Raw genomic sequence first — 50,376 nt, 5'->3', positions numbered from 1 at the left:
CTCAGATGGACGAACCTCATCAGTAGAATCTTCAACTGGAACAAACGGTGCAGGCATAGGTTGCACAAAAGAATGGTCCTCCGGAACAGTTGGTACAGAAGGACGTACAGGTTCAACAGGGGCAGAAGGAGTGGGGACAGAATCTGGAGATGAAGTGTCCTCCGGAATAGAGGGCTCAGATGGACGAACCTCATCAGTAGAATCTTCAACTGGAACAAACGGTGCAGGCATAGGTTGCACAAAAGAATGGTCCTCCGGAACAGTTGGTACAGAAGGACGTACAGGTTCAACAGGCGCAGAAGGAGGAGAAACAGAATCTGGAGATGAAGTGTCCTCCGGAACAGAGAGCTCAGATGGACGAACCTCATCAGTAGAATCTTCAACTGGAACAAACGGTGCAGGCATAGGTTGCACAAAAGAATGGTCCTCTGGAATAGAGGGCTCAGATGGCAGAACCTCATCAGTAGAAGGAGACTCTGGAACAGTTGGTACAAAAGGAACTCTAGGTTCAACAGGCGCAGAAGGAGTGGGAACAGAATCCGTAGATGAAATGTCCTCTAAAACAGAGGGCTTAGATGGCAAAACCTCATCAGTAGAAGTTTCAACTGGAACAAGCGATGCAGGCATAGGTTGCACGGAAGAAGCGTCCTCTGGAACAGAGGGGACAGAGGGAAGTGCAGGCGAAACAGGGGCAGAAGGAGTGAGAGTAGAATCCGTAGGAATAAATGTTTCAGACGGCTCAGATGTTTCAGGCAAAGAAGGTGTAGATGGTATAAGTGAAGGCTCAACAGAAGGAGGTTGTTCAGGCGCAATAGTTTCTGATGGCCGTTCAGAAGGTATAGTTTCTGCTTCAGATTTAGGTGGTAAAACTGTGGACGTAGGCTTAATAGACGGAACTGAAATAGATTCAGAAGGATCTAATTCAGGATTAATGTAAACACTTTCGAGACGAAAATCCCAAAAATCTCCTTCCCCTTCAACCAATCTATTTTCGGGACTTGCTTCTCCAGAAGAAGAACCAGGACCATAAGCACGAAGTTTATATTGATAAGGAAATCCATTTATCGCAACATAATCATTCAAAAGCTTAAAAGTATCTTCCTTTGCTTTTCCAAAAACCTGAATAATCGAAACACTTTGATGACTTCCGTCAATCACGTTTGTATCTGAAGCTTTTTGAAATTTTTCCATTCCAATGAGCGTGGTTCCCAAAACATCACCATAGATTAAAACGCGATCAGTTTTTTGAGGATCAAATGAACCATCATTATTCATAAATGTGCTCATCTTAATCCGAGAATTACCTTCCGCACTGTATACTTTATTGTATACGTCATCCACACCCGCTGTTTTACCAATATCATCTAATGCATAAACATCTTCTTTATTGTATATTTTCTTTCCAATATGCAATGTTTGATAATCTTGAGAGACATATTTCTCAAAAACAAGCGTACTATCAAGGAGACTCAAAGTAGAAAGCGATGAAACCGTAACATCCTTTTCTTCTAAACCTTGATATTTACTTTTAGTAAGATACCATGTTGAACCATTTTTTAACTGTAAATCTACGCGAGACCTATCTTCAATGCGCACTCCCCCTATAAGGGTTGAAGAATATGCTTGAACAAGAAGAGAAGAATCTTTTTCAGTTTTTATTAATAAGTCACCAGAGATTTTTGTATCGTCCAATAGTTCAAGGGTAGCTTTAGCCCCAAAACCATCAGTCCCAGTGCTATAAATGGCGATACCTTCTGGAACTGTAAAGTTTGTCTTTGATAACTGAACAAATGCCTTTCCTATAATGATATTTCTGCCTTGTAACAACATTTCATTAGTTGAATCAGCTATTCTAAACCCTTCCTCTGGTTCTAATCCATAAAAATACAGACCATGTACTCCTTTACCCAGCACAGAAACATTGGATTTGTTAATCTTAATATTTGTCTTCTTAAATTCATCCGATGAACTAAATGCTTTCCACAACAACTTTTCTTTATCATTCACATCAACCGAAGAATTTTTCACCAAAAAACCATGCATATCACTCAGTTCAATAGAACTATTACTCAATTGAACATTACTTCCTTGAGAGACATCGAAAGCTTCTGGTATTTTATCAAAACCTTCCTCATCGACGATAGTAGTTTTTTGTTTTCCTTTACCCTTAATGATAGTACTATCGAAATTATACCCTCCCCCATAAAATGATGAAAATCTACCTTTCCCATTAAATGTAACAGTACTGCCTGACATCCTAATCTTTGCACCAAGTCTACTCACAAACCCGATATCTTGCAGGTTGTCTGGCTCAATCTCAATCTTTACACGCACTAAAGCAATATCCGCTTCTTCACCCAATGCATACATAGCGTGAGAAGTTTCCGTAATTGATCCATCTGTCATGCTAATGACCGCATTTTCAGCATGAAGAGCACGTACATTCTTAAAATTTGAATTTTTTAGATTAAGACGCGCACCATATTTTGCATATGCACCATATGTCAATATTTGACCTGAATCATCGCCATAAACATTTATCTGAGATGCATCAACAACTGTACCTGCTTTTTCTACATATATAGCCTTAATAGGAGCAGAATCAGGAGCATGTTCTTGAGAACTTTTTAAATTATAAGTTTTATTTTCAAGTGTATGTTTTTTACCATCACTGCACGTATAAAAGCTCCCTGTTTCATCACAGGGAGCTGCAAAAGCATGAAAGCCAGCATTAATATTTACAACCCAAAAAAAAGAAAAAGCAACTGTTGTAAAAGTCAACCTATAATTTTTAAATATATTAACCATAACTCTTTTGCAAATCCTTCTCCCCCGCTTTATTTAAAAGTGAATGAGATCTGAAATAATGTTAAGTTAAACATATGAATAGTTTTAAGTATAACAAATAAATACTTGCTTTGCAATTCATAAAATACTATATATTTATGTAAATGTTATTCTATATTTCAGAATATACATAAAAGCGTAGTGTAAACCGCATGAAAAATCATCTCTGAAAAACCAGTTTTACTAAGACGATGCTGATAGGTTAAATCTCCGTGCAATAAAAAATTTGAAGATAACTGAGCATTACCCCCCATTCCAGCTTCTAGAGAAGAACCAAAACCCCCTAATTGGAATTCATCTCCAAACTGTACACGTTGTTTTCCTCCAAAACTCATGGCAAGATGAAACTTGCCATTGAAAGAAACAACAAGAGCCTCTTCAGAAGCAGCAAGCGTCTTTCTTAAAGACCCGCCAACACGCATCACCCACAAATCAAGTTTTTCTATTTCAATATCAAAACCATCAATATCAAACGCCTGATCAAACCGCACATTTTGATAAACAACCTAAACCTGCGGTATCAAAAATAACCCCTTTATGTCCTGTCATAAATGACTTACCCGCAATCAATAAAGCACTCAAAGGTGTTCCCTTCAATGTTGTTGTCTTGCCTCTTGCTTGCGTGAGAACATTCCCTTTAAATAAACCATAGGAAAAAAGACCCTCGATATAAAAGCCTGTATCATACTGCATGCTGCCATATGTGTAATAGACCATTTATCAAATGTACTTTTTTGTTTTCTTCAACATCTTGAGGTTGTAGAGAATTTTTTCCATCATTCCCCATTATTCCAAAGCTTAAAGTGTGATGTGTATCCTCAATCGCATTGAGCAAAACACTTGCCTCTATAGCGTTATAATTCAAATTTCTACCATAACCATATTCAAGCGCAGACAGATCAGAAACATAACGATAACTTCCACCGTAACCTCGCGCAAAAAGAGCAGGATTTTTTACCTTTTTCTCCCAAAGTCCCAGCAGCAATACGCAATGTTTCCAGCTGTTTATTGTGATTGTTCATATCCATCAAACCAACCTGAAACAAGCATGAGGCATCGATAGATATGCTGAAACTTGTGGGACAACAGCTTTAACGCCCTCTTCAGGGTAAAGAACAGAAGCATCATGATCAGCTAAAACATTATTATGATGAGTATGAGTACTTAAAGAATGAGACACATCATTTTCCAACCGCATATGATGCAGATGAGAAAGTTTCTGAACATATTCAGCTTCAAGTCGGAAATCCCAAAAATCTCCATTATACTCAATATTTTTCTCTTTAACGGATCCATCCCCACCTTTACCTGTCTATGAGAAAAATTGGGACCATAAGCACGAACACTATATCGATAAGGCGCTCCTCTTAGAGCAACATAATCTGTTGTTAATTTAAAGGAATCATCCGCAGCCTTTCCATAAACCTGAACAATTGAAACACTGAGGCTGTCTTTTTTATCGTCTTTTTGCTTACCTTTGCTCTGGTTCTTTATTTTTTTTGAAGCCACTGTAACATCGACAATATGCACCTCACTTTTTCCATAAACATCACCATAGATAAGAAGTTTATCAGCTTTTATTCCCTTGCTTTTACCATTTGCAGTAAGATATGCATTAACATATAAGCGTGCGTCCTCTCCTACAACGTAAGCATGATCTAAACCATAATCATCATCCAATCTCCTAACACGAAGTGTCTGATAAAAATCATTTCTTGGTTTCTGAAAGAAAATAAAACTATCAATAAGCCTTACAAAGAAAACAGATGAACCTACACAATATGGAGCTTTTTTATGATTATTTTCAAGCGCATTTTTATTTGCTCTTACAGTCCATAGAGATTGATTGAACAACTCAACACTATCATAAAAACCTTTCTCAACATGTGCCCTTCCTGCAAGAAAAGACGCATAGGCATCAAGAACGATAAATGAATTATTTTTGACATCTAATAACCGATCAGCAAAAAATACGCGAACCCCTCTAATATCGTAATATAAGGATACCTCCTAGCATCGTTACTATAAATAGCCGTACCATTGGGAACATAAAGAGCAGTTTTTTTAAATCGAACTTCGCCTAAACTTGTAAGAAGCACTCCCTCTTGATATTCGTGTTGCGAAGTACTTCCTCTAAAATGCAAACTATGAACCCTTTGTCCCTGAAGAATGATCTCTGAGTTTTCAAAAGAAACCAAAGACATAGAACTATCTCGAAACTCAAATGACCTTTCCTTAAAAACCGGTTTTGCACTTTCAATCGCTATGTCATGAACATCAGAAACCTGAATCTTACCTTCATCAAAGAAAAAAACCGCTCTGCTTCACACCAAACACAGATTGAGATAACTTGGCATTTCTACCACTTTTCTTTTCGCTATTTCCTATAATAGAACTCTTTTTAAAAGAAGTTTTATTGTCTTTTGACACAACCACTGCTGATGTAATCTTCTCAGATCTATTTAATTCTAAAATTCCACCAATTCCTGAAACGCCTTTTCCCCTTTACTTTTTTCCGGCTTAATAACTATGTTATGAGATTGTATTGTAAAAATAACACCTGTAGTCCTTCCTATCCAATCCACTCATATATAACTTATTACGACTTCCAAAAGTACAAGCAGCACCAACTGTATCACACGAATACGATTTAAAAAGAGAATTACATGAGGGTTTATAACCTTCTGCACTCACATCTATATTGTGCGCGAAGAAAAAATAGAGGTCGTAAGAAAACACACACATGGCGTTTTAATACTTTAATCATAATTTAGTCTAAACTTTCTTTATTTTATCTTCATAAAAAATCGAAAAGACACCTCTGGTTCATCTACTTATTATTCTTATTATGTGCCGTCATAATAATTTGTTTTGTATTATACATAAAGTCAAAAATCAGAAAATAACACTATAAAACCATGCTTTATACTTATATTTTCCACAAAGGATATATTAAAGGAAAATACAATTAAAAGTGATAGCTTAATCCACCAGAAAAATGCGTTCCAGAAAATCCGGCATTCGTAAATTTATGCTGATAAATCAGGTCGCTATGAAAAATAATTTTTGGAGATAATTGCGAAAAAACACCAAATCCAGCTTCTAAAGAAGACCCAAAGGAACCAAGCTGGAAGGCATCTTTAAAATATACAAATTGTTTATCATCAAAACTACGAATGAAATGAAGCTTACCATAGAATGAAAGAACATGTGCATCTTTAGTAAATGTAAGTGTCTTCGTTAAATACCCACCAATACGCATCCCCCAATGATCTGGGCTTCGCATATCAATATTAAAATTATCAATATCACGAGTCTTATGAAACTGGAGATTTTGATAAACAAACTGAACTTGTGGTTCAAAAATAAAATATCGGCTGCCGATCATAAACGTTTTACCAGCAGTTAAGGAAACACTTAGGGGCTTACCTCTCAATGTAGCTGTTTTACCTCGCTCAAGTGTGAGAACATTTCCATTAAACAAACCATAAGAAAAGAGACCATCCATATAAAGACCCGTATCATGCTGCATGCTTCCATATGCCGTGATTGTCCATTTATCAAATATACTTTCTTGACTTTGTTTAACCTTTCGAGGCTGCAAAGAAAGCTTGCCATAATTCCCCATAATCCCAAAAGATGTCGTACTGTATGCACTTTCGATTTTCTTGAGTAAAATATTTGCCTCTAGTGCATTATAATCAAGCTCACCGCCATAATCACCATATTTAAGTACAGATAAATTTGAAGTATAACGATGATGTCCACCGTAACCGCGTAAAAACAAAGCGGGATTTCCATCATTTTTCAATAACCGACCAGAAACAGTTCGCAGCGATTGCAACTGCTTGTTTTGATTACTGATATCCATCAATCCAGCATAAAATAAGGTATTTGGCACAAGAATATAAGTCAGAACCTGGGGAACAACGACTCTCACATTTGGCTCAAAATGAGAAGAAGGCTCAAAAACAGATGCCGGAACAGAAAAACTAGACGCAGGTGGTGCAACAACAGAAGGAGCGGGTGAAACATGCGGCGGAACAAGTGAACCAGATGCAGGTGGTGCAACTGGATTAGATTCAGCAATAGCGGGAATAACAGGTGCAAGAGAGGAAGGAGGATGGGGGATCTCAAGCACCAAAACATCAGATACATTAGGTGTAGTCGTAAGATGGAAATCCCGATCAGGAGAATCTACAGGAGAAGAAAGACTTGGCTCCTGAGGTTTTTGCTGAGAGTTAGAATCAATAGAACCATCCTCTCCTCCAATAATATTAGGATGAATTTTAGGAAAAGAAGGAATATCATCAGAAGAAGGAGGGACAACCAAATCAAGAACGGGAAAAACTTTAGTGGGATCAAGAGAGGAAGAATCAACAAATTGACTTTCGAGGCGGAAATCCCAAAATGTTCCAGAGTTTTTAAGCACTCTTTGATTTGAATCTGCTGCCCCTAAAGTAGAGCCTGGACCATAACTCTTAAGATGATACTGATAGGGGGAGGCTTCAAGTGTGACATATCCCCCCTTTAACTGAAAAGAATCTTCAGCAGCTTGTCCATAAACCTGAATAATGGAAATCCCCTGATTATTACCACCATCTCCCGTCAATGCCCCTGAGCTTCCAGGAACACTATACACATGGACTGTCGTCTTTCCTTCAAGATCACCATTGATTAAAAGCCGGTCAGTTTTTTGCTCTTGCAGAGCTCCCCCTTTATCCAAATATGCATTAAGATAAAGAAGCGCATCGCCTTGTGCACGGTAAACAATCCCCGATCCTTTTCCGATAAGAAGTGTCTGATAACCATCAGTCGTTTTGGATTTTAGTTCTTCAAAAATAAGAGAACTATCCATAAGATTGACCGATGAAATGAAGGAATAGTCCCCTAAATTAGAACCAGACGCATCAGAATTTTGCAATTTGTCATATTTTGGTCGCGATAAAATCCATTTTGAACCATTTTTTAACTCTATCTTAGCCGTAGAACTTCCATCAACATGTGCGCCTCCTACAAGGGTAGAAGCATCAGCCTCAATCTTTACATTGGAATGCTCAACAGCTTTCAGGAGTGAATCTCCAGAAACTGTTGAATGTTGTGAGAGTTTAATAAAACTTTCGAATTGGCGGCTGTAAATAGCCGTACTTTCTGGAGCCATAACGGTTGTCTTTGTCAAATAGACAGTCCCTTTTCCAGGCATAATTGTTTTTTTATCATTTAAGACAGCTTCCCAAAAAAAGCGCATGCCATTAAATGCATTCCCTCTCACAAAAATATTGGAATATTTGATATGAGCAGCATTATTATCATTTCCCTCCAAGGCAATACCATGCGCTCTAATGACATTAACATTTCCCTTCTGGAAATTAAGAGAGCCTTTCCCCTGCAGCATACTAAAAGCAGAAGCTTCGCGATGATTACCTGTATTTGTCCCCTGTTTTCCCCTCCCCGTAATAGAAGCACCATCTAAATTAATTTCTCCATCTCCTCCTGTTTGGACACCAATACCACTGGTAAAATCAATTTTTCCTTCTTTCATATAAATTTTTGCACCATTATGACTCAAAAGACCTATCGCATCAGAAGATGTCTTAATCTCTGTCTTGGTCAAAGAAACAAACGACCCTTTACCCGCAACACTGATCCCCATTCTGGTTGCTTTAATCACCCCATCCTGCATCTCAAAAGCCCCCTCCTCATTAACATCGCCCCCTATCGACACGTTATTTAACATGGAATCAAATAGAACAACGCCTCCCCCATTTGAGGACTTTACAGCTGTTGTCCAAGCGTTTGTTTCTGAATGGACATTTGCATTCGAAACACCGTTAATGATTATAGCCTCTCCCTCAATGACTGTATCTTTCCCTGATGCCTCTATGGCAGCATCAGAACTTTCACCCGTAAGTTGATAAGTTTTCTTGGAAATTTCATGCGTTTTACCATCATTACAGCGATAAAATGAAGCACCTTCGTTACATGAATATTGCTTCTTCTCAGAAGAAGTCTCACCTGCATCAGTATTGTATACAAAGAAAAAAATAACCGTTGTAAAATGACATAAAGAGAGATGATTTTTAAACATAATTTTCTACAAACTTTCTTCCCCTTCCCTAAAAACAAAAAAAACGCGTTCTGTTTAATAACTTTGGTTACGCGTAATAATTTAAAATACGTTTTGTATTTTATATATCGACCACATGTTTTATGTAAAGCCAGAATCTCAAAATATCACAATTTAAAATTGTATTATTTATAAATACGCGTAAAAATATAAATAGAAATAAAAATTCTACCCCAAAGCGATGGTTTCAAGAGAATTTAATAAAAATACACTCAAAGAAGAAAAACAGCATAAAAAGCGAAAACTGCAAACCAGAAAGCCTTATCTTGTTTCTAAAAAGAAACAAACTCGCTCATGCAAAAAAAAACATTTTTTTAAAAAGCTTATTTAAAAAGTTGCAAACAAATAATAAAAAGCCACAAGCATAGCTTGTGGCTTTTTAAACAACTTACCCCAAGATGATCACCTAAAAACGATAGCGCAATCCACCAGAAAAACTTATTCCAGAAAAACCACCTTTGCTCAACTTATGCTGATAAACCAAATCACCATGAAGCGCAAATTTTTGAGACAAGCGAGCATTAAGACCTAATCCAGCCTCTAGAGAAGAACCAAAAGCCCCTAATTGGAAAGAATCTTTAAAGCGCACAGCTCTTTCTTTGCCAAAATCATGGACAAAATGAATCTTTCCATAGAAAGAAACATCACGATCTTTTTCAGGTGCAGTAAGAGTCTTCTTCAAACGACCACCCACACGCACCATCAATTGATCAAGTTTATCCATCTCAATATTAAAATTATCAATATCGCGGGCCTCATTAAATTGAAGATGTTGATAAACAACCTGAACCTGTGGATCAAAAACAACACCTTCATATCCTGTGGCAATTTTCTGACCACCCATTAAGGAAACACTTAAAGGGTTACCCTTCAATGTTGCAGTCTTACCCCGAGCAGTTGTCAGAACATCTCCCTTAAACAGACCATAGGATAAAAGACCATCAACATAGAATCCTGCATCATGCTGCATACTGCCATAGACTGTAGCAGTCCATTTATCAAATGTACTTTTTTGGCTTTGTGCAACATCTCGAAGCTGTAGAGAAAGCTTTCCATAAGACCCCATAACCCCAAAGGATATAGCACTGTCAACATTTTCAATTTTTTGTAGCAAAACACCTGTCTCTAGCGCATAGTACCCTAGATCTCCCCCATAACCATATTTAAGCGCAGATAAATCTGAGACATAACGATAACTTCCACCATAGCCACGCAAAAATGAAGCAGAATTTTCACGAATTTCCAACATTCCACTAGGATGAGTCCGTACTATCTCCAACTGCTTGTTTTGATTGCTGATATCCATTAAACCAGCATGGAATAAACTATTTGGCAAAAGCAGATAAGTTGGTACCTGAGGAACAACAGATCTCACACCTCGTCCAGATGGGAAAACATTTTCAATCTTAGAAAGACTATCCGCAAAAGACGCCGGAACAACATCACCAGAAGACGCACGTGCAGGAAGTGTACGCTCAGAAACCATAGAAATATGCCTATAATCAGTAAATGACTGAACATTCCGGCTTTCTAGGCGAAAATCCCAAAAATCTCCCTTACCTTCAACAAGCCTTTGAACAGAATCCGCTTTTCCTAAATGGGATCCTGGACCATAAGCATAGAGCTTATACTGATAAGGCAAGCCCTCCAATGCAACATAATCACCATCTAACTGAAAAGATTCCTCCTCTGCTTTTCCAGAAACCTGAATAATAGAAATACCCTGGTTATTTCCACCACTCCCCGTTTTCCCTCCTGGACTTCCTGAAACGCTTTGCATATGTATTATTGTTTTTCCTTCAATATCACCATAAATTAAAAGCCTATCAGTTTTCTGATTTCTAATCGCTCCCCCCTTATTTAAATATGTATTAAAGTAAATATGCGCATCACCCCGCGCTTGATAAACAACACCTTCTCCTTTTCCAATACGAAGTGTTTGATAATCACTCATTGTATTGTCTGTGTTTTTTTCAAAAACAATAGAACTATCAATAAGCTGCATCAATGAAACCAATGAATCACCTATAGAACCAAAGTTGCGTAATTTTTCATTTCCTGATTTTGACAGCGATAAAGTCCATTTAGAACCACCTGTTAACCGAAATTCAGCAGAAGAGCTTTCATCAATATGCACTCCCCCGACAAGCACAGAATCATTAGCTGAAATCTTTACTAAAGCGCCCCCTTCAGCCTTCAACAATAAATCTCCAGAAATTTCAGATTTTTCTAAAAGTCTAATACGACCACCGGATTTGTTGCTATAAATAGCTGTACTATATGGAACTTTAAAAGAAGTCTTTCTCAAATACACCTCCCCTCGCATAGGTAAATTCGTCTTTGGCAAACTTCCAAATAAATCTTTCTCCCCGAAAAAAGTATAGGAATCCTTTTTTACAGAAGCGCTTTCTGTGTGCTTGTTTCCAGCTTTTTCGCCTTCCACAAAGCGTATGCCATAAGACACATCACTATTTACGGAAACGTTAGAATGTACAATATCAACCCAACCTTCTTTTCCCAGCAATGATATACCGTGGGCATTAGCAACCTTAACGTTACTTGCCCCGTAATAAATAGAACCACCTTCTTGGGTCATCTGAAAAGCTGAGCCTTGTTCATGATTGTCTAAATCTATCTCCTGAATACCATTATCGATAATATAAACGCCCCATAATCCAACTTTTCCCCATTCTCCTGTATGAACCCCAATACCACGAGACAAATGAATTCCTCCACTTCCTATCTCAACATTTCCATAATTATCCGCCTTTATACCATACTTCCAAAAGTTTTTTTTCAAATCAGTATTTTTATCCGAAATATCAGTAATAAATATATTTTGCCCATCCACCAATGTATCTTTTCCAGATACTTCTATGGCCACTTCTTTAGCTTTATTTTCCTCAGTTTTCTGATAAGTTTTATCATGAATGACATATCTCTTACCATCAGCGCACCGAAAAGGTATAACATTTTCAGAACAAACGACATTTTCAAAATAAATTGCATGCACATCAACATTGTGTGCAAAAAAAAGAAATGCTGTTGTAAAAGTACATAAGGAGAAACGTTTTTTAAATAGATTTACCATAATTACACCACAATTACGCCCCACTATAGAGCAATACATAACGTATAAAAAACTTAATTAGAAAGATTTAATACATTTTGATTTAAAAACAAGAGGATTATTAATATTTTTTGTGTTTTATGTAAATATGAAATTAAAAAATTACTCGAAAATACAATCTAAATCTGTTGCTTTTACAAATAATTTGCAAAATATAACTGAAAAACGACAGAAAAATCACCTTTAAAGTTGTTATTCAAAAACACCCTTAATCAGTTAACATGCATTAAAAACACCTACTTAACTGCTGTCTAATCACCCCCCAGAGCTGACATAATCAACATCCTCACGATAGATTTTATATTGAAACAATTGTACTTTGTAAGCAGACAAAACATATGCCAAAATTGAGAAACAAGAGTTTACATATGCATTTTTAGGCAATATTCATGGCAAGATAGCCTAATAAAGGGTAAGAACATGTAAAAATCAGTTCCGATTTTACTATCTCCTTTTAATTCAACTTTACAACAGTCGAAAGCATTCAGAGCCGTACTTTTAAAAAGTGAAGATGACACATGACTTCATCCTGTTATTTATCGAATTCCTTTGAAGAAAACATATTTTCCAAAACAATATATCATTGTGTTTCTCATTCACCAATTTTCTCAGATATATCTCATTATTTCCATCCCCATTTCACAACGACAGCAGATATAATATAAAGTTCATCAGATACAGCCCTCATTGCGCCTGAGTAGCATTTTTGTCTTTGCCAATTTCTAATATTGTAAATCCTCTCCTCTTAACATAATTCCCAAAATTATATTGACCCTTTCTTAAATGATTATCCACTTGCCAATCTTACATATAATAGACAAAGGAATGCTTTTTATGGATTCATCATAAGAGCATTGAAAATATTTCAGCGCCCTAAATTAAAAAATATCTTTATAAATCAAAATATTATAAATAATATAATAATCACTCTGAAATACGCATTTTGAAACAATAACGTACAAACTCTTCAGACTTTTCAAAAAAATGAAAGAAGTCCAACCTAAAAGCATATTAAAGATATGCAAAGTCACACTCTCGTAAAAATGCTATAACACAAGATGAATAGAGAATGAGAAAAGCCACAAGTACAACTTGTGGCTTTTTGAAAGATTAATCAAAAACAGGAACAACACTAGAAATGATAACGCAATCCACCTGAAAAACTCGTTCCAGAAAAACCAGCTTTCGTTAGTTTGTGCTGATAAACCAAATCGCCGTAAAGCGCAAATTTTTGAGACAATTGGGCATTAAAACCTAACCCAGTTTCTAATGAAGAACCAAAAGCACCTAGCTGAAAAGCATCTTTAAAATGCACAAATTGTTTTCCTTCAAAACCATGAGCAAGATGAAGCTTGCCATAGAAAGAAATAACTTGAGCCTCATCAGTAGCGACCAGCCTCTTTGTTAAACGCCCCCCAATACGCCCTATCCATTGATGAAGCTTTCCTAAATCAATATCAAAGCCGTCCACATCACGCACCTTATTAAATTGAAGATATTGATAAACAACCTGAACTTGAGGATCAAAAACAAAACCGTCCTCTCCTACCATAAATGTTTTACCAGCAGTCAATGAAGCACTTAAAGGATTTCCCTTTAATGTTGCCGTCTTGCCCCGTGCGGTTGTTAGAACATCACCCTTAAAAAACCCATAAGACACAAGACCATCAACGTAAAAACCCGCATCATGCTGCATACCACCATATGCTGTAACTGACCATTTATCAAATGTACTTTTTTGACTCTGCTCAACATTCAAAGGTTGCAAAGAAAATCTCTCGTAAGCCCCGATAATTCCAAAAGAAGTGGAACCATACGTATTTTCGATTGCTTTCAGCAAAACACCAGCCTCTAGTGCATTATAATCAAACTCGCCGCCATAACCATATTCAAGCGCAGAAAGATTTGAAGTATAACGATGATTGCCGCCATAACCGCTCACAAAAAAGAAAGGATTTTCACGACTTTCTAATAAGCCCCCAGAAGCAATTCGCAAAGCTTCTAATCGCTTATTTTGATTGTTAACATTCATCAAACCAATATGACGTAAGGCATTAGGCAAAAGGAGATAAGTCGGAACCTGCGGAACAACAGCCTTAACGCCCGGCTTAGGATGAGGCTCCGGAGCTGGTTCTGGAGAAGGGACTGGACCTGGAATTGGGTCAGGATCTGGTTTAGGTTTAACATCAGAATCTATAGATCTACTTTCAAGGCGAAAATCCCAAAATTCTCCGTTCCCTTCAACTAATCTCTGATCCATGTTTGCTTTTCCCAAATGAGACCCTGGACCATAACTATAAAGCTTATACTGATAAGGTAATTTATCTAATGCTACATAACCACCTTCCAACTGAAAAGAATCTTGCTTTGCTTCTCCAGAAACCTGAATGATTGAAATACCTTCAGCATTCCCCCCCTTTCCCGTATATCCTCCTGGACTTCCTGCAACTCCATGCACTTGGAGCTTTGTTTTTCCCGAAACATCACCATGAATTAAAACACGATCAGTCTTTTGATTAACAAGAGCACCACCACTATTCAGATATGTATTAAGAGAAATAGAGGCATCGCCCTGTGCTTTATAAACTTCCCCCTTTCCCTTTCCCACACGAAGGGTTTGATAATCATCAACAGAAGAAGATTCGTGTCTTTTAAAATTAATAGAGCTCTCATCCATAAGACTCACGAGTGAAATAGAAGAATCATGTGCAGCCTCGTGTTGATCTTTTTGCAACGGTTGTTGTAAAATCCATTGAGAATGACCTCCTAAATAAAGCTCAGCATTAGAATTTTTATCAACGTGTGTGCGACCCTCAAGAGTAGAAGCATCCGCCAAAACTGTTATAGAAGCACCTTCCTCAGCTTTTAATAAAAAATTCCCTGAACGAAGAGTGCTGTGTACCAACCCCACCGCACCAGAAATCATGTTTTTACCATAAAGAGCCGCATCGTCTAAAACAGAAAACTCTGTTTTATCCAAATTAACAACTTCTAATCGTGGTGGAACTTTTTCTTCCTCTGATGAAATTTCTTCTTTTTTATCCCCACCTTCACTCCATGGCTTCTCTCCCCGAAAATAGATACCATAAGATCCCTTACCATTTACGGTAACAGAAGAGGATTTCATATTAACTTCAGTCACAGGAATCTTTGAATCAGAATCCTCATTTGATAAATCTTTAACTTCCTGACGAGGAATAGAATTGACTATATTTTCTAATAATATGCCATGGATACCCCCACCAGTACTAACAATAGTACCCTCTAAATTAACAGCCCCCCCTAAATCCATATGCACAACCGCACGATCCTTACCTTTATCACCCTTCCCAGTAATTTTAACATTCTCGAGATTTACTTTTCCACCTAACATCGAAGAAATCCCATGGCTGTTCATAAAATCAACTGATCCACCTGACATCCAAATTTCTGAATGATCATAACTTAAAAGACTTGCATTCCCATTAGCTGTCTTAATTTCTGTATCTTCTAAAAGAACAAACGATTTCTCTGTTGCATCAACACCCTCATGACTTGCCTTAATCTTTCCATTTTTTACCTCAATCACGCCATCACTCGCACGAAGGGCTATAACTGTATTTTTGATAATCGGATCTTTCAAAACAATCTTACCGTTCTCTAATACATGTACCCCCATTAGAAAAGTTTTATCAGCAACTTGACTACTAACCGTTACATCCTCTCCGCGAACTTCTGTACCTATTCCTTTCACCGTTATAGCAGTAGGATTTTCAGGATAATTGGAAGCGTTCTCATTCGTAATCTTATAAGATTTATTATCAATTTTAGGCTTCCCTTTAGACTCCCCGCAATTATCGCATATATAATACAACCCATTATAGTAATAAAACCCACGCTTTATACCTCTTTCATCAAAGCCTGCATCTTTAACAGAGTTATCTATATGACCATTATTCGATCCCTCCATTCCACTCAACCCACGATAATCACTTCCCCCACGAATACCCTCATCGTTATTGCCAACAGGAATCATATTAGGAGGATAATAATTCTGCCCACTCTCTCCACTAAGGGGAGGCTTATACGCATTACTCCCACTAAGATGAGGACCAGAAGTAACACTAATACCGTTAATCGGAGTAACAGTTATAACATAAGGTTTACCGACCTCCTCTGTAGCGGCATACACTTCTCTTCCATTTTGAAGAAAAGAGAGGATAGCGGTTGTACAAGCACATAAACATACATGATTTCTAAAAACTTTAATCATAGTTCCCTCGAAACTTTCCTTCCCCTCTCATTAAAAACAAAAGCACTTACAAAACACCCCATTGCACACCTCAAAAATACGAAAAGTGTAACAAAAGAACATGCCTCATGCTCATCTGAACTGTGCAATGAATTATCCCAATAAATTTGGCAAAAGCTCTACGCCAAAACCACCTATAAGAGAATAGTTACAAAACACACTTTATGAGTGTATAATGCATTCTGTATTTCGTGTAAAGAAAAAATAAAACCAGTGCGTGCAATTAATTAAAAACACAATCAAACCTTGTGAACTTTAAAAATTAATCCACAAGGAGATGGATGAAACAATGATTTAAATCAGTAGAAAACAAACGCTCAAAAACGAGCTTTAGAAAACATCAAATATTATATTAGATAATATCAATACAGTACCAAAAAGGATAACGTAACGCATACCGGTCTGCTGAACGCTTTAAAAGCCGATAAAAGCGAAGCACTCTATCGCATCAGTAGTAGCATAAATTTTAAGAAAATTCGCTTTAGCGGAGAAAAGTACTCTCATGCATAAAACAAACTATGTCTTTTTTGCTTAATAAAGAAGACGAGATTTTTTAAGAACAACACAAGTTGTTGTAAAGAAAAAAGGCAGCACAATGTGCTGCCTTTTCTAATAAGGTACATAGTGTACCTTATATTAAAACTGATAACGTACTCCTCCGGAAAAACTTGTTCCCGAAAAACCAGCCTTATTAAGCTTATGTTGATAGAGAATATCAGCATGCAGAGAGAACTGTGGCAACAATTTGGCATTAAAGCCTAATCCAGCCTCTAGAGAAGAACCAAAAGCTCCTAACTTGAAAGCATCATTGAAATTCACAGACTGTTGTCCTTCAAAACCATGAGCAAGATAAAGCTTACCATAGAAAGCAATAGCATTCACGCCTTCAGAACCTGTAGGAATCTTGGTTAAGCGTCCACCAACACGTGCTACCCACTGATTAAGGTTACCCATTTCAATATCAAAATTGTCAATATCACGAGCTTTATTAAACTGGAGATGTTGATACACAACCTGAACCTGCGGATCAAAGACAAAACCCTTATATCCTGTCGCAATTGTCTGACCACCAGCTAAAGAAATACTCAAAGGATTACCTTTTAATGTTGCTGTTTTACCCCGTGCAAGGGTGAGAACATCACCTTTGAACAGACCATAGGATAAAAGACCGTCGACATAGAAGCCAGCATTATGCTGCATGCTACCATATACCGTAGCAGTCCATTTATCAAATGCACTCTTCTGGCTTTGCTCAACATTCAAAGGCTGCAGAGAAAGTTTTCCATAAGTTCCCATAACGCCAAAGGATATAACACTGTCAGCATTTTCAATAGTTTGCAGCAGAACACCTGCCTCTACACCATTATAACTAAGATCGCCGTCGTAACCATATTCAAGTGCGGAAAGATCTGAAGCATAACGGTAACTTCCACCATAGCCGCGCAAGTATAAAGCGGGATTTCCACGAACCTCTACCATTCCTGTAGAAGTCATCCGCAACGTCTCCAATTGCTTATTTTGATTGCTAATATCCATCAAACCAGCGTGGAATACGCTATTAGGCAAGACAAGATAAGTTGGAACCTGTGGAACAACAGACCTTACAAATTGTTCAGGAAGGGCAGCAGATCCAACAGACTTAACATACTGATTTTCTAGACGGAAGTTCCAAAATTCTCCACCATCCTTAACAAATTTCTGCTGAACATGCTCCTGTTTCGAAGTCGCTTCTGGACCATAAGCACGAAGAGTATATTTGTAAGGTGAGTTTCTCAGTGCAACATAATTGCCATCGAGTTGGAAAGAGTCTTTCTTTGCTTGACCATAGACCTGAATAATTGAAACAGTATGAGCAATCTTGGCATTCGCTTTACCATCTCCTACATTGCCCGCATCACCTCGTACATGTATTTTTGTTTTTCCAGAAACATCACCATGAATTACAAGCCGATCAGTGACTTGCTGATTATTCGGATCACGAGGATTTAAACGTGCATTGAGATGAATTGCAGCATTACCCTGTGCAGCATAAACTGTTCCTTTCCCATTTCCAATATGGAGAGTCTGATATTTTCCTTCAGATTCCGAAGATGCAAAATCAATAGTACTATTTACAAGACTTACAGAAGAAACGCATGAATCCACACATCCTAAATCTGGAGTACCCAAATTCCTCTGTGCACTTCTTTTTAGAATCCACTCTGATTGATTAATTAAATCTAATTTTGCATAAGAACTTTTATCAACGCGAACATCGCCTTTAACAATAGAACTATCAACCGATACCGATATATTGGAATTATTCTCAGCCTTCAACAACAAGTCACCAACAAGAGTTGTTTTATTTTCTACTGAAACATGACCACCAGAATTATTACCATAGATCGCTATACCACTTGCAACTTCAAAATCAGTTTTTTTCAACGAAACTGTCCCTGTTATGCCTACAAGCGTTTTTTCCTGTTTGGATACAGTACTCCGCTTAACAACAATTGCTTTCTCAGTTGCTAAATCCTCACTCCGATTTTGTTGACTCGCTTCTTTCTGTATTCCTCCATCAAAATATATACCATAGATTCCATTACCTTCCACTGTAACAATAGAAGACTCGATATTTGCATGATTCGTAGTAGGACGAACCTCAGAAGATCTCCCTCTCCTAGAAGAGCCTGTCTCAACCACATTATCATCAGACTTCATAATCCACAAAGCATGAGCATCAGTCACAACATTCCCATTCTTAAAATCAACAGAAGCATTATCACTCAACAGAAAAGCTGCACGCCCAAAGTTATCTGCGGAATCTAACTTACCCTGTCCTTTTTTCGCAGTAATATTAACTTTGTCTAACTCAACGCTTCCCCCAGCTTCTGACCTCACAGCCACTCCCTTTTCCAAAGTAATAGCCCCAGAGTCCATAGACACCTTACCAGCCAGACTTACCAAACCAGCCGCAGCCAAATCCCCCGTCACGTTAATTCTCGTATCCTTTAAATTAACAGATGATCCAGAACCCGCCAAAGCGCCCACATAAAGCGCATCAACTGTCCCACCAGTCATCTTAACCTTTCCACCACTTTGCGCTTCAAGCCCAATCACAGAAGATTGGATTTTCGATTTCTTATCCAAAATAACTTCTGCTTTATCTTCTGCAAGCACAGCACTCACGGCATGTATTTCATTAAAATCAACATTATTTTTTCTATCAGAAAAATCTGCACCACTAATGGTGGCCCCCTCTAACTTAATAACCGTATCCTGATTTTTTACATGCATAGGATGCTGAGTTTTATCGCTTGCCTTCAATGTAAGGTTGGTTATTGTCCGAGATTGACCATCACTACATGAATAAGGAGTTTGCAACGCCTTCACACCATTATTCTGTATAGCATCACACGTAGAAGAAACCGTTTTCTTAGAAGAAACATCTCCACCACCAGCATTACTAATCATAAGAACACGTCCAACAGCTCTAGAAGATGCAACAGGCTTTACAGAAACCACAGGAGAAGAAGGCTCCATAGAAGCAGCTCTATTAGAAGATACAGTAGACGTCTCAGAAACTACAGAAGCAGAAGCATTTATAGAAGAAGCTCCTTTAGAAGATACAGTAGACGTCTCAGAAACTACAGGAGCAGAAGGCTTCATAGCAGAAGCTACATTAGAAGATATAGCAGGTGTCTCAGAAACTACAGAAGCAGAAGGCTTCATAGCAGAATCTCCATTAGAAGGTATAGCAGATATCTCAGAAACCACAGGAGAAGAAGACCTCATAGCAGAAGCTCCATTAGAAGATGTAGCAGAAGCTCCATTAGAAGATGTAGCAGAAGCTCCATTAGAAGATATAGCAGCAGCTCCATTAGAAGGTATAGCAGCAGCTCCATTAGAAGGTATAGCAGATGGAGAAGAAGACCTCATAGCAGCAGCTGACTTTATAGGTAATGGCCTCTTAGATACAGTATGATACTCAGGTGTTACAGAAATTTCATCTGCAGATATTACAAGCCCCCTACTAGTATCAGATTTCCCACTTAAATTAACTCTTGGAGGTACTAAAGGTGCCAAATTTCCGGATACAGGAGGAGTGACAGATGACGAAGATGGAGTAACAGGTGAAACGGTACGCATTAAATCTTCAGACAATAAATCTTCAGACAATACAAATACCTCAAAATCATCTTCTTCATCATCTTCTTCATATTCACTATATTCATCATCTTCATAAAATCCGTCAGATGTTTCAGATCTCAAAAGTGAATTACCTTGAACAGAGACTACAGATGCAGATTCTCCATGTACAAGAGAAGTTGTGAATTCATTATTTACTTCACCAGTACCAGTATCAGCATTAGTATCTACTTCAGTACCAGCACCAGTATCAGCATTAGTATCTACTTCAGTTTTAGGAGAAGCAACTGCAACAAGTGGCTTAACTTTTGGCTTAACTTTAAAAACAGGTTGAAAATTAGCAGTAGCAGTATAAGCAGAAACGAGAGGTATAAAATATTCATTTTCTAAACGAAAATCCCAAACACTTCCACTATTTTTAAGTAATGTATTATCGAAATACTGCATTTTCGGAGGAATAGTTGGACCATAAGCACGAAGAACATACTTATAAGGCAACCCTTCTCGTGTAATATAATCACCTTTCAGCTTAAAAGAATCCCTCTCTGCATTTCCAAAAACCTGAATAATTGAAATACTATGAGGTGTATCCTCTTGTGGTATACCATCAGAAGTATCATTCACAACTACCATTGTTTTCCCAGAAACATCACCATGAATCAACAATCTGTCAGATATTTGAGATTTTTCTGTAGATTTTTCTGTATTGCTAGGCATCAAATTTGCATTGAAGTAAATTGTAGCACCAAAAGCATCAGGAGCACCAGAAGCGGCAGAAGCACTATAAACTGTTCCCTTCCCATTTCCTATGCGAAGAGTTCGATACTCAATATCTTTCTTAGATGTACTTCCATCTTTCAAAGAAGTAAAAAATCTAACATTACTATCTACAAGTTTCATAGATGAAAGACATGAATCTACACAACCCGTATCTGAATCTTCCAAACTATTATGCAGATTCTTTGTTAAATACCACTCTGATCCCCCAGATAGAAAAAGCCTAGCTTGAGATTTTTTATCAACGTGAGCTCCCCCCATGACGACAGAGTCTTCAACAAGAACCGACAAATGCGCTCCCTCTTCAGCTTTCAACACTAAATCACCCGAAAGAGTTGAGTCATCTTTTACAACGACGTACCCATCCAAACTGTTAGCATAAACGACCACACCATCAGGAACTTTGAGAGAAGTATTTTTCAAAAGAACTGCATGCAAACTATCTCTATTATCTTTTGTTCCACCCTCTACTAGACTCTGTTGTCCATGTTGACCACTTTCTTCTCTCACACTCGTTTGACTATTTTCTTCCCTCACATTCGAAGGTACATCACCAAAAAATACACCACGAGACTTACCTGTCAATTTAATAGTTGAATTTTGAATATCAGAAACTATTAACTTGATAACCCTAGAATCTGCATCCGACACATCTGCAGAATCTTCAGCAGCAATTCCAGAAGATGCATTAGAATCGGCATCCTCCCCTAAAAAATCCTCCACAGAGGATAAAACCTCAAAAAACGCGGAACTAACACTATCAAGTACAGCACTATCTTCAGATTCAATAGAGATCACCTCACCAACAACGTCACCAGTGTCGAGTTTCTGCTGTTTCAAAGTTACATCACCATCGCTATCATCATCGCTATCATCATCCTCCACATCTAGTGCATCCGAAACTCCATAGATATTATTCTCAGAGTTATCATTTACCAACAAAGCAATAGTATTGGAAGCTTTAAGCTCTCCATTTTTAAAGGAAACAGTACCCCCAAGTGACAATAACCCTATACTCGTCTCTGAAGCATCTGCTTCTTGAGTTTTTGGTTCCTCAGCAACTGTAATAGCCGTCCCGTCTAGTAGAACAGTCCCCTCTTCTGCAGAGATAACTCCTCTTCCACCCTCTTTTACATTAATTGCCCCAGACTTCATCCCTATAACAGATGCACCCAAACTAACTAAGCCGATTCTTTTAACATTAATATCTACATTCTTTAAAAAAATCTGCCCACCATCACTAGCAAGAGCACCTATATACGTATCTCTAATCCCTCCCCCCACCATCGTGATCTTTCCAGTCCCTTCAGCCCGAAGCCCAATAAAAAAACCCTGAATATTTGAGTTTTTCAAATTAACCTCTGCATTCATATTTTGAGAAGAATCTCTGACATATACACCAGCATAAAGCGGATCAAGACTATATAAACTACTTATGTTCTCTATATCTACTTTATCATTCTGTATACCCGCCGAAGATAAACTTTCAGAAAGTTCTTTCTCAATCTTCATACTTTCAATGGATACTTCTTCCAAATTAACAACTACTTTCCCATCATCAGAAGGAGATTCCACATTTACAGCATTCTCACCTTGATCCGCTATAATCGCCCCCCCTATTAGAGTATATACTCCGGACTGATTACAGGAAATAGACCCATATATTCGCTGATCACCATTGAGTAAATCAGCTAATCCTTTACCGGCCTCCACAGAATCTATAAATTCTATAGCCCCAACACCGTCACCAACTGGCACAGATACACTCACACCAGGGATTATATTACCTGATACATCAGCTGGTAAAGAATTCAATACAGGACGTGATATACCTGGCATACCAACAAGACCATCTGCACTCGCTTTTTGTACGATTAGCGCCTCTTCCCCCATTGGCAAATATGTTTCACCACCACTTGAATTATCTCTTCGCGGAATATTAAATAATTTCCACACATCTACAGTTTTTGGAAGATCTAATCCTCTAACCAACTCTCCATCTAATCCACTTGGTACACCTGCAAACCCGGCACGTGCTCTCTCCCCATCTGTTATTGCTCTTGTTATTGCTGTTCTTTCTTCCACATGTTCTGCTCTTGCTGCTCTTGCTTTCCTAGTAGGTACACCGCCTGCACCTGGAACACCTGGCATGCTACTCAAAGCATCATTTGTTATAGTACCAGGACCAACACCTGGAATAGCAGGCCGGTTCGTTATATTTTCGCCACTCGGAACACCTGATATAGTTATTTGTTGACTTACAGTGTTTAATCCTCCTCCTGCTCCTGCTATATTACCTGATAATGTATCTTGTACAAGAGCTAATGGGCCACCGAAGCCAGCTGGTACACCTTCTTGCGCCACTTTTTCTACTGTTTTTTCTACTGTTTTTATCCGAGTAGATAAGACGCCTGAACCTGGGACCCCCGGCACAGCACCCACACCATCTGAAATACCACCCACAACATTAGGCACAGCACCTGCACCACTCGCAACATTAGGCACAGCACCTGCACCACTCGCAACATTAGGCACAGCACCTGCACCACCCGCAATACGAACACTATTCCCTGCAATATTCCGTATCATGCCAGGAACAAAAACATTATTCTTTCTAGAATGACAAGCACTAATAGGTCGAATAGAACTTAAAACAGGCCCAATCCGAGCCTGATCCTGAACAGAACCACTATCAACAGAATCACCGGTTCTAGATTGTGCTCTTCCAGAAGTCTCCACTCCTTCGGGTGGTGTTGTAGCTCCTGAGCTCGATCCTCCACCTAAAGAGGTTAAAGATGATATTGATGATGATATTGATGATGATATTGATGATGATATTGACGATAATGATGATGGCAATGAAAATGAAGGTAGTGTAAACCAACCAGCCCCCATAGAAGCATCTACACCTTGTAAAAAGAAGAAAGCACTTGTTGTCAGTGCGTACAAACGTGTACGCTTTTTAAATACATTGATCATATGTCAAACTTTCTAAATAATGTTGCAAAAACACTAGAATTAAGTGAAAATGAGGTAAGTGAACGATTTGTAACATATGTAAGTCAACTTTACAACATAGTGTTATTTATTTACGCTTCATTTTGTGCATAAAAATACCAAAGTTAAGTTTTTAATTGCACAACCCCTTGTAATATAAGAAAAAGGATAAAATCACGATGATAAAATATATGAAATGGATGACTTCTGTTTTACTGGTTGCCATCAGCTTTGCAACGGTTTTGTGGACTCATACGAGTATTGCAAATACCAGTCCCCAGACAAATGTAACGATTGATCATGTTTCAGGCACGACTTCTGTTCCCGCTTCTCCGCAAAAGGTTGTTGTGTTTGATCTTGCTTCGCTAGATAATATGAATCGCCTTGGTATCAAAGCCGTTATCGGCCTTCCAGAAGGAAAAAAACCTTCCTATCTGCAACAATTTAATGATGAAAAATATGAAAGAATTGGAACCGTTTTTGAACCAGATTATGAAAAAATTGCCACTCTTCAACCCGATTTGATTATTATTTCCTCCAGAACTCAAGCAAAATATAAAGATTTATCCAAAATAGCTCCAACAATTGATCTAACAGTAGAAAACGAAAATTCTCTTGAAGATATTAAACGAAATGTGTCTATCCTTGGAAAAATTTTTGGCAAAACACAAGAAGCAGAACAGGAAATTGCAAAACTCAATGAAGCTTTTGCTGAAGTCCGTAAAAATACCCAAGGAAAAGGCACTGGGCTCATACTCATGACTTCTGGTGGAAAAATCAGTGCTTTCGGACCAAAATCACGTTTCGATATTTTTCACTCCGCTTTTGGAATTGCCCCTGCAACCGATAAACTTACCGTGCAAAAACATGGACAACTCATTTCTCCTGAATTCATTCTTGAAACCAATCCTGATTGGTTGTTAGTGATTGATCGCGATGCAGCCATTGGACGGGAAGGACAATCCGCAGCACAATTGCTCAACAATGAGCTTGTTCACCGCACAACAGCAAGCAAACAAAACCAAATTATTTATTTGGACTCTTGGAGCTGGTATCGTGCAAATGGTGGTTTAACGGCACTCATTGAAACCGCACAGCAGATCAATGAAGCCTTTACAAAGAGCAAATAAGCGTACAAAAGAGCTTGCTTGCTATATAAATAAAATTTAAAAGCAGAGGTTGTTTATTAAGCAGTCTTTGCTTTTTGTAGATTTTGTTAGAAAATGATTTAACGTGAAGAATTACTGGATAACCATAACACTTCTAATTTTCCTGTCGATCCTCAGCATTTTTGTTGGTTATTCTGATGTCACACCTTCTGACCTTTTCGCAGCCGATCCCCATGCGTGGCTTATCTTTTGGCAAACACGTCTTCCTCGTACCATTGCAATCCTTTTAGTAGGCGCAGCACTTGCACTTTCAGGCATGATTATGCAACTATTGACACGCAATCGCTTTGTCGAGCCATCAACCACTGGAACCATTGAATCTGCTTCCCTTGGCATTCTTTTTATTATGATTTTTTTACCCGATATTCCTGTTTTAGGAAAAATGGTCGTTGCGACAATTTTTGCCATGGCAGGCACTTTACTTTTTATGTTTTTATTGCGACGCATTCCTCTAAAATCTGCTCTCATTGTACCCCTTACAGGGATTATGCTAAGCTATATTATTGGCTCTTTAACCAATGCCATTGCAGATTATGAAATGTTACTCCCTTCTCTTCAAGCTTACTTATTTGGCAGTTTTGCGATGGTTCTTGAAGGAAAATATGAGCTCTTATGGTTATCCCTTCCCCTTTGTATTCTAGCCTATTGTACTGCTGATCGCTTTACGGTTGCAAGTTTGGGAGAAGATTTAACCAACAACCTTGGATTGAATTATCGTGTTGTCATGTTTTTTGGTCTTTTTATTGTCGCCTCAATCACTGCTGTTGTTGTCTGTACCATTGGCCGTATTCCTTTTGTTGGGTTGATTATTCCAAATATTGTTTCAAGTTTCATGGGAGATAATATGCGCTATACCGCTCCTTGGGTGGCCATCAGCGGTGCAGGATTGGTCTTGATTTGTGATCTTTTAGGACGAATAATTCATCCCTCTCTTGAAATTCCCATCAGCACCATAATGGGTGTAATCGGTAGTTTTATTTTTATGATACTGCTTTTACGCTGGAGAAAGCGTCTTGGATAAAAGAAGAAAAACAATATGTGTACTAACAACACTTATCATCATAGCATGTACTATCATTAGTCTTTACATGACATGGAATATCAATGTTTATACATGGAAATTTCGTCTTACAAAACTTTCCTCTCTGCTTCTTATTGCCTACGCAATAAGCGTTTCTACGGTTTTATTTCAAACAATCGTTAATAACCGTCTTCTTACCCCTTCAATTATGGGATTTGATCAGCTTTATATTTTAATAAAGACTGCCCTAATGTATTTTGTAGGCTCTCTTTCTTTACCCTTTTTGAATGAAGAAGGACAGCTTGTTCTTGAAGCCCTCATTCTTATTCTTTTTTCAATAAGCCTTTTTCGCTGGCTCTTTTCAGGAAGCCTAAAAGGGCTTCATTTGACGCTTTTAATCGGTGTTGTTTTAGGCGGCTTTTTTTTCAGTTTACGGATGTTTATGCAATTGCAACTAAATCCAGACCAAATGATGAATTTAACGGATATTATGTTTGCAAATTTTAATAAATTCAATACACCATTAATAAGCTTTGCCACAATCATTGTTTTCATTGTGAGTCTGATTGGATGGCATTCCCGTCATCTTCTTGATATTTTGGCTTTGGGACGTGAAAATGCCCTCAATCTTGGCGTTAATTACCACAAAAGTGCGACAGCTGTCCTTATTTTTGTTTCCATTCTCGTATCCATTTCCACCGCATTAGTAGGCCCCGTCACCTTTTTTGGACTGTTAGTTGCCAACCTTTCCTATGAACTTTCTCCTCAAGCAAAACACAGTGTTGTTGTGCCGATTGCAATATTGTTAGCGATTATTTGTTTGGTGGGGGGACAATTTATTTTAGAACAAATTTTTCATATGGCAGGGCGTTTAAGTTTTATCATTGAGTTTTGTGGGGGTATTGTTTTCTTAATGTTACTGATGAAGGGAAAACTAAAATGATTGAGATCAATCATCTTTCCAAGGCTTACGGAGCACGATTGATTATCGATAATTTATGCCTTCATCTTCCAAAAGGGGGGATTATTTCTCTCATTGGGCCCAATGGTTCCGGAAAATCAACTCTTTTAATGCTGATAAGACGTCTTTTGCCACACCATAATGGTACAATTCATATCGACGGCTTTGATATTGATAAAATGCCCCACGATATTTTGGCTCAAAAACTCTCAATTCTGCGTCAAGAAAATCCTTTGTCTTTTCGCTTAACCGTGTACGATTTAGTAAGTTTCGGACGCTATCCTTATTCAAAAGGCTGGTATACACATGAAGATAAACAATTTATCGACAGTGCGCTACGCTATCTCGGCTTACAAGATTTAAAAGACCGTTTTTTAGATGAGCTTTCTGGCGGTCAGCGTCAACGCGCTTTTATAGCCATGGTTATCTGCCAAGACACTGATTATCTTCTCTTAGATGAACCATTAAACAATCTGGATATGAAACATGCCGTTTCTATGATGAAGCAGTTACGCCGCACAGCTGATGAACTGAAAAAAACCATTCTTATTGTTATGCACGATATTAATTTTGCCTCATCTTACTCAGATATGATTGTTGCATTGAAAAATGGGAAAGCGGCCTATTGTGGGACTCCAAAAGAAATTATGCAACCAGAAATTCTTAAAGACATTTACGATGTCGATATTCAAATCAAAACAATTAATGACATCCCTATCGCTCTTTATTATCGATAATCATAAAGATTTTTTGCGCTTGCATGCACTATAGAATCTGCTAGGGATAGTAAAATTGGCTTATTGGGGAATAGTTTAATGGTAGAACAGCGGACTTTGACTTCGTCAATCTTGGTTCGAATCCAAGTTCCCCAGCCAGTATTTAATGCCAGCCAGTATTTAATGCCAGCCAGTATTTAATGCCAGCCAGTATTTAATGATTGTAGCTTGTCATCGGGTTTTGTATAATTTGAAAGCAGGTTTTGCATCAATTTATTTTTTTCAAAGGATCTTCAAAAACGTTCACGGGTTATTTAAAATCCCTTTAATGCATATTTTTCTCTTCCTCTAAAAATTGCAATTTGAGATGATAAGCTCTTGAGCCGGTGCGGATTCTTTGAACTACATGTATAAGATGTGCCAACCTCTTTTATCTTAAATTGGCTAAAGATTTTTCGGATCTGAGGCACATCATTGACTTTCCCTTTAATTGCACAAGCAAAGCAAACATCGTCTGGTAATCCTCTCGCAAATAAATCCTTTCCATAGTAATACACGTATATCTGGCTATGTTTATGGGAACGCCTTATCTAATAGCTATAAACCTATCTAAAGAGAATTCAAAAAAGAAAGCCGTGCCAAATGATATGACGCGGCTTTCAGATATTGATTATAAGATTCGAATGAATCATCCACAATGGAGTAATGAATGTATATATACAAAACGTATCATATTGCAAGTGCTCTATTAGAAATATGAAAACTTATCAAAAGAAACGTAAATGATAGCTATGATTTTGATATCATTCATTAGCATTATAGAGCCTATAAAAGCTTAGTAACTTTATCAATCCAATCAAAAGAAAATGCATCTTAAATGAATGTTTTCTCAATAAGGCTTTCATAAGTATCTTTTCATTTTGCACTCAAATGTAACTTCTTTGCAAATTAACCAGCTCAAATTTGAGTTGGCAAAATCAACCAATCCAATTTTGGAGGCATTATCTTTAGAATAGAGCCATCTTTAAACATTATAGCTTTTGACTCAAAATTGAATAAAATCCCATGCCTTAGATGTTACAATGGTTTTGAATTTTGCTGCCTCATCTTTTTTTCAATAGGTGCCCCCCAATTTGGGGGGAGCTCATTTGGTTTCGTATTTTTAAACTGTAACTTTTAAAACGTTTTTTGCTCGCTTGCTTGCGTTATATCATTAAAAGGTTTTCAGTTTCATAAGACATAACATTGTGATTTTCATTCTATATTGTGATGATCGTATCTATATAATGCCTGCCTATCATTTACTAACTTTTTAGTAAGCGTTTTTAAAAACGATCTTGTCTTTAAATTCTTTTATGCAATCTTTATGAACTCAATCCATAAGCTTATGATAGTTTCAAACGATTATTCCTTTTAAGGTTGCACTCCAATAAAGAGCAAAACACATCCCATTCTTAAATGTATACAATTTATGTTATCGATAATTCCAAACGACTGAAATTTAAAACAATGTGATTTGTGCTGTGATAAAAACGTATCATAAAATTTATGACCTGTTATGAATGATAACCGCTTTTCATTTCATTTGAATGCACCCATGCGTTATAATATTTGCATCATGATTTGCTTTTTATGGTCTATTCATCCATGGCAATCTTATATAAAAAATGATCAATTCAAACATGCATAAAAGTATGGATTCTTAAGTGGGTTTATACAAAATAACTGCACTTAATGTATTGATTTTATTAGTTTTTTATGTACAGTACCTTTTTAACTTCATAAAGATATCAATTTCCTTGTAAAGAATATTCCTCCCATTCCAACAAAAGACTCCACATAAGGCGATGAGGGATAGCTTCTATGATTTACAGGTACTGATCACTGGCCATGCAATAACGCCGACTGATGTCCAAGCCAATGAGGCCGCCTGTGGGAACAGGCAAGTTGTGGGGCTGAATATAATGGAACAGCACCGAACGGATAAGCCACGCGTCGTAAGTAAGCCTCTTAGCGTGCATAGCTTATAGGTTTTGAAAACAGACAATTATTATAATTCAGGTATTATAATTCAGACGATTAAACATCGGATCTCAGGCTTTTAAATCCAGTGGACAAACACGAATAATGTGTCCGTCTGGATCTTTGATTAGGAAGGTACGTCCAAATACATCAGTATACGGTTCCTTCAAAACATTTATCTCAACAGTGGTTTGCTCTTTCCATTCCGCATAGAGCTTATCTACATCCTCTCCCTTAGGCAACATAATGCCGATTTCTGAAAAACGAGGCACATTTTCCTCAGGCGCATCGCCCCCAGATCAGAGAGCAAAGAGTGCGTCACCTGAAGAAGCAAATGCAACATAACGTGGCGAGATGAATACAGGTTCTTTCTTGAAGATGAATTTGTAAAAAGCAGTAGAATATTCTACATTTGAGACATATACTAACTGTAGGTTTGGGGGAACAGGATAAGTGGAAATATTACTCATTAATTCTCCATGATTTAGTAGCTGTCTTTTAACAAAGTATGCCTATATAGAGAATATTTCAACAAGAGTTTGTGATGCTTCCGTTCACGGTGTGCTCTATTTATATGTGTTTATTCGCTTATTGCTATATGCTAAAACATTGAGACCGCCACTACTGGGATTATAATGATATCCCTATCGCTCTTTATTATTGATAATCTAAAGATTTTTTGCACTTGCCTACACTATAGAATCTGCTAGAAATGGTAAAATTGGCTTATTGGGGAATAGTTTAATGGTAGAACAGCGGACTCTGACTCCGTCAATCTTGGTTCGAATCCAAGTTCCCCAGCCAGTTGTATGTATGTAGCTTGTGTAGTGTAGCTTGCCAGTGTAGCTTGCCAGCAGGTTTTGTATATTTTGACACTAGGTTTTGTACCAATTTATTTTTTTCAAAGAGTTTTTAAGGGGTTCTCAAAGGGGCTTCAAAGGCCTTTCAAAGATCATTTAAAGCCTCTTTTTCTTTTCTGCTCAAAATCGCAATTTGAGATGATCAATCATTGAGTTGGAATCGTATTATTTGAGAAGCAGCGTATATAAAGCGTATATAAGATGTGTTCACCTCTTTTAGCATAAATTGACTGATGATTTTTCTGTATCCTAAGCACATTATTCAGGACATTATTAAATAAGAGAAGCGTTTAAGGAATTCGGTCAACTTGACCAAATTGCTCTTCAGTCTGCAATTGTGCAATGTTTGCACCATTGCTCCTTTAAGGAATTGGGTAAACATTACCCTATTTCTGTACTCATGCAATTGGATCAACTTGATCCTATTTCTCGTTTTAGCAATTGGGACAAGTTGTCCCTATTCCTCTAAATGCCCTTCATCACCAATCAAAGGGTAAACATTACCCTTTGATTTTCTGTCACTCAGAGGTTTCCTTTTCTCCTGCCTCTTTTCCCTTGTTTGGTGCTTCAAGTGTAATTTCTGTGGTGTATCNGCTTGCAAGCATTGGCAATATTAAAAGCAATATTGGTCGCCAGAGAGGTTTTCCCCATTCCAGGGCGTCCAGCTATGATAATTAAGTCAGATGCTTGTAGCCCTCCCATTTTCTCATCAAGGGTTTTGATATGGGTAGCTATCCCTGAGAGCTGTGAGGAACGCTTTTTTGCAGCGCTTGCCATGTTAAGTGCTTTTGCAATGGCTGTATCAAAGTTTTCAAACCCACCCCCATATTTCCCTTTTTCGGCGAGCTCAAATAACTGATTTTCAATCGTTTCAATTTGTTGAGTAGGCGTGAGCTCTACAGGAGCATCAAAAGCTGTATTGGCAACTTGAGTGCCAAGGTTAATTAAAGAGCGTCGGATAAACAGATCATAAATGACGCTCCCATAATCTTCAGTGTTAATAATAGTGACTGCCTCTGTGGTTAAGCGAACAACATACTGGTATACAGTAATATCTCCAACTTTTTCTTCCATTTGGATATAGGGCTTGATTGTAATGGGGTTTGCAAGATGACCATTTTGAATAATTTGTAAGACAATCTCAAAGATCTTTTGATGTAGCCTTTCAAAAAAATGTTCTGCTTTGAGAAAGTCTGAAACGCGATCGAGTGCATTATTATTAATCAGGATTGCTCCAAGTAATGCCTGCTCCGCTTCAATATTATGGGGAAGTTGACGAAAAGAAGAAGCAAAATTATCTCTTGGATTTTCTGTTTTTAGCATGTTCAGTGTTCTCATTACTTTCTTTTCCCTTGTCTGGTGCCTCAAAGGTGATTTCTGTGGTGTATCCGCTTTGCTTCTCATAGCAGTGGGTGACGGTCGCGGCTTTCCATAGTCCATTGATTTGCCCACGAAACCCTTGCAATAAAAGAGGTTGATCCGCCATGACTTCGGGACGCCCCTCAAGGGTCAAAGAACCACTCCCCACAGCACGACACAACNCGCTTTGTTTTTCATAGCAGTGGGTGACAGTGGAAGCTTTCCATAGTCCATTGATTTGCCCACGAAACCCTTGAAGGATGAGAGGTTGATCCGCCATGATTTCAGGGCGTCCCTCAAGGGTCAAAGAACCACTGCCTACAGCACGACACAACCTGTCCGACTCGGAAGCAGCAGCAGCTCGTGCTTCCTCCTCACAAGTGTAACAAGTGCGAAGACGCCGCACGGGACCGCTAAACCCTGTCTGATGTTTGACTTGGCATTGCTGCCCTTTTGAGCGATCAAAATAAGAAGCTTCAATGGTGCCATATTGCGTACGTGGCTCTAACGTAAATTCCCAGTTGGAACAGTCGTGCTTATGGATGTCGAGTGCTGGTAAATTATCTCCGCTTAAAAATAAAAACTTATTGTCCTTGATTAAAAAACGTGCCCGCATGCGATCGGCAAGGCGGGTTAAAAAATCAACCGCCGATTGATCTCTACGAATCACATAAGGCAAAGGTTTTTCAGTGAACTGAGGACTGACCTTTGCCTGATAGCCATGGCGTTGGGCAAGTGTCTCAACAATCTCACCAACAGTTTTGTGTTCAAAATGCTCACTCACCTGTTCTTTGAGCTCTTTACGCATCGAGGCACTTTTGCCACAAAGGCGCAAAATCTCTCCATCACTGCCACCACAACTTACAACCGACTCGACAACAAAACGCCCCATAAAAGCACTGATGCTGTTCTCATAGCCAAAAATCACTTGCAGAGTGCTGTTGCTTGAGGGAACCTCTAAATCATTGCCACTATCATCAAACTCTGCTTCAAATGTATCGGCTTTATTATACAACACATTGATTTATAATGATAATTTACTGTTTTGTATATTGAATGAGAGACCCGAATATTGTAAGATTCTCTCATTTCAAATCTGTTTATATTGCTGAAGTATTTTTTTCAATTTTTTCCTCAATCGTATTGTGTAAAATTAAAATAATCGGGATAGCCATAAAACAACAGATCAAAATAAATAAGCTAAAAATACATATAAAAGTAAAGATATCAAACTCTCTGCCCCCATCCAATACTTGGATAATGACCTTATCCAACATCTGGATAACAAAGTCTACTGCCAAAATGATAACAAATATGCAGATGATTATTTTATAGTCCTTCGATGAAAGAACCATAACTTCTTTAAATGCTAAAACTTCAGATTCTTTATCAAATGCTGAAGAGACTCCCAAAACCTTATTATCTGGATTTTAAAGTGTCTCATGAAATGGTTATGTTTCTTGTATTGTCATACTGGTCTCATTTTTTTCTTTCATTTTCGGAGCGTGTTTCTGGTGCTTCTCCATATCTTTTCCATCTATCTCTTTCCGCTCTTTCACAGTTTCTGTTACACAAAAAACAAAGAGTCCCTATAATAACCATAACGGATATGATGAGTACTATTGCAAATCCCACCGTTCATTCCTTTTTCAATGAAATCGTTGTTCATCATCTCATGCATTTTTCCTCATTTGCATTAATGAACAACTTTGCTGTTTTCTTATCGAGATATTTTCTTCAAATTTTGAAGCCTATTGTTTAAACTATCAACTTCGTGATTGAGCCTTTCAAGTTCTTTATTGAGTCCATCAACATGTCCATGATGTTCAGAAATCACTTCTAAGTAATGTAACATTTGAGACTGATCTTTATGCTTATTTGCTTCACCTAGCCCTCGAAAGGCTTCTGTCCTTTTCTCAACATGCTCAAATATAGTCAAAACCTTCTCGATCCGCTCAAAAACCGCAGCATTGCGTTTTAGAGTTGTTTGATATTTATAAGAAAGTTGTTTGTTGTTTGGCATATTTTTCAGCAATGCCAAATAGAGTTCCTGCTGTTCAAGAGCTATTCTCTTCAAGTCGTCTACCATCACATTCAATATTTTTACGGTATCGCTCCATCCCCGTTCAGCATTTTCTTTTTCAAACTTGACTGAATCCAACTTTTGAACAGCATCATCGCGCTCCCTAACCACTGTGGAACAAAATAATTTATCTATACCCGTATAGCCATGCGAGGTAGACAAAAAATATGGTAGCAAAAATATGATAAGCAATAAGCCTTCTCTAAACAGAACTTTTTTTGTAAACATTTTTTTATTTTTCTCTGAACACAACAATTTAAATAGACATATAAATTAATATCAAAATATTCATAATGAAATTTATTAAATCTATTTTAAATAATCTACAATAAAAATAAAAAATGATAAGTTGTACAACAATTAAATACGCTACACATAGAGTAAATCTATAAAAACTAATTTATTCAACAGAGTAGCCATGGAATTTTCTATCTAGTTTTATATCTCTAGAGGAGTAATTTAATCTTTTATCCATGACTTTAAAAGAGTTTAATACGATGCTATAAATAATTCAAAAATGATATTTTGATTAACAATCATATTAACAATGGTGAAATAATGAGTAGACAAAACAGATAAACACAACCAATGATATTGAAGGGTATAAAGGCTACTTTTAATATAGCTTTGTTTTTTATCAGCAGCAGTAAAAAGTTTGTGTTTTTTACAAAGATTAAAATTTATTCATTTTTTATCGTATATTTTATGCTATCTTCCTTAAATTAATTAAAAGATCATAGAGTATTAAACTGATAGAATGCATTTTTCTCAAGCGGCATTTTTAGAGAAATGTTGATTTAATCAGTGAAGACAAACAATGAGCAAAGTTATAATTTGAAAAGACAGTATATAATATTTATGATCAATGATCTAAATTAGAGACATGAATTGGGGGAGTTTGATCTTTCTTACAGCACAGTAGCTCAAAAAAACAGTAGATGAAGTTTAAAATTCACCATTACCCATCATAAGATGAAAGCTTTCATCCCACGTTTGATTTTTTTAAACTATTTTCTTGTCCTGTCTGTAATATCTAAAGAATATCTTCAAGCACTCATAAGCACTCTTTTAGGTTATCATTTCCATAATCAACGTAACGGTTATCGAGCTTCCATTCCAGATACTGTTTTGCAAAAGGAAATCGTCATTTCAGGATACAGAAGGATTTGTGTATTTAGTCACAATGTATCATGCACTCTTCCTCTTATATCAGGAATTTAATTCTTAATTGTAATGACGTGATTAAAAAGCACCTTGCGAGACAATCTTTTTAATAAATTTTTAATAAATAAAGTAAAGATGAATTCTGAAAAAAACTTTTTTAGACGTAAAGTGATACGGAGAAACAGTCAGAAAGAAAGGGGGGGATTACAAATGTTGATGATTATAAAAAAAGATATCAAAAAATTACCAAAAACCGATTTATGGATCATTTGTGCTATTTCACCTAATCAGCAAAGAGAATGGATCAGTAAATGGTATATAAAAAATAAACAAGCCTCTATAAGTTCTAATTATGTCAATGATCTTGCCGTCCTAGGGTCATTTTACAGATCTAGACAAAATGATTGCTATGAAAGCAACAGCCCCACAAGCAACTCCCCTCAAAAGATGACAATCTCATTTATGAGGCTTATGTTGCTCCTCATAATCACTTTAAAATTGCATCATTTGCTTTCATTAATACGCTTTGAAGTCTCATATAGACTAAGGGACCTTTTTAATTTTGGGGTGGTTATGGAAAACAGCTTTCCACTGATCCCTGAGTGGGGATATGAAACCGCTACCTTTTCACAGAAAAATATTCTTTTCAGTGGAAATTCTTATTGTACAATCTATGGAACAACACAATGAACAGACCACGCGCCCTTGCTCTCAACTATGGCTCCTATAATGCTGTCCGCATGCTCATTGGTGTTTACCATGCTATTTTTTTAATGTCCATGGGAGTGAGTCTGGCGCAATTAGCTCTGCTTCAGGTTGTCTTTTCCACCACCATCCTGCTGCTTGATTTTCCCTGTGCTGTTTTATCTGACAGATATCGGCGTAAATATTCCGTTATGGCTGGGGTCTTTATGACAGGAGTATTTTATCTTCTATGCCTTCAAGCTCCCAATATGACAGCACTTATTATTGCGCAAATTCTCTATGCAGCGGGCATTTGCATCATTGTCAGCGCCATTGACGGATGGATTTACCATTCTCTAGGCGATAAACAGGATCACTTTTCGCATTATGCTCATCTCTACCACCAGGTTAACTCTTTCGGAAGTATTCTCAGTGGGATTGTAGGAATTGGAACGATCTATTACTCTGGACAATATTTTATGGGATATATCATCTCATGCCTCATGATGGGATTTATTTTTTTGATATTCCTTATTGTTCCTGAAGAAAAGAAAACGACAATTGAAACGTCCAAAACAAAAACAATCTTGCACAATGCCAAGGAAACGCTCTGGATATTTCAAAATACAGTAGGAGGAGCATGGTTTATTTTCCTCATGTGCCTTTTTAGCGCTGGTATTCAGATTATTTATCATTTCTGGCAACCGATAATACTTTCAGGGGGAAAAATTCATCACCTCAACGGTTCGCAAATGCTCGTCTTGATGTGCTGCCATATTGGAGCCTTTTCAGCACAATATTTTTCAAATTTACTGATGTCTAAGTATCATGTTCTTGATAAAAAATATAAGAATTCTATAAAATATTTTTCCTTCTTTTCTGCTCTGATGTGCATAGCGCTCTATTTTTTAGTTCATAGCCATCAAACCGCTGCATCAGTCATTGCCTTCTCTTTAATCCATGGATTTATTTGCACTGTACCGATCGGGGCAAAAAGCTTATTTTTCTCAGAACTTAACCAAAAACAAACGCAACATATTTCTGGTATTGTTGGTGCTGTCTCTTTTAGCGGAAGAATATTTTCAATTACAGTATTGAGTATTATTTCTTTTCTTCCTGCAAAAGTTTCTCCGTCTTACTACCTAATATTACCGACCATTACTTTTTTCATGTGTGGTTTGGTTGTCATGAGATGGATGAAACACTCTCAAAAGTCTCTATGAGAGGAAAACCATAACATTTCACCCACAATGTTTTTTTCTAAAAGAAATCGATACTTTTTTGAGAGCATTGCCACATCCAACTTTCAATATACAATGCAAATATAAAGCAACACATTGATTTATAATCATAATATACCAAACTTGAATATTGTAAGATTCTTTCTTTTCAATCTATTTTTATGGTTGAAACAATCAAAATCATTTGCTTGCACATCATAAGTGGAGAAAGCCGTATAGATAAAAACAATTTAGAAAAGAAAAAATGCCTTTTATGAACTCTCATAGTTAAAATCTATAACAACAGGAAGGCAGATATATAATATGCCTCTTTGCATCTTCATAAGGATACAAATGGTGTGGCTTTATAAGGCTTTATGTGTCTCACAGAAACTTTTGTGTTTTATACCATTTACGAGGTGGCGTCGCAAAATGGGCTTATACACATTGCAAAGATATCTCTTTAAAACAAGTGCATAAATTGGCAACACAAGTATATTTGTGTTTAGAACATGCTTTTTATATGAGAGGCATAATCCCAACGGAATAAACAAAAGCGTGAGATACGCAATCTTCATTATTTAAAGGACACGACCATAGAGATTCATGAAAGTTGTAAAACTGAATTAATAAGATGATGATAAAAATGGGAGCTCATTTCCATCTTTTCCGTTTTCATATTTTTTTCAAAATTAAAAGATCCTTCCGTTTTTAGAAATAACTCGCTAACAGATATATACAATATTTTCTCCCCTATTTGATATATAAAAGCTGACATAACCGATAAAGCAGTAAACCATCTTAAATATTGATCTCAAATATGCCGTTGTATAAGGAATAGGTGTTGATTGACACGCAAAAGCAAAAGCTTAGCAAAACAACGTCATAAAATAATAAATATGCCACCAAACGATTGAAACGACATAGGGAGATCAAAAACACTTTGTAGAACCAAATCCGTAACATATCTAGCTTTACGGCCGCTTATTCTTACAAACGTTCATGCTGCTCCCTATATCCATAAAATAAATAAGCAATCCTTAGCTAAAAAATGTGCAACGTCAATGTGATTGCTATAACAGAGCTTCGCTTTCTCCTTTATCAACAATAGCAATTTACATGAAACATCTTGCGCTTAAAATATCCCCCATTGGTTTTGCTTTAGTTTACACCATTAGAAAAGAAATTTTTGTAACTTGTTTCATGAAACATAAAATTAAAAATCAACACAGGAATTAAGAAAATGAGCAACCACACGCGCTGCTAATACAGGTATTACAATTTCGCACATAAATTTAGATAGAAGGAAGATAAAATAGCACCACTCTATAGCAGAGTAGCTGATAGAAAACGCCTAGCAAGAAAAGAAATCAAAAAACTTCACAAAATTGAGATTGGTAGAAAAGCAAATGAGCACAAATCACTGAAAACAAAATTCCTATACACAATCAACTGCTTTTATAACAATAGATGGCGGAGAGGAAGAGATTCGAACTCTCGAGAGCCTTTTGAGCCCTACTCCCTTAGCAGGGGAGCGCCTTCGACCACTCGGCCACCTCTCCAACAGAGAGGCATAAATGGTATCAACAGAAAGTTCAAGACATTTTCGATTTTTTTCCCAAATATCTGAAAATTTTTCTCCTATTGATCCCATAGGGAGCAAAAGTTAATAAAACAAGAATTGTGTCTTTTTTACCACAGCATCTCGAATAGTACATATATATATTACAAAAAGGTAATTTCATATTTGAAACTCTAAAAAGATTAGTTATAGCTAAGATAACAAGTGCTGCGTATTTTACTTATGTCTTTGTCCTTAATGCGTTAGGCAAATGGTACTCTTTAGAAGAAATTTAACCGGACCGCGGAGATCCCATATGAATATTAAATCCCTCTTTTTAAGCTCTACAGCAGCTTTTTTAGCAATTTCTGGAGCACATGCCGCTTCAACAGTTATCGCCGAACCCGAACCTGTAGAATATATTCGCGTTTGTGATGCCTACGGAAAAGGATATTTCTATATCCCTGGAACAGAAACCTGCATGCGTTTATCAGGAAATGTTCGTACTGATTTTATAGGCGGTAATAATATCGATGCAACAACCGAAACTGAACTAAGAGACAAAAGAAAAACCTACGGCGCCGCATCACGGCTCACCCTTGTTTTTCAAGCAGCTTCTGAAACAGAAATGGGAACACTTCGTTCATATGCAAGAATTTATTCAAACTGGGGTGATGGTAGAGACAACGCTGCTGCAAAGCTTGCCGCGGCTTACATTGAACTGGGTGGTTTTCGCGTAGGTCTTGATGACACAATTTTCAACAGCTGGACTGGTGATTATGGAGATGTTCTCAATGATGACAGCATAGCGCCTGCCGGCACAACACGCACCAATTTTATTTCCTACACCTTTAATGGTGATTCCGGCTTTTCTGCTATTATCGGCGCTGAATTAGGCAATAATGCAGATTCTCTTCCAGGAATAACAGGATACTACATTGATAAAGATGATAAGCTTGTTTCTATCACTGAGGGTACTCTTCCAAGTAAAGCAATTAAAAATTACACCCCGAATGTGATTTTGGGTATAAAGTTCATGCAAAAATGGGGTGGTTTTTCAGCAGTTGCAGCATATGATGCTTACTACAAAAAGTGGGCTGGAAAAGTACGTGCAGATTTCAATGTCAACGATCGTTTCAATCTATGGGTAATGGCTGGCTATAAAAATGGCCTTGATTACTACACAGTAAATGAAAATGATGAATTATCACGACAAAGCACAACGATTTATGCAAACTGGGGTGGTAAATGGGCTGCTTGGGCGGGTGCCACTTACAAGCTTACTCCAAAAGCAAATTTGAATGCTCAAGTTTCTTATAGTGCTGTAAAAACCTTTGCAACTTCTGTAAATATTACATACACGCTGGTTCCAGGATTTGTGATTACACCTGAATTAACCTATGTTTCTTGGAATGATGATCGCGTTGTGACGGATAAAAATAATGATGAAAAACATTTATTCAATAAGAAAAGTGCTTTTCAAGGTATGATCCGTTTACAGCGTTCATTCTAATCCTATTTAAGCTACAGCTTTTAAAAACTGGCAACATGGTTTGCCAGTTTTTATTTTTGGAATCAAATATCATGAATATCTTTTCCTGATACGTATTGTCTTGTCTCTCGGAAAAAAACGACTTAGTTTCATAAAACTACTCTCAGAAGATTAACCCTGATATGCTTGATAAGAGCACTTTACACGGGCGTTTACACATCACTTCAAACATAATCTCTTCCTTGCCCTTTAAAGCATGAGCAGACCCTTTTGCTTTATGACCAAATTGGTCTTTCTTAGCAATTTACTTCTAACCTTTGTTAATTTAGGTCATGAACTTCTCTGGTCAATTCTGTACTGAACAGATAAAATATTGAAAAAAACAAGACATCATTGTGTTTTTGATATGCCTGAATGTGTCTTCTATCAACACTCTAAAACACAATGTTTTATAACACGGCTTCATTAAAAAACTTAATCATCAAGAAACATGCTGTCAAAACGATGCAAATATTCCCTAAAGCAATAAAAGAGAAAAGCGATATATCTTCAAAAAATGAATTGACCTCTTCCCCTTCTAAAGAATAAAGCCCCTATCAGGAGCAATCTGTAAATACCCCTATTTTTCCTGAACCTACATCACATTGATTTATAATCATAATTTATTATTTTTCATGTTTCAATCAACCAAAACCTTTCACTTGTACAACAAGCGGAGAGAGCCGTGTGAATAAAAACGAGTAAAGAAAACCCTTTTATGAATCGTTTTAAACTCCAAGGGCTATAGTAACATTGAGATCTGACAAAATGTACGATAGTGCTAGGCACTTTTATTAAGCATAAAAATGAGGATACACTTCATAGAGGATTTTAGATTATATTCTCTATAAACGTCGCTGTAAAATATGTGTTGTAATACGCATTAAAAGACATTGCTTTAAAACAAGCATGGAAATATACAACACAAGTCCATTTTATTTGAAGCGTTTTATCCTGCGTAAGGAGCATGCCATCATATACGCAACATCTTGACTTTACGCGTTTTTAAAGGAAGAAAAGAAACAGTAAATTTAATCTTTGCAAATCATAGAGCTTTCAGAGTTATGTTTTCATAAAACGCCTTATACCGTACAGGGGATTTTTTAAACGATTAATGCCTTTTTTACATAAAGCCCATTGGCAAAAAGCAGCCTCTCTTGATAATAAAAAGGCTTACACGTAATCATAAGCCATATTTTCAATTAAAACGCATTGAATTCACGGAAAATACTTATCAACCAATGCATAAAGAATTGCTGCTGTTTCAACATCTAGAATCCCATCATAATTTTCTTGACGAAAATGAAGTTGAAATGCTCGGATCAAATCTTTGTATCCTGTTTGGGGACACGCAGCAGAAATGTCATATCCATAACATTTTAGCTTCGCCAAAACATCTTCTTTGGGTGGAAAGTTCTTAGAGAATTGCTCTTGATAATGACTTTTTAGTTCATCATCATACCATGCTCCTATACCTGCCTTATAAAGTTCTTTCCATGGAAAAGCTGCTCCTGGATCACTTTTTCTTCCAATGGCAATATCACTATGTCCCACCACATCAGTTGGCATAATATCGGGATACCGTTGAAGAATATTTAAGGAAAGTTCCTTAACGGCATCAATTTGTATTGGATTATAAGGAGGAAATATCCCCCCCTCATCATGATAAGCCATAAAACCAACTGTCTCTTCTGGAGACTCAGAATGACCCGTCGCTAAATTAACGATTTCAATCCCGATAGACGCATCATTGAGATGACTATGCCCAGCCCATGAACTCACACCCGCATGCCATGCACGCTCATTTTCATCGACCAGATTAAAAATACGCATGTCCTTAAAGCCTGCCTCACGATATGTCTGCTCTGAAGGATCAGGAACAAGATAGTGTGCACTAACCTTTTCTCCTGTAAGCGCCATAATCGAGGCTTTAAAATCAAGAGCCGTATAATGCATGACGAGAAAACGAACGCGACGATTAAAACTCTTGACAGAACGATAACTGTTGTAATCAATCTGATACATAAAAGCCCTTTCTTTGTTGCTTAAAAAGACCACTGCGCACCACAACAGATAGGACACGAACTGTTAAAAATTTCGCAATGAACTTCCTAATCTAGATACTAAGAATTACGCCTAAAATTTGTTCATCAAAAACATTGACACTCTTATCAACAATTAAGACACATTTTTATTTCTCCCCCACACACGCGTAAAATGTTTTTAACCACATTCACAAATACACCGCATTAAATCTTTTCCCCAAACAAATTCCTACAAATTACCAATCGAAAGGAAAACAAAAGCGTAAAATGATCACTCATTAAATCTTCACGTCTTACAGAAAAAATAGTTCTTCCTGTTATCAAATTGAAAAATATCGCCCCTCGGAAGCGAACACCCAACGATCATGCAATCACACAAAAACTTAAAGGAAAAATTTTATGAGCTCTTTACAGCAATTTATTATCAGATCACGGAACGGCACATGTTCACAATAAAACTCTTCACGGACATATTGTTCAATAAAATTTGCAAAACTTTCCTGTAAATGACACGACTTCTTGTCTTTTCACACCATCGCTTTTTGATTTACAAAGAATCTCAATTATCTACAACGCTTGAGGCACATGAAGTCTCTGGATTCCTTGTCATAGGCTCCATGGAAGATAATATATTGATTTATAATCATAATTAATCATTATAAATATTGAATGTAGCGAACCTAATATCGTAAAGTTTTTCTTAATCTTGAATCAATCAAAGTCATTTAATGACACATCAAAAGAAAAAATACCCTATAGATAAAAACCACTTAAGAAAATGATCAAAATACTTCTTATAATAGAACGTTTAATAATTTAAGAAATATTGTTACGTCCCCATAGAGGTTCATTTTTTCTTCTCAGTTTGCAAAACTCTTTTTAAGACAGCCCAAGCTGCATATTCTTGTAAGACGACACCTAAAAGTGGTCGCGTATAGGGAAAAGTAATATGATCCTCACCATAACCTTTCATCCGTATAGTCATCGTGGCATGTCCAAGGCTTTCTGCTTGATTTTCTAATGTCTCGATAGAAGGTTCTAGGCTCACTTCAACCTCAAGCAGTGGAATATCTTGTTTACCTTTTTCTATGGGCTGAAAATATTCTAAAAGCCGCGGATCATTGGCAGACCAATGAACCTCAACGTGCATTGCTAATTGTTTACAAGCAGTAGTAACTTCTGCACCAACCAAATAGGGATGAAAATGATTTTCAAATTCTTCCACGAAATGTTGTTCCAAGGGCGCTTCTGATTGACCAACAAGCTGTACAAGAACATAGGGGCTTTTCCATAAAAAATGCCGTTCAAAGGGCTCATTTTCAAGATGATCATCAACCCACTGCGCAATTGTACTTTCATCAATTCCAATCAAAGTCCATGCATACCCCGCACGCGATACAGAAGAATATTTCTTCTCATTGTGTTCTAAATAATTCTCTAAAAGCGCAAGAGCCTGTGATGGTGGACCAGGCAAAACAACAAGCGTACTTCCATCGCAAGAGAGATAAAAGCCTGGTGCTGTGCCTGTAGGATTATCAAGCACGGTTGCTGTCTCAGGAAACAATGCTTGACGCGCATTACTCTTATCCACCAAAATCCCTAATCGTTGTAATTGACCTTTTATTGTTTGCCAAACATCTTCATGATGTAGTAAAGGCTGCTTTACAGCTTGAGCAACTCCATCGCGTGTTATGTCATCTGATGTTGGTCCCAATCCCCCACTGATAATGATAAGATCTTCTTGTCCAAGACAAGCAACAACAGTCTCACTGATTTGCTGTAATTGATCAGCACAAACAAAATGACGTGTGACTTGAATATTTCTCTTGTTCAAGCTTTGGCTTAAATCTTGTAAATTCGTATTCAAATATTGTCCTGAAAGGAGTTCATCACCAACAGTGATAATCGCCGCACGACAAACAAAGACAGGCTTCACAAGAGAATTGCGAACAGCTTCAGCCATTTGACGGGTAGAGGCGACACCTCCAAGATCATAGGTAACGGTTTTTCCAGCACGAATAACCTGATCAACACTCTCAGATAATTGTTTTGCTGCATCTTTAAAGCCTAAATGCTCTAAGAGTAAAGCCGTGGTATAAAGCATCGCAGAAGGATTTGCTTTATTTTGTCCAGCAATACGTGGTGCGCTTCCATGAACAGGTTCAAAACAAGCAATCTCGCTCCCCACATTCGCATGAGATGCAAGCCCCAATCCCCCCATTATCCCAGAGCCAAGATCAGAGAGAATATTGCCAAACATGTTTTCAGCAACAATCACACCAAACCGCTCTGGCTTGGTTGCAATCCACAAAGCAACCGCATCAACATTATGAATATCTGCTTCAATTTCCGGATAGTTTTGCGCAATTTTCTCAAAAATTTCCTGAGCAAATTGTCCACTTTCTCGCATAACATTGGGCTTATCAGCAAAAGTAACGCGCCTAAAGCTATATTTCCTTGCATAAGAAAAAGCATATTCAAATAACCGCTCTAAACCAAAGCGTGTCTGCAAACGGACTGTCCACGCAGCTTCCTCAAGCCCATATTTTGTCAAATTTGGATGTTTTAGCCAAACGGCTTTTTCAGGAGAAATACCCCGAAAATCCAATCCAGCATAAAGGCCTTCACTATTTTCTCTGATAACACAAAAATGAAAAGGTTTTCTCGGACCAGAGATGTATCTTACAGAACGTATATTTGCAAACAAACCTAACTTTTGGCAAAGTTGAAGTGCGGGAGCAACATAGGCAAGGTTTTTCTCTTTTAAATGCGGAGCAAGTTCTTTTAAAGCCGCTTCTTTTCTTTTATTGGTCACAGCACCAAGTAAAATAGCATCACTCTGAGTAATTTTTTGCCAAGTCGCTTGAGGGACAGAATCTCCTTCCTGTTTCCAACATTCAAAACCAATATCACCATAAGTCAATTCAATCGGCAATTGAAATTGCTCTAAAACCATCAACGCAGCATCACAAACCTCTAAGCCTATCCCATCACCAGGTAAGACAAGAACTTTCTTTTTCATAGTCCCTCCATCCACTCATCAATGACTGCATCCGTCATAGTAGGATTATCCTCCCACAAACGCGTACCAGCACCAGAGATAAGCTTATATTCATGATTCAGATTATGACTTTTTGTCTGATTATCTACCGTTGCAAGTTGCGACTTTTCTCCCACTAAAGCTAAAAACTTCCCCTTATACTTAACTATTTCATCTCTAGCATCTATTTCTAATAAGAGTTTAAACCCTCTTGTCATGCGTTCAATTGCCACGCTTTTTTGTTTATCGGGAATCTCCAATAAAACTCTTTTTTTCATAATGCCAGAAGGATGCATAAAACCATTGAGTATTTCCAAAGCCCCCGATAAATCATTATTTTCTAAGGAGGCAAAAATATCTCCAAGGCGCCGTTGCAAAACCTTATCTGGATAGCCAGGTGCATTCACAGCAAGCACAGCTTGAACATTGGGAAGCTGGGCTGCCAATATTTGTACCAATGTTCCAGCCATAGAAAATCCCACAAGCACTGCGGGCTCTTTAAAATAGCTTTTAAGTTTTTCTGCCATAAAAGATAAAATGTCTACAGCAGAATAATTGAGAACATGAGAACCCTTAGGAAAAAGAGAAAGCGTATCCAGCAGAGTGACAGGGAATCCTTTTGTTGAACATAGCTTTGTCAATGGAGAACAAAAAACACCACCATCCCAAATTGGCATTACAGGAGAGAGAATAATAATAGGAAGTCCCATTGATCAATTCCTCCCCTTATTTTTAAACATGCATTAGAGCCAGAACTTTTCCTACCCAATATAATGAAAATATGTTGAAATTCTATGCTCATATTCTCCCCTCATAGTAATCGATTTGTTAAACTCAAACTAAGCTTGTAACAAATTTTAAACCCACTCAATCCAGAAACTTAATAAAAAAAATTCATCTAATGTACAGGTGCCCCATTTGTGTAAAACATCAAAAGCATTTCCGCATAATGCTTTCTTTTTATCATTTCACTCAGCTTATTTCTGAAGTCATAAAATGACGCGCTTTTTGAATATAAATGATAAAACCAATCATACAACACACAGCTAACAAAGTTGCCATAGCCCGTGGGCTATGACCAGAGATTTTTCCGATAACCGCTGCACTGAGTGCCGCACTTCCTAATTGCAAAGATCCCATAACACCAGAAGCCGCTCCCGCAGCTTTCGGATGCGATGAAATAGCCAACGCTGTTCCTAACGGCAATAAAAAACCATTTCCAAAAGTAAGAACAGCAATAGCCATAAAACTTGTCACAAGGGGCCATGGGCTTAGATACATTTGCAAAGCAAACAGCACACCACCTATCACAAAAATAATGTACCCTCTGCCCACAGTCTTTTCCATAGACTCGCGTTCAAAAAACCATCGCGCCAAAAGATTTCCCAAAATATAGGGAAACGAAACACCAATATAGCTATAACTAATGTGTATCGGTGATAACCCCAAAGTCGTGAGTAAAAAAGGCGACTCCACAATATAAGCAAAATAGGCAGCGTAAGAAAAACACGGAATAAGTGCATAAAAAATAAATTGTTTATTTCTGAAAACACCTAAATATGCCTTCATCAATCCTACCGGAGAAAAATGCTGCCGTCTTTGAGGGGGTAGAGTTTCGCTTAGCACAAAACAACATAGCAAAATGGTCAAAAATATAAAAAAGCTTAAAAAGATAAAAGTTGCCTGCCAATGAAAAGCCTGTATCAAAAGTCCACCAATGAAAGGTGCAAGCGCTGGTGACATTCCAATAAAAGGGAAAACAATCAAATAAAGTTTTCCAGCCGCTTTTTTATCCAACAAATCATTGATAATTGCACGACTTAAGACAAGTCCCGCACAAGCACCAAGACCTTGCAAAAAACGTAACACAAGAAAAGCGTGAATATGAACCGTATAAATCACACCAAGTGTCGTAAATAACCACAAGAATAAGCCCAATAGAAGTGTTTTTTTACGCCCAAAATTATCACTCAGCGGCCCATAAATGAGCTGTCCAAGTGCCAATGCCAACAAAAAAACCGCCACTGCACTTTGAATTTGAGATTGTGTCACTTGATAATATTGACGCATATCGCCCAGTGCTGGTAAAAAAATATCGGTAGAAATCAAACCTCCTGTTGATAAACATACGATAAGTATAATGAATGGTAATGTATATTTATGTTTCATCAGGAAAGTCACATTTCTTAAATTTAAAAATATTTAAATTTTACGTTTATAGAAAAATAATAATTTATATTTATAAATATAAAGCTATTTTAACTTTATCCACAGGGAATAAAATAATCAATTTTCTTTATTCTTTTACTTTATTCGAGAATAATTCAGCTTGTTGATACATAAATCCAGTGTATGATCCGCACGCACACACTCAACACGTAAATAAACACTTAGTGCTTCACTTTATAATTAATTTTAAAGCATAGCAAATCGCAATTTTAAAACTATACGCAAAAGAAGCTAAAAGATCAAAACTCTCCTTCAGAGATATATTTCCCAATCCGAAATAGCGCATTTTGTTGTATTCATGTTGCCCTATCTTCATCAGCTTTTTTCATTGATATCATCAACAAAAACGCTCCCAAACTCTATCCCTCTCCATGATAACAACATCACTTTCCCGACAACATCTTTTATCAGAATTGGTTTACAACGCTCAAAGAAAAAAGAAGCCACAAACTCCCTTTCCTCAAAACTCCCCACGCAAATATTATTGTAACAATACAGCATATAATAATGGCTCATGGAGAAGTCTTTATCAACACAAATAATTGAGCAAATAAACTTAATAGCCCACTAATATCATCCACTAATATCATAAAGCAAATTGTGCTTCTATCTCGCTCTAAAATCTAAATTCATCTTGTCCATTTTGTTAGAATTTCATTCTACATAGCCAGCACAAAGTTTATTGCCTAAGCTATTGACAAACATGCTATAATAAAAATTTGATAAATCATTCTGCATCTAATTTAGAAAGCAAGGAGAAGCTAGTAATGAATATAACAGAACGAGCCATGTAGCAATTACTTGTACCTATTAAAGTGGAAGGAAAGACATACACAGAAATCACCTTACGCCGCCCGAAATTTAAAGACTTAAAAGCAATACAGAGCAAAGAAGGTGACGAGCAATCAATTGAAATGATCGCATGTCTTTCAGGGTGGTCCTATAATGCCATCAGTAAACTTGGTGTTCGTGATTTTTTAAACATTAAAGACATTGACGGGCCTTTAATAAAAAAAAGTATTAAAAAAACTTGATAAAATGAATACAATCATAAAAATCCCATCCCTAAAAATCCTATCCTTAGAAACTCAATTTTCTAAACATCTCAAAAACTTTATAAACAAAGTAAATGCACCCATAAAAAGCATAATGGATGAATGTATTTTAATCGACAGTAAACCCGAAAAACGCACAAGTAACCTTTACACAAATACATTTGAAACAGAAGACATGACAACTGCAAATGCAAAAGTGAAAACCTGTAGCACCTATGAACCGATTACAGTTCATAATCCCTACGTCATAAAGGTGGAACGCATGACCTTTACAAAATGCACTTTCTTAGTACAAGATGGTCCATCGAACCAAATTTATCTCTCAAATCAAAGTGCTCTTACATCGTATAAAAAAACTACGGGCGAAACTAAAAAACAACCTTTGGAGAGAATCTCGAAACTTTTGGACATTGTCTCAAAACTTTTCAACTTTCCTCTCTGGTTTTGGGAGTTTTTACTCAAAGAACTTAGAAAAGTTTTCTAGCATTGTTTTGATATAGAGCAATAAGAGAAGGAAAAACAGCTTAGAACACTAATGTTTCTTCCTTCTCTTTTATCTCTCATAGCTTTTTGAATTGAATACTTTTGATATTTATTTTGAATAATTGAAGCATTCTTTTAATTATAAGTACAATATAAAAAACTAAAATTTTAGAAGACGCGCTGTTTTTACAAAAAAATGAATAATAAAATAAAGACTCCAGAATTTTACTTTTTACCTTCAAACATAATCAATGATGGAAAAGCGTTTACAAAGTTTTCCTCAAGCAGTATCTGGGACATTACTTGAAAGAAAAGCATTAAGAGAGCTTACTTTTAAGCTAAGGGGGAAAGATTAAACTTCACAACGACATTCAATCTTTTAAACATTGCAGTACAGAACGGGAAAAGAGAGCCATACCCCCATAGACCGTTTACCCCCCATCAACTAAAATTCTCGATAAACTGGTATTATCAGTTCTAGACTGGAGTCATGTAAGAAGAATTTTAAGTTAATGATCACCGTCTTGTTTTCGATGTTTTCTGTCCTTTTTGGCGCATATCTATTCACTTTTGGAACATAATTTGCAAAAAGGCATTGTATCTCCAGCATATTCAAGGAGATAAAACATGGAAACTCGCATTCCTGAAAACACACCATTCGAGACGAATTTTCTAGGAGAAACGTCTCTAGAAGAAAAATATTCACTCTTTCACACACCCATTTCATGGTCCGCAATCTTTGCGGGACTGGTGACAGCTCTTGCCACCTCAATCTGCCTTTCTTTTCTGGTCGCCGCTTTAGGCTTAAGCCAAATGGATTTCACTTCTTCAACCCCATTTGAAGGCTCTTTCCTCTCCTTTGGCGTGGGCTCTGTT

25 protein-coding genes, 3 tRNA genes and 3 pseudogenes are annotated in these 50,376 nt (G+C 37.2%); 11 read left to right on the top strand and 20 right to left on the bottom strand.

The window, feature by feature from the left end; translation table 11 throughout:
- The 10 genes from ACFILH_RS03800 to ACFILH_RS03755 all read right to left on the bottom strand — a co-directional run.
- Positions 1–2,808, bottom strand: a 2,808-nt coding sequence (locus tag ACFILH_RS03800; protein WP_375667407.1) for an autotransporter outer membrane beta-barrel domain-containing protein, incomplete at its 3' end; no start/stop codon positions are given.
- Positions 2,809–2,966: 158 nt separating this feature from the next.
- Positions 2,967–3,338 (bottom strand): hypothetical protein, encoded by a 372-nt coding sequence (locus ACFILH_RS03795; RefSeq protein WP_342753379.1) that lies wholly within the window; start codon positions 3,336–3,338, stop codon positions 2,967–2,969.
- The gene (locus ACFILH_RS03790; RefSeq protein ID WP_375667406.1) at positions 3,328–3,540 is read right to left on the bottom strand and encodes a hypothetical protein; all 213 of its coding nucleotides are present in this window, start codon (positions 3,538–3,540) and stop codon (positions 3,328–3,330) included. Before ACFILH_RS03790 ends, ACFILH_RS03795 begins: the two co-directional genes overlap by 11 nt.
- The gene (locus ACFILH_RS03785) at positions 3,530–3,832 is read right to left on the bottom strand and encodes a hypothetical protein (RefSeq protein WP_375658072.1); all 303 of its coding nucleotides are present in this window, start codon (positions 3,830–3,832) and stop codon (positions 3,530–3,532) included. Before ACFILH_RS03785 ends, ACFILH_RS03790 begins: the two co-directional genes overlap by 11 nt.
- 42 nt (positions 3,833–3,874) lie before the next feature.
- On the bottom strand, positions 3,875–4,027 hold the full coding sequence (locus ACFILH_RS03780) for a hypothetical protein (RefSeq protein ID WP_375643614.1): 153 nt from the start codon (positions 4,025–4,027) through the stop codon (positions 3,875–3,877).
- Entirely contained in the window at positions 4,012–4,701 is a 690-nt protein-coding gene (locus ACFILH_RS03775; protein ID WP_375667404.1) for a hypothetical protein, read from the bottom strand. Before ACFILH_RS03775 ends, ACFILH_RS03780 begins: the two co-directional genes overlap by 16 nt.
- 1,114 nt (positions 4,702–5,815) lie before the next feature.
- The gene (locus ACFILH_RS03770) at positions 5,816–8,935 is read right to left on the bottom strand and encodes an autotransporter outer membrane beta-barrel domain-containing protein (RefSeq protein ID WP_375667403.1); all 3,120 of its coding nucleotides are present in this window, start codon (positions 8,933–8,935) and stop codon (positions 5,816–5,818) included.
- A gap of 445 nt (positions 8,936–9,380) precedes the next feature.
- On the bottom strand, positions 9,381–12,065 hold the full coding sequence (locus ACFILH_RS03765) for an autotransporter outer membrane beta-barrel domain-containing protein (RefSeq protein ID WP_375667401.1): 2,685 nt from the start codon (positions 12,063–12,065) through the stop codon (positions 9,381–9,383).
- 1,171 nt (positions 12,066–13,236) lie between these two features.
- The gene (locus ACFILH_RS03760) at positions 13,237–16,356 is read right to left on the bottom strand and encodes an autotransporter outer membrane beta-barrel domain-containing protein (RefSeq protein WP_375667399.1); all 3,120 of its coding nucleotides are present in this window, start codon (positions 16,354–16,356) and stop codon (positions 13,237–13,239) included.
- Between the two features lie 675 nt (positions 16,357–17,031).
- Positions 17,032–24,279, bottom strand: coding sequence for an autotransporter outer membrane beta-barrel domain-containing protein (locus ACFILH_RS03755; RefSeq protein WP_375667397.1), 7,248 nt, complete (start codon positions 24,277–24,279; stop codon positions 17,032–17,034).
- 197 nt (positions 24,280–24,476) lie between these two features.
- On the opposite strand from ACFILH_RS03755, the gene ACFILH_RS03750 reads away from it, so the two are divergent.
- The 5 genes from ACFILH_RS03750 (at position 24,477) to ACFILH_RS03730 (ending at position 28,323) form a co-directional block, all read left to right on the top strand.
- Positions 24,477–25,427 (top strand): siderophore ABC transporter substrate-binding protein, encoded by a 951-nt coding sequence (locus ACFILH_RS03750; RefSeq protein ID WP_375667395.1) that lies wholly within the window; start codon positions 24,477–24,479, stop codon positions 25,425–25,427.
- Between the two features lie 103 nt (positions 25,428–25,530).
- Positions 25,531–26,487, top strand: coding sequence for an iron chelate uptake ABC transporter family permease subunit (locus ACFILH_RS03745; protein ID WP_273791483.1), 957 nt, complete (start codon positions 25,531–25,533; stop codon positions 26,485–26,487).
- Positions 26,480–27,430, top strand: a complete 951-nt coding sequence (locus ACFILH_RS03740; RefSeq protein ID WP_375658079.1) for an iron chelate uptake ABC transporter family permease subunit — start codon at positions 26,480–26,482, stop codon at positions 27,428–27,430. The genes ACFILH_RS03745 and ACFILH_RS03740 overlap by 8 nt, the downstream gene beginning before the upstream one ends.
- Positions 27,427–28,185 (top strand): ABC transporter ATP-binding protein, encoded by a 759-nt coding sequence (locus tag ACFILH_RS03735; RefSeq protein WP_375623948.1) that lies wholly within the window; start codon positions 27,427–27,429, stop codon positions 28,183–28,185. The genes ACFILH_RS03740 and ACFILH_RS03735 overlap by 4 nt, the downstream gene beginning before the upstream one ends.
- A gap of 64 nt (positions 28,186–28,249) precedes the next feature.
- Positions 28,250–28,323: transfer RNA gene (locus ACFILH_RS03730), tRNA-Gln, on the top strand.
- 189 nt (positions 28,324–28,512) lie between these two features.
- Here ACFILH_RS03730 and ACFILH_RS03725 read toward each other — a convergent pair.
- Positions 28,513–28,712, bottom strand: a pseudogene (locus ACFILH_RS03725) (DNA adenine methylase); the annotation flags it as partial.
- A gap of 1,545 nt (positions 28,713–30,257) precedes the next feature.
- Positions 30,258–30,431 (bottom strand): hypothetical protein, encoded by a 174-nt coding sequence (locus ACFILH_RS03720; RefSeq protein WP_375667393.1) that lies wholly within the window; start codon positions 30,429–30,431, stop codon positions 30,258–30,260.
- 485 nt (positions 30,432–30,916) lie between these two features.
- Here ACFILH_RS03720 and ACFILH_RS03715 point away from each other — a divergent pair.
- A tRNA-Gln gene (locus ACFILH_RS03715) sits at positions 30,917–30,990 on the top strand.
- Between the two features lie 650 nt (positions 30,991–31,640).
- Here the strand turns inward: ACFILH_RS03715 and ACFILH_RS03710 are convergent.
- The 3 genes and pseudogenes from ACFILH_RS03710 to ACFILH_RS03700 all read right to left on the bottom strand — a co-directional run.
- Positions 31,641–32,384, bottom strand: a pseudogene (locus tag ACFILH_RS03710) (DnaB-like helicase N-terminal domain-containing protein); the annotation flags it as partial.
- Positions 32,341–33,423 carry a phage late control D family protein gene (locus tag ACFILH_RS03705; protein ID WP_375667391.1) on the bottom strand — a complete coding sequence of 361 codons (1,083 nt, stop codon included), beginning with the start codon at positions 33,421–33,423 and terminating at the stop codon, positions 32,341–32,343. The pseudogene ACFILH_RS03710 and the gene ACFILH_RS03705, both read right to left, overlap by 44 nt.
- Positions 33,424–34,125: 702 nt before the next feature.
- Positions 34,126–34,716 carry a hypothetical protein gene (locus ACFILH_RS03700; protein WP_375667390.1) on the bottom strand — a complete coding sequence of 197 codons (591 nt, stop codon included), beginning with the start codon at positions 34,714–34,716 and terminating at the stop codon, positions 34,126–34,128.
- Positions 34,717–35,868: 1,152 nt separating this feature from the next.
- Between ACFILH_RS03700 and ACFILH_RS03695 the strand changes: the two genes are divergently transcribed.
- Both ACFILH_RS03695 and ACFILH_RS03690 read left to right on the top strand, forming a co-directional pair.
- On the top strand, positions 35,869–36,342 hold the full coding sequence (locus tag ACFILH_RS03695; RefSeq protein ID WP_375667388.1) for a hypothetical protein: 474 nt from the start codon (positions 35,869–35,871) through the stop codon (positions 36,340–36,342).
- On the top strand, positions 36,339–37,559 hold the full coding sequence (locus tag ACFILH_RS03690) for an MFS transporter (RefSeq protein ID WP_375657800.1): 1,221 nt from the start codon (positions 36,339–36,341) through the stop codon (positions 37,557–37,559). The genes ACFILH_RS03695 and ACFILH_RS03690 overlap by 4 nt, the downstream gene beginning before the upstream one ends.
- Positions 37,560–39,027: 1,468 nt before the next feature.
- On the opposite strand, the gene ACFILH_RS03685 is transcribed toward ACFILH_RS03690, so the two are convergent.
- A tRNA-Ser gene (locus ACFILH_RS03685) sits at positions 39,028–39,118 on the bottom strand.
- 315 nt (positions 39,119–39,433) lie between these two features.
- Here ACFILH_RS03685 and ACFILH_RS03680 point away from each other — a divergent pair.
- Positions 39,434–40,630 carry a porin gene (locus ACFILH_RS03680; RefSeq protein WP_375667387.1) on the top strand — a complete coding sequence of 399 codons (1,197 nt, stop codon included), beginning with the start codon at positions 39,434–39,436 and terminating at the stop codon, positions 40,628–40,630.
- Positions 40,631–41,866: 1,236 nt separating this feature from the next.
- Here ACFILH_RS03680 and ACFILH_RS03675 read toward each other — a convergent pair.
- The 4 genes from ACFILH_RS03675 to ACFILH_RS03660 form a co-directional block, all read right to left on the bottom strand.
- Positions 41,867–42,673 carry an N-acetylmuramoyl-L-alanine amidase gene (locus ACFILH_RS03675; RefSeq protein WP_375657509.1) on the bottom strand — a complete coding sequence of 269 codons (807 nt, stop codon included), beginning with the start codon at positions 42,671–42,673 and terminating at the stop codon, positions 41,867–41,869.
- An 867-nt stretch (positions 42,674–43,540) separates the two neighbouring features.
- The gene (locus tag ACFILH_RS03670) at positions 43,541–45,715 is read right to left on the bottom strand and encodes an isocitrate/isopropylmalate family dehydrogenase (protein WP_375667385.1); all 2,175 of its coding nucleotides are present in this window, start codon (positions 45,713–45,715) and stop codon (positions 43,541–43,543) included.
- Positions 45,712–46,443: an alpha/beta fold hydrolase gene (locus tag ACFILH_RS03665; protein ID WP_375631637.1), complete on the bottom strand. Its 732-nt coding sequence runs from the start codon at positions 46,441–46,443 to the stop codon at positions 45,712–45,714. The genes ACFILH_RS03670 and ACFILH_RS03665 overlap by 4 nt, the downstream gene beginning before the upstream one ends.
- A 262-nt stretch (positions 46,444–46,705) precedes the next feature.
- Positions 46,706–47,902: a multidrug effflux MFS transporter gene (locus ACFILH_RS03660; protein ID WP_375637839.1), complete on the bottom strand. Its 1,197-nt coding sequence runs from the start codon at positions 47,900–47,902 to the stop codon at positions 46,706–46,708.
- Between the two features lie 875 nt (positions 47,903–48,777).
- On the opposite strand from ACFILH_RS03660, the gene ACFILH_RS03655 reads away from it, so the two are divergent.
- A complete protein-coding gene (locus tag ACFILH_RS03655; RefSeq protein WP_375660202.1) occupies positions 48,778–48,996 on the top strand; it encodes a phage tail assembly protein in 219 nt (72 codons plus the stop codon).
- Between the two features lie 1,131 nt (positions 48,997–50,127).
- A pseudogene (locus ACFILH_RS03650) lies at positions 50,128–50,376 on the top strand (DUF3792 domain-containing protein); the annotation flags it as partial.

The sequence above is a fragment of the Bartonella sp. CL435QHHD genome (assembly GCF_042195095.1).
In the GTDB taxonomy this organism is placed as follows: Bacteria; Pseudomonadota; Alphaproteobacteria; order Rhizobiales; family Rhizobiaceae; genus Bartonella.
This window is presented reverse-complemented; position numbering and strand designations above follow the sequence as displayed.

What these genes read in the sequence shown, in the direction of transcription:
- ACFILH_RS03750 (WP_375667395.1), top strand. Translation starts at nt 24,477, where the DNA reads ATGATAAAATATATGAAATGGATGACTTCTGTTTTACTGGTTGCCATC.
- ACFILH_RS03700 (WP_375667390.1), bottom strand. Translation starts at nt 34,716, where the DNA reads ATGTTTACAAAAAAAGTTCTGTTTAGAGAAGGCTTATTGCTTATCATA.
- ACFILH_RS03680 (WP_375667387.1), top strand. Translation starts at nt 39,434, where the DNA reads ATGAATATTAAATCCCTCTTTTTAAGCTCTACAGCAGCTTTTTTAGCA.
- ACFILH_RS03735 (WP_375623948.1), top strand. Translation starts at nt 27,427, where the DNA reads ATGATTGAGATCAATCATCTTTCCAAGGCTTACGGAGCACGATTGATT.
- ACFILH_RS03695 (WP_375667388.1), top strand. Translation starts at nt 35,869, where the DNA reads ATGATTATAAAAAAAGATATCAAAAAATTACCAAAAACCGATTTATGG.
- ACFILH_RS03660 (WP_375637839.1), bottom strand. Translation starts at nt 47,902, where the DNA reads ATGAAACATAAATATACATTACCATTCATTATACTTATCGTATGTTTA.
- ACFILH_RS03690 (WP_375657800.1), top strand. Translation starts at nt 36,339, where the DNA reads ATGAACAGACCACGCGCCCTTGCTCTCAACTATGGCTCCTATAATGCT.
- ACFILH_RS03675 (WP_375657509.1), bottom strand. Translation starts at nt 42,673, where the DNA reads ATGTATCAGATTGATTACAACAGTTATCGTTCTGTCAAGAGTTTTAAT.
- ACFILH_RS03665 (WP_375631637.1), bottom strand. Translation starts at nt 46,443, where the DNA reads ATGGGACTTCCTATTATTATTCTCTCTCCTGTAATGCCAATTTGGGAT.
- ACFILH_RS03670 (WP_375667385.1), bottom strand. Translation starts at nt 45,715, where the DNA reads ATGAAAAAGAAAGTTCTTGTCTTACCTGGTGATGGGATAGGCTTAGAG.
- ACFILH_RS03770 (WP_375667403.1), bottom strand. Translation starts at nt 8,935, where the DNA reads ATGTTTAAAAATCATCTCTCTTTATGTCATTTTACAACGGTTATTTTT.
- ACFILH_RS03755 (WP_375667397.1), bottom strand. Translation starts at nt 24,279, where the DNA reads ATGATCAATGTATTTAAAAAGCGTACACGTTTGTACGCACTGACAACA.
- ACFILH_RS03720 (WP_375667393.1), bottom strand. Translation starts at nt 30,431, where the DNA reads ATGTTGCCTAAGGGAGAGGATGTAGATAAGCTCTATGCGGAATGGAAA.
- ACFILH_RS03790 (WP_375667406.1), bottom strand. Translation starts at nt 3,540, where the DNA reads ATGCAGTATGATACAGGCTTTTATATCGAGGGTCTTTTTTCCTATGGT.
- ACFILH_RS03765 (WP_375667401.1), bottom strand. Translation starts at nt 12,065, where the DNA reads ATGGTAAATCTATTTAAAAAACGTTTCTCCTTATGTACTTTTACAACA.
- ACFILH_RS03760 (WP_375667399.1), bottom strand. Translation starts at nt 16,356, where the DNA reads ATGATTAAAGTTTTTAGAAATCATGTATGTTTATGTGCTTGTACAACC.